41 protein-coding genes and 2 pseudogenes (1 of these 43 running past the window's edge) are annotated in these 57,671 nt (G+C 60.2%); 22 read left to right on the top strand and 21 right to left on the bottom strand.

Features of this window, described 5'->3' with window-relative positions:
- Nucleotides 1-1,473, top strand: the 3' portion of a protein-coding gene (locus tag C934_RS0107480) for a PAS domain S-box protein (RefSeq protein ID WP_018856083.1). It extends 324 nt beyond the left edge of the window; only the last 1,473 of its 1,797 coding nucleotides appear in the window; the start codon falls outside the window, past its left edge; its stop codon occupies nt 1,471-1,473.
- Nucleotides 1,474-1,502: 29 nt separating this feature from the next.
- On the opposite strand, the gene C934_RS0107475 is transcribed toward C934_RS0107480, so the two are convergent.
- Together C934_RS0107475 and C934_RS0107470 are read right to left on the bottom strand one after the other, a co-directional pair.
- The gene (locus C934_RS0107475; protein ID WP_018856082.1) at nt 1,503-2,210 is read right to left on the bottom strand and encodes a L,D-transpeptidase; all 708 of its coding nucleotides are present in this window, start codon (nt 2,208-2,210) and stop codon (nt 1,503-1,505) included.
- A gap of 214 nt (nt 2,211-2,424) precedes the next feature.
- Nucleotides 2,425-2,709 (bottom strand): acylphosphatase, encoded by a 285-nt coding sequence (locus tag C934_RS0107470; protein WP_018856081.1) that lies wholly within the window; start codon nt 2,707-2,709, stop codon nt 2,425-2,427.
- Between the two features lie 593 nt (nt 2,710-3,302).
- On the opposite strand from C934_RS0107470, the gene C934_RS0107465 reads away from it, so the two are divergent.
- The gene (locus C934_RS0107465) at nt 3,303-3,974 is read left to right on the top strand and encodes a hypothetical protein (RefSeq protein ID WP_026371640.1); all 672 of its coding nucleotides are present in this window, start codon (nt 3,303-3,305) and stop codon (nt 3,972-3,974) included.
- A gap of 1 nt (nt 3,975) precedes the next feature.
- Here the strand turns inward: C934_RS0107465 and C934_RS0107460 are convergent, their stop codons facing one another.
- From C934_RS0107460 to C934_RS0107450, 3 genes are read right to left on the bottom strand one after another with little or no spacing between them, the layout of a single operon-like run.
- Complete coding sequence (locus C934_RS0107460; RefSeq protein WP_018856078.1) at nt 3,976-4,770, bottom strand: HpcH/HpaI aldolase family protein; 795 nt, start codon at nt 4,768-4,770, stop codon at nt 3,976-3,978.
- 19 nt (nt 4,771-4,789) lie between these two features.
- On the bottom strand, nt 4,790-5,653 hold the full coding sequence (locus C934_RS0107455; protein WP_018856077.1) for a sugar phosphate isomerase/epimerase family protein: 864 nt from the start codon (nt 5,651-5,653) through the stop codon (nt 4,790-4,792).
- A 30-nt stretch (nt 5,654-5,683) separates the two neighbouring features.
- A complete protein-coding gene (locus tag C934_RS0107450; RefSeq protein WP_026371639.1) occupies nt 5,684-7,054 on the bottom strand; it encodes an amidase in 1,371 nt (456 codons plus the stop codon).
- A 225-nt stretch (nt 7,055-7,279) separates the two neighbouring features.
- Between C934_RS0107450 and C934_RS0107445 the strand changes: the two genes are divergently transcribed.
- Both C934_RS0107445 and C934_RS0107440 read left to right on the top strand, forming a co-directional pair.
- Entirely contained in the window at nt 7,280-7,588 is a 309-nt protein-coding gene (locus C934_RS0107445; protein ID WP_018856075.1) for a hypothetical protein, read from the top strand.
- 64 nt (nt 7,589-7,652) lie between these two features.
- A complete protein-coding gene (locus tag C934_RS0107440; RefSeq protein WP_018856074.1) occupies nt 7,653-8,090 on the top strand; it encodes a DUF1810 domain-containing protein in 438 nt (145 codons plus the stop codon).
- 6 nt (nt 8,091-8,096) lie between these two features.
- On the opposite strand, the gene C934_RS0107435 is transcribed toward C934_RS0107440, so the two are convergent.
- Complete coding sequence (locus C934_RS0107435; RefSeq protein ID WP_018856073.1) at nt 8,097-8,285, bottom strand: hypothetical protein; 189 nt, start codon at nt 8,283-8,285, stop codon at nt 8,097-8,099.
- Between the two features lie 68 nt (nt 8,286-8,353).
- Entirely contained in the window at nt 8,354-8,977 is a 624-nt protein-coding gene (locus C934_RS0107430) for a TetR/AcrR family transcriptional regulator (protein WP_026371638.1), read from the bottom strand.
- A gap of 128 nt (nt 8,978-9,105) precedes the next feature.
- Here C934_RS0107430 and C934_RS0107425 point away from each other — a divergent pair, with 128 nt between their 5' ends.
- Nucleotides 9,106-9,315 (top strand): hypothetical protein, encoded by a 210-nt coding sequence (locus tag C934_RS0107425; protein ID WP_018856071.1) that lies wholly within the window; start codon nt 9,106-9,108, stop codon nt 9,313-9,315.
- Nucleotides 9,316-9,391: 76 nt separating this feature from the next.
- On the opposite strand, the gene C934_RS0107420 is transcribed toward C934_RS0107425, so the two are convergent.
- Complete coding sequence (locus C934_RS0107420; RefSeq protein WP_018856070.1) at nt 9,392-10,264, bottom strand: sigma-70 family RNA polymerase sigma factor; 873 nt, start codon at nt 10,262-10,264, stop codon at nt 9,392-9,394.
- 109 nt (nt 10,265-10,373) lie between these two features.
- On the opposite strand from C934_RS0107420, the gene C934_RS0107415 reads away from it, so the two are divergent.
- Nucleotides 10,374-10,832 (top strand): carboxymuconolactone decarboxylase family protein, encoded by a 459-nt coding sequence (locus C934_RS0107415; protein WP_026371637.1) that lies wholly within the window; start codon nt 10,374-10,376, stop codon nt 10,830-10,832.
- Nucleotides 10,833-10,894: 62 nt separating this feature from the next.
- On the opposite strand, the gene rhaI is transcribed toward C934_RS0107415, so the two are convergent.
- A complete protein-coding gene (gene rhaI, locus C934_RS0107410) occupies nt 10,895-12,187 on the bottom strand; it encodes an L-rhamnose catabolism isomerase (protein ID WP_018856068.1) in 1,293 nt (430 codons plus the stop codon).
- A 62-nt stretch (nt 12,188-12,249) separates the two neighbouring features.
- Entirely contained in the window at nt 12,250-14,346 is a 2,097-nt protein-coding gene (locus C934_RS0107405; protein ID WP_018856067.1) for a bifunctional rhamnulose-1-phosphate aldolase/short-chain dehydrogenase, read from the bottom strand.
- 200 nt (nt 14,347-14,546) lie between these two features.
- Between C934_RS0107405 and C934_RS0107400 the strand changes: the two genes are divergently transcribed.
- The 8 genes from C934_RS0107400 (at nt 14,547) to C934_RS0107365 (ending at nt 22,570) form a co-directional block, all read left to right on the top strand.
- On the top strand, nt 14,547-15,356 hold the full coding sequence (locus C934_RS0107400; protein ID WP_018856066.1) for a DeoR/GlpR family DNA-binding transcription regulator: 810 nt from the start codon (nt 14,547-14,549) through the stop codon (nt 15,354-15,356).
- A 50-nt stretch (nt 15,357-15,406) separates the two neighbouring features.
- Entirely contained in the window at nt 15,407-16,402 is a 996-nt protein-coding gene (rhaS, locus tag C934_RS0107395; RefSeq protein WP_018856065.1) for a rhamnose ABC transporter substrate-binding protein, read from the top strand.
- Nucleotides 16,403-16,475: 73 nt separating this feature from the next.
- The gene (locus tag C934_RS0107390; protein ID WP_018856064.1) at nt 16,476-18,011 is read left to right on the top strand and encodes a sugar ABC transporter ATP-binding protein; all 1,536 of its coding nucleotides are present in this window, start codon (nt 16,476-16,478) and stop codon (nt 18,009-18,011) included.
- Between the two features lie 10 nt (nt 18,012-18,021).
- Nucleotides 18,022-19,023: an ABC transporter permease gene (locus C934_RS0107385; RefSeq protein WP_026371636.1), complete on the top strand. Its 1,002-nt coding sequence runs from the start codon at nt 18,022-18,024 to the stop codon at nt 19,021-19,023.
- On the top strand, nt 19,020-20,033 hold the full coding sequence (locus tag C934_RS0107380; protein WP_018856062.1) for an ABC transporter permease: 1,014 nt from the start codon (nt 19,020-19,022) through the stop codon (nt 20,031-20,033). The genes C934_RS0107385 and C934_RS0107380 overlap by 4 nt, the downstream gene beginning before the upstream one ends.
- Nucleotides 20,030-20,350, top strand: a complete 321-nt coding sequence (gene rhaM, locus C934_RS0107375; RefSeq protein WP_018856061.1) for an L-rhamnose mutarotase — start codon at nt 20,030-20,032, stop codon at nt 20,348-20,350. Before C934_RS0107380 ends, rhaM begins: the two co-directional genes overlap by 4 nt.
- A complete protein-coding gene (locus C934_RS0107370; RefSeq protein ID WP_018856060.1) occupies nt 20,347-21,723 on the top strand; it encodes an FGGY-family carbohydrate kinase in 1,377 nt (458 codons plus the stop codon). The genes rhaM and C934_RS0107370 overlap by 4 nt, the downstream gene beginning before the upstream one ends.
- 79 nt (nt 21,724-21,802) lie before the next feature.
- The gene (locus C934_RS0107365; RefSeq protein ID WP_018856059.1) at nt 21,803-22,570 is read left to right on the top strand and encodes a fumarylacetoacetate hydrolase family protein; all 768 of its coding nucleotides are present in this window, start codon (nt 21,803-21,805) and stop codon (nt 22,568-22,570) included.
- A 572-nt stretch (nt 22,571-23,142) separates the two neighbouring features.
- On the opposite strand, the gene C934_RS0107360 is transcribed toward C934_RS0107365, so the two are convergent.
- Nucleotides 23,143-24,843 carry an adenylate/guanylate cyclase domain-containing protein gene (locus C934_RS0107360; protein WP_018856058.1) on the bottom strand — a complete coding sequence of 567 codons (1,701 nt, stop codon included), beginning with the start codon at nt 24,841-24,843 and terminating at the stop codon, nt 23,143-23,145.
- A gap of 543 nt (nt 24,844-25,386) precedes the next feature.
- Here C934_RS0107360 and C934_RS0107355 point away from each other — a divergent pair.
- The 3 genes from C934_RS0107355 (at nt 25,387) to C934_RS0107345 (ending at nt 30,483) form a co-directional block, all read left to right on the top strand.
- Nucleotides 25,387-28,800, top strand: coding sequence for a TM0106 family RecB-like putative nuclease (locus tag C934_RS0107355; protein WP_018856057.1), 3,414 nt, complete (start codon nt 25,387-25,389; stop codon nt 28,798-28,800).
- Nucleotides 28,801-29,194: 394 nt separating this feature from the next.
- Nucleotides 29,195-29,902, top strand: a complete 708-nt coding sequence (locus C934_RS0107350) for a hypothetical protein (protein WP_018856056.1) — start codon at nt 29,195-29,197, stop codon at nt 29,900-29,902.
- Between the two features lie 20 nt (nt 29,903-29,922).
- On the top strand, nt 29,923-30,483 hold the full coding sequence (locus tag C934_RS0107345) for a hypothetical protein (RefSeq protein WP_156828725.1): 561 nt from the start codon (nt 29,923-29,925) through the stop codon (nt 30,481-30,483).
- 190 nt (nt 30,484-30,673) lie between these two features.
- On the opposite strand, the gene C934_RS0107340 is transcribed toward C934_RS0107345, so the two are convergent.
- The 4 genes from C934_RS0107340 to C934_RS35575 all read right to left on the bottom strand — a co-directional run bounded on the left by C934_RS0107340 (nt 30,674) and on the right by C934_RS35575 (nt 44,673).
- On the bottom strand, nt 30,674-32,011 hold the full coding sequence (locus tag C934_RS0107340; protein ID WP_018856054.1) for an HlyD family type I secretion periplasmic adaptor subunit: 1,338 nt from the start codon (nt 32,009-32,011) through the stop codon (nt 30,674-30,676).
- A gap of 35 nt (nt 32,012-32,046) precedes the next feature.
- Nucleotides 32,047-34,335 carry a calcium-binding protein gene (locus C934_RS31700; RefSeq protein WP_018856053.1) on the bottom strand — a complete coding sequence of 763 codons (2,289 nt, stop codon included), beginning with the start codon at nt 34,333-34,335 and terminating at the stop codon, nt 32,047-32,049.
- Nucleotides 34,332-36,092, bottom strand: coding sequence for a type I secretion system permease/ATPase (locus tag C934_RS0107330; RefSeq protein ID WP_018856052.1), 1,761 nt, complete (start codon nt 36,090-36,092; stop codon nt 34,332-34,334). Before C934_RS0107330 ends, C934_RS31700 begins: the two co-directional genes overlap by 4 nt.
- 190 nt (nt 36,093-36,282) lie before the next feature.
- Nucleotides 36,283-44,673, bottom strand: coding sequence for a peroxidase family protein (locus C934_RS35575; protein ID WP_018856051.1), 8,391 nt, complete (start codon nt 44,671-44,673; stop codon nt 36,283-36,285).
- A 265-nt stretch (nt 44,674-44,938) separates the two neighbouring features.
- Between C934_RS35575 and C934_RS0107320 the strand changes: the two genes are divergently transcribed.
- Complete coding sequence (locus tag C934_RS0107320; protein WP_018856050.1) at nt 44,939-46,393, top strand: sensor histidine kinase; 1,455 nt, start codon at nt 44,939-44,941, stop codon at nt 46,391-46,393.
- A gap of 50 nt (nt 46,394-46,443) precedes the next feature.
- Here the strand turns inward: C934_RS0107320 and C934_RS0107315 are convergent, their stop codons facing one another.
- From C934_RS0107315 to C934_RS0107305, 3 genes are all read right to left on the bottom strand, one after another.
- Nucleotides 46,444-47,118 (bottom strand): response regulator, encoded by a 675-nt coding sequence (locus C934_RS0107315; protein ID WP_018856049.1) that lies wholly within the window; start codon nt 47,116-47,118, stop codon nt 46,444-46,446.
- Nucleotides 47,119-47,425: 307 nt separating this feature from the next.
- Nucleotides 47,426-48,364: an MBL fold metallo-hydrolase gene (locus tag C934_RS0107310; RefSeq protein WP_026371634.1), complete on the bottom strand. Its 939-nt coding sequence runs from the start codon at nt 48,362-48,364 to the stop codon at nt 47,426-47,428.
- A 180-nt stretch (nt 48,365-48,544) separates the two neighbouring features.
- Entirely contained in the window at nt 48,545-48,829 is a 285-nt protein-coding gene (locus C934_RS0107305) for a YciI family protein (RefSeq protein ID WP_018856047.1), read from the bottom strand.
- A 133-nt stretch (nt 48,830-48,962) separates the two neighbouring features.
- Between C934_RS0107305 and C934_RS0107300 the strand changes: the two genes are divergently transcribed.
- Complete coding sequence (locus tag C934_RS0107300) at nt 48,963-49,871, top strand: sensor domain-containing diguanylate cyclase (RefSeq protein ID WP_018856046.1); 909 nt, start codon at nt 48,963-48,965, stop codon at nt 49,869-49,871.
- Here the strand turns inward: C934_RS0107300 and C934_RS0107295 are convergent.
- Genes C934_RS0107295 through C934_RS0107285 form a run of 3 tightly spaced genes read right to left on the bottom strand, consistent with a single transcriptional unit; the run spans nt 49,868 to nt 53,529 of the window.
- Entirely contained in the window at nt 49,868-50,494 is a 627-nt protein-coding gene (locus C934_RS0107295) for an aminotransferase class IV family protein (protein ID WP_018856045.1), read from the bottom strand. The two genes, C934_RS0107300 and C934_RS0107295, sit on opposite strands and share 4 nt — an antisense overlap.
- A complete protein-coding gene (locus tag C934_RS0107290) occupies nt 50,491-51,651 on the bottom strand; it encodes an aminodeoxychorismate synthase component I (protein ID WP_018856044.1) in 1,161 nt (386 codons plus the stop codon). Before C934_RS0107290 ends, C934_RS0107295 begins: the two co-directional genes overlap by 4 nt.
- 21 nt (nt 51,652-51,672) lie before the next feature.
- Nucleotides 51,673-53,529, bottom strand: coding sequence for a M3 family oligoendopeptidase (locus C934_RS0107285; RefSeq protein WP_026371633.1), 1,857 nt, complete (start codon nt 53,527-53,529; stop codon nt 51,673-51,675).
- A 208-nt stretch (nt 53,530-53,737) separates the two neighbouring features.
- Here C934_RS0107285 and C934_RS0107280 point away from each other — a divergent pair.
- The 3 genes and pseudogenes from C934_RS0107280 to C934_RS0107275 form a co-directional block, all read left to right on the top strand.
- Nucleotides 53,738-55,001, top strand: a pseudogene (locus tag C934_RS0107280) (sigma-54-dependent transcriptional regulator); the annotation flags it as partial.
- A gap of 65 nt (nt 55,002-55,066) precedes the next feature.
- Nucleotides 55,067-55,291, top strand: a pseudogene (locus C934_RS36400) (helix-turn-helix domain-containing protein); the annotation flags it as partial.
- Between the two features lie 178 nt (nt 55,292-55,469).
- Nucleotides 55,470-57,362, top strand: coding sequence for a DUF882 domain-containing protein (locus tag C934_RS0107275; protein ID WP_026371632.1), 1,893 nt, complete (start codon nt 55,470-55,472; stop codon nt 57,360-57,362).
- Nucleotides 57,363-57,671: the final 309 nt, after the last annotated feature.

Raw genomic sequence — 57,671 nt, 5'->3', positions numbered from 1 at the left:
GGCTATCCTGAGACTGTTCACTTCGACATCTCCTATTCACCGATCAGGGACGAAGCGGGAGAGGTCGGCGGCGTCTTCTGCATCGTCAGCGAGACCACTGAACGCGTCAGGTTCGAGACCGCGTTGCGGGAGAGCGAGGAGCGGTTTCGTGCCATATTCTCACAAACGGCCGCAGGCATAGGCCAGTCTGATCTCGCGGGCCGTCTGCTCTTGGTCAACAGCCGTTTCTGCGACATCGTCGGATACACGGAAGCCGAGCTTCTGAAGATGCGAGTGCAGGACATCACCTTTCCCAAGGATCTGGACAACTATGTCCAATCGTTCAGGAGGATGGTGGAAACCGGCGAAAGCTTTGACATCGAGAAACGCTACGTTCGCAAGGATGGCAGCCTCGTATGGGTAGCGAGTTCCGTCTCGCCTCTTCGCGACAAGAATGGAGAGATACGGCAAACCGCAGCGGTTGTCGTCGATATCACCGAACGCAAGCGGGCCCAGGAGGTTGAACGCCGGCTTGCCGCGATCATTGCTTCGTCCGACGATGCCATTCTCGGCACCGACCTGAACATGAGGATCACGAGTTGGAATATCGGAGCAGAAAAGCTCTACGGCTATTCGGCTGAGGAAGCGATCGGCCGCTCGGTCATCATTCTGGTTCCCGATGACAGGATTGAAGAGGAGCCCGCGATCATCAGGCAGGTCAGTGCCGGCCGGAAGGTCGAGCCTTATGAGACCAAGCGCCGACGCAAGGATGGCGGGCTTGTCGACGTCCTGCTCAGCGTTTCACCAATTTTCGACGCCTATGGCAGGATTGTCGGGGCCTCAAAAATAGCGCACGACATCAGCGCCCGAAAGGAGGCCGAGCGGCTCCAGACAGTTCTCGTGGGCGAACTGAACCATCGTGTGAAGAACGTGCTCGCGACCGTGATGGCGATTGCGCGACAGACCCTCGGTCGCGAGCAGGCAACCCGGGCCGGCGTGGACGCTTTCGAGGCCAGACTGGCCTCGATGGCCAAGGCACATGATCTCCTGACACACGGCAACTGGGAGCAGGCCGAACTGGAAGCCGTCATCAAGCAGTCTCTGTCTCACTATCAGCGTGACAGGTTTTCGATCTCGGGCCCGAGCATCCAACTGGCGCCGCGGGCGGTTGTGTCAATCTCGCTGGCTCTGCATGAATTGGCGACGAATGCAGCCAAGTATGGTGCCTTGTCCGAACCGGAAGGCCACGTTACGATTGAATGGTCGCTTGGCGCCGATAACAAGCTGAGGTTGCGCTGGCAGGAAATGGGGGGGCCGACCGTTGCTCCTCCATCGCGAAAGGGCTTCGGCTCGCGCCTGATCGAAAACCTGCTGGCGGCCGAGTTGAAGGGTGACGTAACGATCAGCTACGACCCAGCCGGCGTCATCTGCGAGGTCGACGCCGCTGTCGGCGCCGGATGGGATCATGATCGTTCGAGCGATCCAGCGCCGTAGTGGCGAACACCGCCTGCGTCAGGCGGTGTTCACTTCACAAGCAGTGGCGCCTTGCCTCTCACACGTTCGTAGAGGTCGATGACGTCCTGATTGAACATCCGTACGCAGCCAGACGAGGCGTTCTTGCCGATCGTTTGCCATTCCGGAGAGCCGTGGATGCGATAGAGCGTATCCTGGCCATCCTGAAAGATGTACAGCGCGCGTGCCCCGAGGGGATTATTCACGCCGGGCTGCATGCCTTGCTTCCACTGTTCGAGTTTCGGATTGCGACTGATCATCGACGGTGTCGGCGTCCATGTCGGATACTTTCGCTTCCACTGAATGATTGCGCGCCCCTTCCATGCCCGGCCCTGGGCACCGAGGCTCACACCGTAGCGAATGGCTCGTCCATCCTTCACCACCAGGTAGAGAAACTTTTTCTCCGTCTCGACCACGATGGTGCCCGGCGGCTCGTCCGTCGCATAATCGACTTCCTGGCGCAAATAGTCGGGATGGACCGCTGTGTGATCTATCGCGGGCCAGCGAAACTCACCCTCGTCGACTTCGGCATAAGCGAGGGAGTAGTCCGGCTTCTCGGAAGCCCGCTCCACGGGCTGGATCGCAGGCTGCGGCTCTGGTTCGGGCGCAATCGTCTCAATGGAGGGAGCCGGGGCAGTTCCGACAATTCGTTCTGAGGGAAGTTGCGTACAAGCAGCAAGAAGCAAGGCACCGGCCGCTGCCAACAGCGGTCGGATCATGGAGGTGGCATGCAATTTCAAAGATTCCGATTCATGTTTCAGTCAGGCAAGACATGTCTACTCGCTCATACCATGGCTGAAATGTGTTTTCGGTCATCAGAAATGCAGGACGAGGTCGCGTTACGGCGAGACTGTTGAAAGAGGACAACAATTGGCTGTTGCCCATAGCCGCGTTCCGGTTCTGCGAGGAGCTCGCGGTTTCTCCCAATCCGCGCTATGCCGTAATCCGAAATCCGGAGGGGACGCTGTCCGGGGATACCGGTAAGGCCTCGACAGCTTGCACCGACGCGCCGGGGGGGCCTTTCCAAAATTCCTTCAGCATCGCCGAGACAGCCGTCTCCGGCCCCGCAATAAGCGCCGTCACGGATCCATCGGTCTCGTTGCGGACCCAGCCCGCAAGGCCGAACTCCTCAGCCCGGACCCGTGTCCACACGCGAAAACTGACGCCCTGGACCAGACCGGATATCCGCACCCGAACGGCTTTGGAATTCTCGCCCATGCTTGCCTCCGTTGGTCCGCGCCTTCTATGCAATCTGGCGCACAAGGAGAGAATTCAAGCACTGCCGGCGCAGCCGCTTGCGCCGGCTGTTAAGCATCATTTGCTATTGCGCGATTTTCAACGCCATCACTGCTTGTTCCGCTGGACTGAATCGAATGACGCGCTACATTGGTAAGTGCTTCAACTTGAAGGGATCTCGATCATGCGCAGGCTTATCGCAGTGACTTCAGTGCTCCTCCTCAGTTTCGCCGGTTCAGCCTTTGCGCAAGCAAATATGGGGATGGACAGCAGCGGCCGCCTCGACGGGTCGCCGCCGCTTGGAACCTCGCCTGATACTGAAGGAACAGGTGGAGGCGGGCTCTCGATACCGATCGACTTTGGCACCACGACGACGAGCACCAACTCCATACAATGGACCGGTTGCCCCGAGGGCCAGCACCGAACGGTGCGTGGAACCAACACCCTTACCAATCAGGCGTGCCGGAACAACAATTGAGCCATCACGTCGAAACCGTCCCCCGCGCGCCTCGCTGGCGGTTCGCGGGGAACTTCTTTTGTGCTAGGGGAACCGCGCAACGCGAGGCACGACAGACATGCTCCCCTGGGTCCAACTAGATTCCGCGCCCATCCCCGGAGAAAGCGGCGAATTGCGCCTCAAGCAACGAGGCAGCGAATTTTCGATCATGCTGGGCTCGAACGAGCTGATGAACAGCCGCCTGAGCGGCTCGGAGGAGGCGCTCGCAACACTTTCCCGTGATAAGATCGCGGGACGTCCTCGCCCGAACATGCTGATCGGTGGTCTCGGAATGGGCTTTACGCTGCGTGCCGCCCTCTCGGCCCTGCCGGCGGATGCATCCGTCACGGTTGCAGAGCTGGTGCCGGCGGTGGTGCAATGGGCACGCGGTCCGATGTCGGCGGTTTTTCAAGGGTGTCTCGACGATCCGCGTGTGGCCATCCATCAAGGCGATGTTGGCGAACTGATCCGGCAAAGCAAGGCGAAATTCGACGCCATCCTGCTTGACGTCGACAATGGGCCGGACGGCCTGACGCGTCGTTCCAACGACAGCCTCTACGATTTCGCTGGCCTGCGTTCCGCACGCGATGCCTTGCGACCCGGAGGTGTTCTTGCCGTCTGGTCATCCGGGCCGGATGCCGGTTTCACCCGTCGGCTTCGTGACTGCGGCTTTGCCGTCGAGGCTGTCAATACGCGCGCCAACGGAAAACGCGGAGGCGCGCGTCATGTCATCTGGCTGGCCGTCAAGTAGTTCAGCTTGACTGAACGCGTCGCGCGGCGGCAATCGCGCTGGCGGCGCCCGACCGTAGCTGTTGCGTGTCGGCCCCGGCAATGACGAGATCGAAGCCCATCTTCAACAATTCTCCGGCCCGCTCGCCGTTGCTGCCGAAGACACAGCCGAATTTGCCGTGAGCACGGCAACGGGCGATGAGGTGCTTGAGAACGCCGTCGACCTCCGCCGTGTCAGGTGCCAGCTTCGTTCCATTCGACAGGGCAATCGAGAGATCGGACGGACCGACGAAAATACCGTCAATTCCCTCAACACGCATGATTTCATCCGCAGCATCAAGGGCTGCACGCGTCTCGATCATGGCAATGGCCACGGTCTCTTCATTCGCGGTCGCGAGATACTCAGCGGCCGAAAGTCCCGTGTGGTTGATCGCCAGCGTCGGCCCCCAGCTGCGCTCGCCGGCCGGCGGATACTTGGTGGCCTTGGCGAAGGCCTCGGCGTCAGACACCGAATTGATCATCGGCGCAATGATGCCCGAGGCTCCCGCATCGAGAAGACGCGAGGCCGATGCGAAATCACCGACCGGAATTCGGGCGAGCACCGGCTTGCCGGCAAGCCGCCCCTGTCCAATGCCAACGGCTGCCGATCCGATATCCCAGACGCCATGCTGCATATCAAGCACGATGGCATCGAAGGCCTCTTGCGCCAGATGATTGACGAAAAGCGGATCGGGAATGCCGATCCACGCGGAAATCAATCCGTCCCCACCGCCTCTGATCCGCCTTGCGAAGCCGTCGATCGTCGTTGCGCCAGTCATGCCATGCTCCTTTCGCGGTTTAGCCAGCCGCGCGCTGCTTTTCCTGATGGAAGTCCTCGATGAATGCCTTTTCAAGCAGGATGCCGTCCCACTCATCGGCAAAGAATGTTGAATCGTAGATCAAGGTATAGGGTCCGCCGTAACCTGCCGTCCGGCACGCTTCCAGGCACTTGCGGTAGTCGGCGCTATCAAGCCCCGCTTCGTTGAAATTGGCCTTGGCGTGGCAGAGTTCCGCACGGCGCATGATGTCGGAAAGCCCTGCGTATTTTTCAGGCGCAGCCCAGTTTCCGAGGTCGCCGTTCAGGCCGACTTTGCCCTGCAGTGTATCGAGCAGCCAATTGGTTTCCTTCGGCGAAGGCAGAAGGTCGAACCAGTTCTCTGTGACAATGCGAACGCCGCTGTTCTCGGCCTGCTTTCCAAGCCAACCGAGATGGCCCGCGGCCCGCTCAAGGTTTTCTGCGGTCGGCATCTGCTTGCCGGCGATCACACGCATGTTCCTGGCGCCAAGCGATTCCGCGACCCCAATCCAGCCGGCAATCCACTGAATGTCGCGTTCCGCGGTCTCTGGATGGCTGGGATCGCCATCTTCGACAAGGAGTGTCTGAAGCAGGATGCCGGCGTCCTGAAGCGCCGAGCGCATCTCCGCGAGATAGGCGGCTTCGATACTTGGCAGATGGAACGAGCATATCTCAAGTCGCCCGATGCCACGCTTGGCAAGTTGCCCGGGAATGTCGGTCAGCGGGGAACGCCCCGGCCCATATGGCTCCTTGGGCGCCGCACTTTTTTCCGGATCGGGGCTGTAGGGATAGACGGCCCCCAGGAGCCGATGCAGCGACCACGTCGAAACTGCAAAACGTCCATTCTGCAAATTGCTTTCAGTCATGTTCTCCTCCCGGGAGCAATGCCTACGATCTCACGTAAATTCTCCGCGGATAACTGTCTCCGCCGAAAGCGCCGCGCCAAGGAGCGCTTCGTCCCGCTTGCCCACGGCAGAAAGCAGGAAGCCGACCGGCATGTCGGCATCTCCCGTCCCGCAGGGGATCGATACGCCGCACCAATCGAGGAAGTTGCCGAAAAGCGTATTGCGCAAGGTCTTCCCGTTGGTTGCGAAAAACAAATCGTCGTCGGCCTCCAATGGGGCGATCGGCGGCGCCACATGGGCGACCGACGGAAACGCAACGAAGCTGTCACCGACAAGGCGGTCGACATCGGCGATCAACCGCTCGCGGGCTTCGAGGATCGCCAGATAGGCCGCAAGCGTGGTCTTCTCCCCCAGTCGAGTGCGCACGACCACGCGGCGATCCATGTCGTCAGCCGCAGGCCCAGCCAATCGCTCGCGGTGAAGCACATAGGCTTCGGCCGTGACCAGGGCACCATATCGAGCCATCAGCGCCAATATCTCGTCAAAAGCCGGGATCTTGATCCGGCTGATCGATGCACCCTCCGCCTCCAGCCAATCGACCGCCGTCTCGAAAGTTGCGACCACGCCAGCTTCAGCACCATCGAAAACGATATTGTCAGGGATAACGATGTCCAACTCCTTGAGTGGGCGAGCGGCTATTGACGGCGCTGACGCGCCTCGCATTCCCGCGTCGATCCACACCGCATCCTGAACGGTCCTGCAGAGCGGACCAAGCGAATCCAGGCTCTTTGCCAGCGGGAAGACGCCTGCCATCGGATAGCGACCGCGCGTTGCCTTGTATCCGACGATACCGTTGAGGGCAGCCGGGATGCGCACGGAACCTCCCGTGTCCGTCCCCATCGCCACCGGCACGAGGCCAGCTGCCACCACAACGCCAGCGCCGGAAGATGAGCCACCCGGAATGCGCGGAACATCATTGCTGCGCGGATTGCGCGGCGTGCCGTAGTGTGGATTGAGGCCGAGCCCGGAGAAGGCGAACTCGCTCATGTTCGTGCAGCCAATCGAGACCATGCCCGCCTGTTTCAGCGTTGCCACGACAGCCGCGTCCGCCTGCGCAGCCGGCTCTCTGGCCAGTACTGTCGACCCGGCCGTCGTTGTCCGCCCCTTGATGTCAAACAGGTCCTTCCAGGCGATCGGTATGCCGTCCAGCATTCCGCACGAGCGACCCTCTCTCATTCGCTTCGATGAGGCCTTCGCCTCTTCCGTTGCGCGATCCTTGAAGATTGCCGTAAAGGCCGCCTGGTCGGCATAGGCCTCGATGCCGTCGATAACAGCTTCCGTCACTTCGATGGGATCGACCGCTGTTGTTTGAATGAGACTGGAAAGCTGCGCGATGGACATCGCGCCAAATGATTTGGTCATGGGGGCATCCGCAATCTGACTGATCATCCGAACTAAGCTGAATTTTGTCGAGGAGCCAAGCCCTCAAAGTTCCAAATCAAACCGATTGGTTCGATTTTATGAACACTGCGTTTGTGTATCCGGTCTTCAATCGAGTTCCAAAAGAACACACATGCGTATTCGTGCTGTTCGCCGGCGAGAGGACGATCATGTGTCGGCGCACGCATCAGTGTAGGAGTTAACAAAATGACAAACAGCGAGAGTTGGAACGCGGCGCGTGGCGACGTGGCACACCACCACGCAACAGATGACGAGTTGAATGGCATGGGTGAACGCGAATACGCCGAGCATGTTGGTGCACACAAACCTTCAATATCAGAGCGCTTCATCGTTCTTGCGGCCTTTGCGCTTCTAGGCATTGCAGGACTGACGGTCCATTTCACCGCCCCCATGGCATCGGGCCTCGACACGGCAGCTGTCGGGTCAATCTCGGATTCATTGCCCTCGGTCGATTATTGCCGGGAGCACAGCCCATACCCGGACAGGTCCTGCTGAGGACCTGTCGAGTTCCGGGCAACCCTCCCCCATGATATAGTTATGCGCAAGGGGAGGATCGTCGATGCCCGATGAGATTGATTATGATCTGGATCGCTTCGTTCATGCGCAGAATGGTGCCTACGAGCGAGCGCTTTCGGAATTGAGAGCCGGACACAAGCGATCCCACTGGATGTGGTTCATATTTCCCCAGATCGCCGGGCTCGGCTCATCATCCATGGCAGAGAAATATGCCATCCGCTCGGCGGAAGAGGCCACCGCCTATCTCGCGGACCCGGTCCTCGGTAGCAGACTATTGCGCTGTGTCGATGCCGTCCTTTCGATCGAGGGCAAATCCGCCCATGAGATCCTTGGGTCTCCTGATGATCTCAAGCTGCGGTCGTCCATGACCCTCTTTGCGGCGATCAGCGATCACGGGTCGGCTTTCCACAAAGTCGTTGACCGGCTCTATCGCGGCGAGTTCGACGATCGCACCATTCAGCTTCTGGACGCCAGTAGCTAGAGCCGTTCAGGGCCCGCGCGAGCGCTCCAGCGTATCGATCTCGCTTGAAATTTCGCAGAGCTTCTCTCGCAGCTCTTGATCGGTGCCATCATCGATCTCTTCGTCACCGAAGCAATCGCGCGCCTCATAGAGCTCGAGCTTTGCCTCGAGCTCGGCTCGTTTTGCATACAGACGATGAAGATAGAGATAGTCCATGCCTTTACTTCCCGCATCTTCCGAAACGGGCATAAAGGCATATGGTTCCCGCCGATCGGCGGGTGCCATCACGCAAAGGCGGCGATGGCAGCGTTGCAGGCCTTGGAGAAATGATTGCAACATGTGTCGTTGCCCATGGCTTGCCGCGTAACGCGAGCCCCCTCCAGAAGGAGCGTCAGTGTATCGGCCAGCAGCTTCGGTTCGCGCGCATCGGCTGCTCGACAGAGCGCTTCGAGCCGGTCGCGTTGCTCAGCCTTGTGGCGCTCGATCACGCTATAGGCGGGATGCCCCTCACCTTTCAGCTCAATGGCTGCATTGGCGAGATCACAGCCGACGTGCTCGCCGCAAAGGCTTTGCGTTCGCGCTTCGATCCATGCCCTGAGCTGCGCCTTCGGGTCGCCGGGATGGGTTGTCTCGAGATCGCGCCAGATTGTTTCGGCTCTTTCCGAAGCGCGGCGCAGCGTCTCGCAGACCAGCTCGTCCTTGGAGCCGAAATGCCGGTAGAGCGTCATCTTGTTGGTCAGCGCCGCATCTGCAATCGCATCCACACCGATGCCACGGATGCCGTGCTCGCGAAAAAGCTCGGCAGCGGTGGAGACGATGCGCTCCCGTGGCGGGATTTTCTCGTCAGTATTTGCGGGAGACAGCAGGCTCAATGATTCTGATTTTTTTGCGGACAAGGTCCTTGACATCCATGTGACCGATCGGTAACAAATGCATTGTTACTTACCGGTAACACCACTCTCTGCGGAAGTCAACGTGGTTGATTTGATCGCAACAGGGTGAAACACGGGCTACCGCCCACGAAAGGAGGCAAACCATGAGCAAGACCAGAGAAGACCTGACCATTACCGAAGCCCTTCACGACCCCCTAATCGCCATGGTGCTCCGTGCCGACGGCGTGAAACTTGACGATTTCAAGCGTCTGCTTGAGACGGCCGCCAGGAAGCGCGAACAGCGGACCTCTCCAGTGGGCAAGTTTCTGAACGTGATCCCAAACAACCCGGCTGCCATGTGCAGCTATTGCTGAAGTTTCGGGCGCTTCCCTGCCCCTGTGAGAGTCGTCGCTGGCCAAGCGACGGCTCTTTTCGTTTAAACTGTTATTTTTAGAGCAAGTCGTATTTCAAGCTCGCGAGATAGTCGGGGTTGGCGACGGCATCGATCCCGGCGATCTTCTCGCCGTCGAAGGTCAGAAGCAGGACGACGCGCAGGTGTCCCCCCACGACCACCACCAGCCCGAACTCTCCATCGATCATCGCCGGCTGCGCCGCCTGAGCCCGACCCCTGAACGTCTCTGCCACCGCATCCGCGCCGAAAAGCTCGCGAACCGAAGGGTTGTACCGCATCGCCGCAGTGTCCGGGGTGAACACGACCTGCGGATCGAGGATTGACAGCAACGCCCTGATGTCACCGAGGCGCGAAGCCGCAAGGAATGCGTGGACGATCTGCTTCTTGCGCGCTGCGTCCGCCTCCGGCACATCGGTCTTGCCTTGAACCCGACGGCGAGCACGGCTTGCCAGTTGTCGCGTTGCCGCCGAAGAGCGATGAATGATCGGCGCAATGTCGTCGAAGGGGAGATCGAACATATCGTGCAGCACGAAGGCAACGCGCTCGGCCGGCGCCAATGTTTCGAGGATAACGAGTAGCGCCATGCCGACGGAGTCGGCAAAAGCCACTTCCCGCTCCGGATCAACGGTCTTGGACGTGTCGGCCAGGCGTTCATGGACGGGTAGATCGAACGGCTCTTCCCGGCGTGTCTTTCTCGACCGCAGCATGTCGAGGCAGATGCGCGCCACAACCGTCGTGAGCCAGCCGCCGATATTGTCGATCGCGTCAGCATCAGAGCGGCCGAGCCGCAGCCAGGCCTCCTGAACAGCGTCGTCGGCCTCGGCGCGGGAGCCCAGCATGCGATAGGCGACGGCGCCCAGATGCGCCCGATTCGCCTCAAATTCTCCCGCCAGCCAATTTTTCTCATCCATTGTCACATTCCTCCACGGTGTTCCGTCAACTCCATGACGAACAAAAGCCGGCCGATGTGACAGCACGTCCGGCGGCGTCAGTTTGGAAAACACACCATGGAGAAACGTGATGCAAGCAAGAATGGGAAATCCGGCGATCGTCATTCCCGACGCAATGCAGGCGCTGCATGCCCTCGGGACGATACCCGCCAAAACAGGTCTGTCGCCAATCCTTTTGGAACTCGTCAATCTACGCGCCAGCCAGATCAATGGTTGCAGCGTCTGCATCGACGGACATCCACGGATCGCCAAGAAGGCTGGCGAGACGGACGAGCGCCTGTTTGCCGTCAGCGCCTGGCGTGACACGCCCTATTTCACGCCGGCCGAACGCGCAGCCCTTGCGCTGACGGAGGCGGTCACCCGCGTCAGCGATCGCGCCGACCCAGTGCCTGACGACATCTGGGATGAAGCCACGCGGCATTTCGACGGCAAGAGCCTGGCAGCCCTTGTCATCGCCATCGCCAACATCAACGTCTGGAACCGGCTGAACATCGCCACCCGTCAGATTGCCGGTGAATGGAAGCCGTAAACAGAATCGGGCCGCTGTCTCGTCGACAGCGGCCCGATAAAACGGCCTAGGGAGGCTAAGGGTCAGATGATGCCGCCGCCGCCGGCAATCGAGGCCGGGCGTTCGGCGGCAATCTTCCTGCGGTAGCCGCTCGCGCGGTATGTCGCCACAGGATCGATCGCACCGCCAGAACGGCGACGCGCTTCTGCAAGGATCGGCTCGACGTCCGTGCGGTAGCCGCGCTTCAGCGTTTCGGTCGCCATCAGCGCGTCGTTTTCATCCTGGTAGCCAGCCAACGCCTTGCGATCGACGATCAGCGCCTGCGCGTAGGCGCGGCGGATTTCGTTGGCGCTGTTGATCAGGCTTTCGATCGGATCGGTCACGTTGTGCGATTGGTCGATCATGTGGGCCGGATTGAAGTCGTTGACACCGCGCTGCTCTGCCTCGACCAGCTCGTTGAAGACGAGGAAGAGGCGATAGGGCTCGATCGCACCGGCATCGAGGTCGTCGTCACCATACTTCGAGTCATTGAAGTGGAAGCCGCCGAGTTTGCCGAACTGAATCAGGCGGGCAACGATCATTTCGATGTTGGTGTTCGGTGCATGGTGACCAAGGTCGACCAGGCACTGCGCCTTCGGGCCGAGCGTCTGGGCGATGAGGTAGTTGGTGCCCCAGTCCTGCACGACTGTGGAATAGAAGGCCGGCTCATACATCTTGTGCTCGGAAAAGAGCTTCCAATCGTCAGGCAGAGCCTTGTAGATATCGGCCATCGAAGCGAGATAGCGTTCGAATGCTTTGGTGAAATTGCTCTGGCCGGGGAAGTTCGAGCCGTCGCCAACCCAGACCGTCAATGCTTTCGAGCCGATCGCCTTGCCGATCTCGATACATTCAATGTTGTGCTCAACCGCCTGCGCACGTGTTGCAGCGTCGGTGTGGCTGAGCGAACCGAATTTGTAGGAATGCTTCTGGCCCGGCGCATCGGAGAAGGTGTTCGAATTCATCGCGTCGAAACCGAGGCCGAGCTGATCGCCCTTTGCCTTCAGTTCCTTGGCATCTGTCTTGTCCCACGGAATGTGCAGGGAGACGTTCGGCGTGGCGCACGTCAGCTCGTTGATGACGGAGCAGTCGTCGAGCTTGTCGAAGATGCCGCGCGGTTCGCCGGTGCCGGGGAATCGGGCAAAGCGGGTGCCGCCGGTGCCAACGCCCCAGGACGGAACAGCGACGAAGAATTCGGATACCCGGCGCGTGATGTTTTCAATGTCGATGCCGCGGCGCGACAGATTGGCGCCGAGCGCTTCATAGTCGGATTTGAGCGCTGCTGCGCGCTTGTCGTTTTCCTGCGCAATCAGGTCCTGCGCGATTTTTGACTCGGCCATGGGTTCCTCCCCGGACATGTGGATGAAAGGCGGCGGGCATTTGCCCGCCGCAGCAGTTGGACTTAGCGCGGGAAGCTCTGAGCGTTGCCGGCATCCACGTTGATGATGTTGCCGGTTGATTTCGCCGAGAGATCCGACGCCAGGAAGTAGATGGCTTCGGCGATGTCCTCGGGGAAGACATTGAGCTTCAGCATGGAACGCTTGCGGTAATGCTCCTCGAGCTCGTTGATCTCGATCTTGGACGATGCCGCCCGCTGTTCACGCCACTCTCCGCTCCAGATCTTCGAACCACGCAGCACGGCGTCCGGATTGACGGTGTTGACGCGAATACCGGCTTCTGCGCCTTCGAGCGCCAGGCAACGGGCAAGATGGATCTCGGCAGCCTTGGCCGTGCAATAGGCAGCAGCATTCGGCGACGATGCCAGACCGTTCTTGGAGGCGACGAACACGACGTTGCCACCGAGATCCTGCTTGCGGAACAGGCGGAATGCCTCGCGCGACACGAGGAAGTAGCCGGTCGCCAGGATGTCGATGTTCTTGTTCCACATCGAAAGCTCAGTGCTTTCGATCGGGGCGGACGAAGCGATACCAGCATTCGATACAAGGATATCGACGCCACCGAACTCAACACAGGCTTCCGCGAAGGACGAGATCACGCCGTCCTCCTTGGTTACATCAAGCTTGACGCCGCGCACGGCGTCGGCGCCGAATTGCCTGGCGAAATCGGCCTTCGTGTTGTCGAGCGCTTCCTGGTCGATATCGGCCAGGACCACGCAGGCCCCCTCGCCGATCAGGCGGGCAGCGGTCGCACGGCCGATGCCGCCGGCACCGCCGGTGACGAAGGCAACCTTGCCGGCAAGGCTCTTCGGCTTCGGCATGCGCTGAAGCTTGGCTTCTTCGAGCAGCCAGTACTCGATATCGAAGGCTTCCTGCTCCGGCAGGCCCTGATATTCGGAAACGGTCGAGGCACCGCGCATGACGTTGATGGCGTTGACGTAGAACTCGCTGGCGATGCGGGCTGTCGCCTTGTCGCGGGCAAACGACAGCATGCCGACGCCGGGAACGAGGAAGATGACCGGGTTCGCATCGCGCATGGCGGGCGAATTGTCATGCTTGCAGTCGTTGTAATAGCGCGCGTAGTCGGCGCGGTAGTCTTCGAGCGCCTTGTCGAGACCGGTAACGATTGCATCCACATCAGGCTTTGCCGGATCGAAGTCGACTATCAGCGGGCGGATCTTGGTGCGCAGGAAATGATCAGGGCAGCTGGTGCCGAGCGCGCCAAGCGGCTGCAGGTTCTTCGAATTGACGAATTCGAGAACGGCATCCTGATCGTCGAAATGGCCGAGCTTGCGTTCCGCCTTGCCGATGCGACCGCGGATTTCAGGCATCAGGCGGGCCGCAATGGCACGGCGCTGCTCGACCGGCAGGCTTGAGGTGGCAGCACCGCCGAAGATCGTCTTGCCCTCGGTCTTTTCCGCAAACCAGACGATCGCCTTGTTGATGATGTCGAGCGTCAGCTCGTAGCAGGCCTTGGCATCGTTTGCCCAGGTAAAGAGACCGTGGCTTTCGAGCACGACACCCTTGGCATGCGGATTTGCCTTGACGAAGGCTTCGAGATCGAGGCCGAGCTGGAAGCCCGGGCGGCGCCACGGCAGCCAACCGATTTCGTCGCCGAAAATCTGCTTCGTCAATTCCTTGGAGTTCCTGGAGGCAGCGATTGCGATGATCGCGTCCGGATGCATGTGATCGACATGGGTGAAGGGCACGAAACCGTGCAGCGGCGTGTCGATCGAGGCCGCACGGCTGTTGAGGTTATAGGTGCAGTGCGGGAGGAAGCCGACCATGCGGTCTTCGTCTTCGACGCCTTTATAGATGCCCTTCAGGGAAACAAGCTTGTCCTGATAAAGAGTGGCGAAGCCGTCAAGCTTGATGGTCCCGACGTCGCCGCCCGAACCCTTGACCCAGAGAACCTTGACCTTCTCGCCGGTCAGCGGATCGGTTTCCATGACCTTGGCAGAGGTGTTCCCGCCGCCATAGTTGGTGATGCGCTTGTCGGCACCCAGCAAATTCGAGCGATAGAGCAGCTTTCCAGGCTCATCGAGGCCTGCCGCGTATGAATCGTCCCAACGGTTATCAAGAAGCCGGACGGTTGCCGCCATGTCATCCTCCCATGTAAAATTTCTTGGACGCGCGAACGAACTCGACGCTCCTTTGCGGTCACGGTATCGCTCATCAAAACGGACATTGTCAATCGAAAACGATCAAAATCGATTATGCTGCAGCGCAATATGAAATTTTATGATCGTTTTTGATTGACACATTCTCACAACTGCGAAATAAGCAAGCTAGGAGGAACCCCATGCACGAACGCGAACGCCATCGCATCATATTGAGCGCCGTTCAGGAAAAGTCGGTCGTTACGATTCAGGATATTTCCGAATTGACCGAGGCTTCCGAGGCGACGATCCGGCGTGACATCGCGGCCCTTCATGTGCAGGGAAAGATCCGGCGTGTACGCGGTGGCGCAGAGGCCGTGCATCCGCCGCAACTCGGCAATCTGGCCGGGCGGCCCTTCAGGGTTTCGGAATCAGTCAACATCGACAAAAAGCGCTCAATAGCGCGCGCTGCCGTTGATCTCTGCGATCAGGGCGATGCGATCATCATCAATGGTGGGACCACCACGTTTCAGATGGTGCACTTCATGGCCGCCCATCGTATGCAGGTGATGACCAACTCGTTTGCGATTGCCGAGCATCTGGTCAAGCACTCGAAGAACACGGTAACGGTCCCCGGCGGGGTGATCTACCGCGAGCAGAGCCTGATCCTGTCGCCATTCGACAATGATGCGATCCGCAATTTCTACGCTCGCCGCTTCTTCATCGGCGCGCAGGGCGTCGGTCCGCTCGGCATCATGGAATCCGACGCGCAGATCATTCAAAGCGAACAGAAGCTGATGCACCAGGCCGACGAACTCGTTGTCATGGTCGATTCCAGCAAATTTCACCGCCGGTCGAGCCTCATTTTGTGCCCGCTCGACCGTGTTTCGACGATCATTACGGACGACGGTGTTCCCGAGGACTCCGTCCGGATGATCGAGGATGCGGGCATCAAGCTCGTCATTGCGAGCACGATCTCGCAAGTGAAGGAGGATTCCTCGTCGGTTGCCTGAGGGGCCCCGTCAGGATGTAGTTAAGTCTTATCAACGTGGGAGGATAAAGCATGAAATTCGCAAAATCACTCGCCGTCGGCGTCGCCTTTGCGGTGGCCCTGATGGCAGGCGCAGCAAGCGCCAAGGACGTCAAGATCGGCCTGGTCGTGAAGTCTCTCGGCAACGGCTTCTTCGAAGCCGCCAACAAGGGCGCACAGGAAGCGGCAAAGGAACTCGGCGGCGTGGAAGTTATCTACATCGGCCCGACCTCGACGACGGCAGAGGGCCAGATCGAAGTCATCAACTCTTTGATCGCCCAGGGCGTTGATGCCATCGCCATCTCCGCCAATGACCCGGACGCTGTCGTACCGGCCCTGAAGAAGGCCAAGCAGCGCGGCATCAAGGTCATCTCCTGGGATTCCGGCGTCAACAAGGACGGCCGCATCCTGCAGCTGAACCCGTCGTCCAACGAGCTGATCGGCAAGATGTGCCTGACGCTCGCCAAGGACCACCTGGAAGGCGGCAAGGGTGACTTCGCAATCCTGTCGGCAACGACCACCTCGACCAACCAGAACATCTGGATCGACCAGATGAAGAAGCAGCTCAAGGACTTCCCGGGCCTCAACCTCGTCACGACAGTTTACGGCGACGATCTGTCTGACAAGTCCTATCGCGAAGCCGAGGGCCTACTGAAGTCGAACCCGAACGTCAAGGTCATCGTCGCTCCGACGACGGTCGGCGTTCTGGCCGCTTCCAAGGTTGTCGAAGACAAGGGTCTTGTCGGCAAGGTCTACGTGACCGGCCTCGGCCTGCCGTCTGAAATGGCTGGCGCGATCAAGTCTGGTGCAACGAAGGAATTCGCCATCTGGAACCCGATCGACCTCGGTTACTCTGCCACGCAGATCGCCTACCACCTCGTAAAGGGTGACGCGACCGGCAAGCCGGGCACCGAAATCGAAGCTGGCCGCATGGGCAAGATCAAGATCGACGACAAGGGCGAAGCCGCCATGTCCGATCCGTTCGTGTACAACGCTTCGAACATCGACCAGTTCTCGAAGGTTTTCTAAGCCTCGCTTATCCAAGCAAAAACCCGGCGGTTCGCGCCGCCGGGACTTTTCATTTGAACACTGGTAAACGCTGATGAACACTGCCCTTCAACAATCCGTCGCGGGTTTCAAGACGGACGAGGCGCCCGCAATCCTCGAGATGCGCGGCATTTCGCAGATCTTCCCCGGCGTGAAGGCGCTCGATAACGTCAGCATCGCGCTCTACCCCGGCAAGGTTACCGCCCTGATCGGTGAGAACGGCGCCGGCAAATCCACACTCGTCAAGATCCTGACCGGCATCTACCGGCCGAACGAAGGCGAGATCATCGTCGACGGCAAGCCGACCACCTTCGCCAATGCGCAGGCCGCCATCGACGTCGGCGTCACCGCCATTCACCAGGAAACCGTACTCTTCGACGAGTTGACGGTTGCTGAAAACATCTTCCTCGGCCACGCGCCGCGCACGAAGTTCCGCACGATCGACTGGAAACTGATGAACAGTCGGTCGAAGGAATTGCTCCATTCGCTTGAAAGCAACATCGATCCGACGATCCGTCTCAAGGATCTCTCGATTGCTCAGCGTCACCTTGTCGCAATTGCTCGCGCACTTTCCATCGAAGCGCGCATCGTCATCATGGACGAACCTACCGCCGCACTGTCGCGCAAGGAAATCGATGATCTCTTCCGCATCGTCGAAGGCCTGAAGGCGCAGGGCAAGGCGATCCTCTTCATCAGCCACAAGTTCGACGAGCTTTATGAGATAGCCGACAATTACGTCGTTTTCCGCGACGGTCGCGCTGTTGGCCACGGCCAACTCAAGCAGACGCCGCAGGACGATATCGTCCGTCTCATGGTCGGTCGCGATGTCGAAAATGCATTCCCCAAGGTTGAAGTGGCCATCGGCGGTCCGGTGCTCGAGGTCGAGAAATACTGTCACCAGACAGAGTTTCGCGACATTTCGTTCACGCTTCGAAAGGGCGAGATCCTTGGTGTCTACGGCCTGATCGGCGCCGGTCGCTCCGAGCTCTGCCAGTCGCTGTTCGGTATCACCAAACCCGCATCGGGCACGCTGAAGCTTGGGGGCCAGGCGCTGACAATCCACTCGCCACTCGATGCGATCCGCGCCGGCATCGTCTACGTACCGGAAGAACGCGGTCGCCACGGCCTGGCGCTGCCCATGCCGATTTACCAGAACATGACGCTGCCGTCGCTCGGGCGCACATCGCGCAAGGGTTTCCTGAAGGCCGCCAATGAATTTGCCTTGGCACGCAAATATGCCGAGCGCCTGGACCTTCGCGCAGCAGCGCTCTCGGTTTCCGTCGGAACACTGTCGGGTGGCAACCAACAGAAGGTGGTCATCGGCAAGTGGCTGGCAACATTGCCGAAGGTGATTATCCTCGACGAGCCGACGAAGGGCATCGACATCGGTTCGAAGGCGGCCGTGCACGGTTTCATCAGCGAGCTTGCCGCCGAGGGACTGTCGATCATCATGATCTCGTCAGAACTGCCGGAAATCATTGGAATGTCCGATCGGGTCCTCGTCATGAAGGAAGGCCTCATGGCCGGCCTCTTCGAGCGCAAGGATCTGACGCCGGAAACGCTGGTTCGCGCCGCGACCGGTAATGCTTGAGGTAATCGGAATGTCGAGACTCCTGAAAAAACGCGAAACCCTGCTGTTCATCATTATCGCGATCATGGTTGCGACCTTCTCGACGAGAGCCCAGGATTTCGCGACACCCGGCAACCTTGCTGCCATCTTCAACGACACGTCGATCCTGATCATCCTTGCGCTCGCTCAGATGACCGTCATCCTGACGAAGTCGATCGACTTGTCGGTTGCTGCAAACCTTGCGTTCACCGGCATGGCCATTGCGATGATGAACGCCGCCTATCCCGACCTGCCGCTGATCGTCTTGATCCTCGCCGCGATCCTGATCGGCGCCTTTCTCGGCGCGATCAACGGCTTCCTTGTCTGGGCGCTGGAAATTCCGCCAATCGTTGTCACGCTTGGCACACTCACCATCTATCGCGGCATGGCGTTCGTCCTGTCAGGCGGCGAATGGGTCAACGCGCACCAGATGACGCCGACCTTTCTCAACGTGCCGCGCACCGTCGTCCTCGGCATGCCGATCCTGAGCTGGGCCGCGATCATTATCGTCGCGCTGATTTACATGCTGTTGAAACACACCCAGTTTGGCCGCTCTGCCTATGCTGCCGGCGGCAATCCGACGGCTGCGGTCTACGCCGGCATCGATGTCGGCTGGACGAAATTCCTTGCCTTTGTTCTGTCGGGAGCGCTCGCCGGGCTTGCCAGCTATCTCTGGGTCTCGCGTTATGCGGTCGCCTATGTCGATATTGCCAACGGCTTCGAACTCGACAGCGTTGCAGCCTGTGTTATCGGCGGCATCTCGATTGCCGGTGGCGTCGGCTCGGTGATCGGTACCGTGCTTGGCGCCCTGTTCCTCGGTGTCATCAAGAATGCCCTTCCCGTCATCGGCATCTCGCCGTTCACGCAGATGGCGATTTCCGGCACCGTCATCATCCTTGCCGTCGTCTTCAACGCAAGGCGCGAGCGCAATCGTGGCCGCATCATCCTGCGTGACAAGGCCGCGGCAGAGACACCAGCAGAGGTGGCAGCATGAGCACCGTCGTTTCCGCCCCGAGCGAAAAGCGCGTCATCCCGGACCGCCTCGGCACGCCGTTCAAGCGCATCATGTCGAGCTGGGAGGTCCTCCTCTTCGGCGTTGCTGTCTTGATCTTCATCTTCAACTCGCTGGCATCCCCCTACTTCCTCGACGCCTGGAACCTTTCGGACGCGACCTTCAATTTCACTGAAAAGGCGATGATCGCATTTGCCATGGCGCTGCTCGTCATTGCCGGCGAGATCGACCTGTCGGTTGCCGCCATCATCGCCCTTGCTTCGACCGCCATGGGAGCGGCAGCGCAAGTCGGTGTCGGGGCACCCGGCCTCGTTCTCATCGGCATCGGCGTCGGCCTGCTCTGCGGCATGTTCAACGGGTTTCTCGTTTCCGTCATGAAGCTGCCGTCGATCGTCGTGACGATCGGCACGATGAGCCTGTTTCGCGGCATCTCCTACATCGTCCTGGGCGATCAGGCCTATGGAGGCTATCCGGACGATTTCGCCTTCTTCGGCCAGGGCTATGTCTTCTGGGTCTTCTCCTTCGAGTTCGTGCTCTTCATTGTGCTCGCAATCGCCTTTGCGATCCTGCTGCATGCCACGAATTTCGGCCGTCAGGTCTATACGATCGGCAATAACGACTTCGCCGCCCGGTTCTCCGGCATCCCGGTCGAGCGCGTGAAATTCATCCTGTTCATATTGACGGGCGTGATGAGCGGCGTCGCCTCCGTCTGCCTGACCTCACGCCTCGGCTCCACCCGCCCCTCGATCGCTCAGGGCTGGGAGCTCGAAGTCGTTACCATGGTCGTACTCGGCGGCGTCTCGATCCTCGGTGGCTCCGGCAAGATTGGCGGCGTCGTCATTGCCGCCTTCGTCATGGGCCTTGTCACCTTCGGCCTTGGCCTCCTGAATGTGCCCGGCATCGTCATGTCGATCTTCATTGGCCTGCTGCTGATCATCACCATCGCGATCCCGATCGTCGCCCGCCGTCTCAAAGCCATGAGTTCCAAATGAAGTTGGAAAAGCACGCCTTCAAGATGACGCTGAACCCCGGCATGGAAGCCGAGTACAGGAAGCGGCATGACGAAATCTGGCCGGAGCTGGTCGACCTGCTGCAAAAATCCGGCGCCAGCGACTACTCGATCCACCTCGACCGCGAAACGAACACGCTATTCGGTGTGCTGACACGCCCCGCTGACCACACGATGGCAAGCCTGCCCGACCACCCGGTCATGAGGAAGTGGTGGGCGCACATGGCCGACATCATGGCAACCAACCCGGACAATTCCCCCGTCCAGAGCGACCTCGTCACCGTCTTCCATATGCCATGACGCCGAACTACTGCCGCATCGCCGTTCTCGACATCGGCAAGACCAATGCCAAGGTCGTGGTCCTGGACAGCGCGACCGGCGCCGAAATCGCCGTGGCGAGAACTCCGAACACGGTTCTCAAGGGTGGACTTTATCCGCACTACGATATCGACAGGCTCTGGTCCTTCACGTTGGATGCCCTTCGCTCCTTCGCCAGGAAGCCGGGTTTCGATGCCATCTCGATCACCACCCATGGCGCCTCGGCTGCGCTTCTCGACAGGACGGGCAATCTGGCCATGCCGGTGCTCGACTACGAGCATGAATATCCCGAAGACATCAGCGACGCATATGCGCGACTGCGTCCACCCTTCGAAGAAACCTTTTCGCCGCACCAAACGATGGGCCTGAACATCGGCGCGCAGCTGCATTACCAGAAGACCGCCTTTCCTGATGATTTTGCCAAGGTGGCAACGATCCTCACCTATCCGCAATACTGGACAGCACGGCTGACCGGTGTCGTGTCGAACGAGGTGACCTCACTCGGCTGCCATACCGACCTCTGGAACCCGCGCGACGGCCGCTATTCCTCGCTGGTCGATACTCTCGGCATCCGTGACCTGATGGCGCCGATCCGTTCCGCCTTCGATCCCCTCGGGCCGGTCCTGCCTGATATTGCCGACGAGATCGGCCTCACCAGCGAGATCCCCGTTTATTGTGGCATTCACGATTCCAACGCGTCGCTTCTGCCACATCTGCTTGACCGCCCAGCGCCTTTCGCAGTTGTCTCGACGGGCACATGGGTGATCAATTTCGGGGTCGGCGGCGATCTCGATCATCTCGATCCCAAGCGCGACACACTCGCCAATGTCGATGCCTATGGCCGGGCCGTTCCCTCGTCCCGCTTCATGGGCGGACGCGAATATGAAACGATCTCGGGCGAAATCGGACAGGTTGACAAGGAAAAAGTCGCCTCGGCGCTCGAGCAGACGATAGCAAAGCGCCTGATGCTGCTTGCGAATGTTGCGCCGGGCTCCGGCCCATTCCCCGGCAAAAGCGCGCGTTGGGTCAACGCGCAAGGCGCGACACCCGAAGAGCGCTACGCCGCGCTCTGTCTCTATCTCGCCATGATGAACCAGGCCTGCCTCGATCTGATCGGCGCGCGGGGCCCGGTCATCGTGGAAGGACCATTTGCGCTCAACGATACGTATCTGACGCTGCTTGCGGCTCTGACCAACCGCGATGTCATCGCCGTCCCCGGATCGACCGGCACGAGCCAGGGCGCCGCTCTGGTGACGGGCATCAAGCCACCTGCCGGCGCCGAGCGCCATGTCACGCGAAGCCCTGTCTCCGGGCTCGACGCCTACCGTCGAGCTTGGCATGCAGCGATGGCATAGCAGTCTTTCCATCAAGACCCCTCGCTCCATCTAAGCGTTAGCTATAGGCTCGCGACTCAAAGCAAAAGGAGGAGACCTCATGGCAGATTCGGCCGCCGCACCCTTTGATCCGCGCGCACTTGCAGCAAAACTACACGGTCTGCGCCGTTCACGAAACCAGGCACCGACCGCGGGGTTTTCCCTGCCTGCCGATCTCCGGCACGCGATGGACGCGCAGAATTTTCTCGCCGCCGATGAGGCGATAGAAAGCAACGCCTGGAAGGTGACGGTCTCGCCCGATGGGCAGGCGGTAACCGCGCCACTGCACCCTTATGTGCAGGCTGACTCAGGGGCGCAAATTCCGTGGCAGAGGGGCACCAAATTCGAGGCAGAGATCGCCGTTCGCCTCGGCCGTGACCTGCCGATCCGCCGGGAGGGCAGCTACAGCCGAGCCGACATCGTCGACGCGATCGACGCCGTTCATCTCGGCGCCGAACTTCTGGCCAGCGCCGTTGAGGAGAGCGGCAAGATCTCGTTCCTTCTGTTTCTGGCCGATCGACTGGGAAACAGCGGCTATGTGCTCGGTCCGCGCGTGCCAAAGTTGGCGGTCGACACGGCAAGCGGAACGCCACTTAAGGTGACGTTCAACGGCCAGCCGCTCTATGACGCGCCCGCCCAGCATCCCAAGGGGGATGTCCTGACGTGGCTCCTGGACTACGCAAATGATGGGATGCGGCCAAACACATCGCTCAAGGCTGGCGCGCTCGTCACGACGGGCACGCTCTGTGGCGCGATCGAACTTGTCACACCAGGCGAAATCGAAATTGCCTTTGGTGGGTCTACCTATTTGCGCCTGGCCCTCGTCTGACTGCATTCAAAGTGATCTCAGGCTGATGTTGCCACACCAAATCAATGGCTTCAGAATGCGATGCTATCGGATACAACATTTGAAAACGGGACGTGGTCAGTCGTAGATCACCAGCTTGGCACGCCAATCCGTGACCAGGATGGATCAGCCGGGAGAACGAGGCTGGAGGCTCAGGCTTTGGCTGATTTTCGCAATGGAGTATCGGCCTCTCCCCCAAAGGAGCAGAATTCTTCGCGGCTCAGAAGATACGCAACGCTTGGGCGCTCACTGGAAAGCGGCAGACGCGATAAGCGGTTAATGTACTCTTGGCGATCGCAGATGTTCGAGGAACGGTCAATCATTCGCGGGCCTGTATCATGGTCAAGCGCGTTCGGTGCGGTCACAAGGCGATCTCCCAACGCACAAGGATGAGGCCGACGGGCCGGTGGTCGCTCTTTATCGACGGCTATGTCCATCACTCTCCCGCTTGGACCAATACAAACTTAGCAAACCAACGCGAAGGCATCGGCGGGCAGCCCAGCCAAGCGTCTATTGCGGGCGGACCTGGGAGAGAGGAGACGCATCTTTACCAGTCACTTAGGAAGATCGGCCATCGCATAGCCTTCAATGAAGTGCTGACGGTCGTTATCATCAATAAAGGGCTGCGTTCTTCCCCACTGCGCGGCCGAAAAATTGGGGAACTCTGAGAGGAAGTCACACGCCGTCGCTCGGGCCTCGTCGATGAGCCCGAGCCGGGCGAGTGCTGCAGCCAGATTGCGTTTCGAGCCTGGACCACCCGCTTGCGGCTGGCGAAGTGTAGCGACAGCTTCTTGATACCGGCGAGCCGCATACTGAGCCCAGCCCAGAAACGAGTAATAGTCGCCCGGAGGGGATGGGTTGAGCCTGAAAGCGTTCTCGGCGGATTCTACTGCTTCAGTCGCACGTCCTTGAAAAACCCTGAGATCTGCAAGCAGCGACCAGCCCTCTGCGTGGTTGGGATTGAGCCGAAGCCCGTGCTCAAACTGAGCGATGCCAGCTTCGAATTCTCCCTCATAAGCTCGCAGATAACCCAGAACAATATGAGCGTCCGCGTTCTCTGAATCGATCTCGACAGCCCTTTCAGCTGCCACTCGCGCAAAGGCGCGGTGCTCCACCGTCTCGCTTTCATAGTATAGCGCGTCGAAATGATGGCTCATCGCTAGCCAGGCATGCGCCCCGGCAAATTCAGGGTCGATCTCGATGGCCCTGGTCAGAAGCGGGCGAGCCAGCCTGGTCTCTCGGAGAGATTGGGTAGCGAGCGCCCGACCGCGAACAAACAGGTCGTATGCCTGCAGGTTCGTGGTTCTGTGACTTGGAGCAGGCCTTGCAGCAGGCAACGTGCCCGCGAGTGCCGTTACGACCTTACTTACGACCTCGTCCTGCAGCGCGAATATGTCAGCGAGATCACGATCAAACCGTTCGGCCCACAAGCAGTTGCCATGCGTTGCGTCGATGAGTTGCGTATTAATCCGGGTGCGCGTCTGCGCACGCCGGACGCTGCCTTCGACGAGATACCGCACGCCGAGCTGCGCGGCGATCCGGCGTACATCAATGGATCTGTCCTTGTAAGCAAGACTGGAATGCGCGGCGATAACAAGGAGGCCCTTCACCTTTGAGAGATCAGTGATTAGGTCCTCGGCGAGACCTTCTGCAAAATACTCCTGTTCTCGATCATTGCCGGACGTGGCAAATGGCAACACAGCGATGGAGGCGAGTTGAGGGAGCTCGAGAGGAGTTGCTGAATCAACCTGCGGCTTCTCATCCCAACAGACCTTGTAAACGCGAATTGGTCGAGCGATGTTTTTCAGCGTGCAATCGCCTTGATCATCAAAGCGCAAGGGCAGCTTGCGATCTACGTGATCGTAGACGCTGTGACTGATGAGCACGCCACCGGGTTCGGTCATGCTTTCCAACCGCGCCGCCACATTGACGCAGTCTCCGAACAGGTCTTCTTGGTCAGAAAGGACGTCGCCGAGATTGATGCCTATGCGGAATGCGAGCCGCCGGTCTAAAGCAATCCCCTCGTTTCGTTCCGCAATTGCGCGCTGTAGGTCAACGGCACAGCGGACGGCTTCGATGGCACTGGCAAATTCGACAAACAGTCCGTCCCCTGCTGTTTTGAAAATGCGTCCCCTGTGGCTTCCCACCGCGGGCCGGATGTCATCTCGCAAGAGCTCTTGGAGCCGTGCGTGAGTATCTTCCTCATCACGTTCCATCAAACGACTATAGCCTGCGACATCGGCCGCAAGTATCACTGCCAGTCTCCTCTCGGGTCCGGCAGAAACCAAGGTTGGTTCGCTATCGCCTGGCATCCATAGACGTTACGCCGCAGGGAGCGGGCTTTCAATTAGGTTTAAAGTCGAAATCCGTCATGAAGTTCGACGTTAGGAAATCTGATTGACATCGGGAGATGCCAGCACGGACATGTGGTCGCTCTCAATCGGTATCCCTTACAATGATCGAACGTCCGCGTTATCAAGTCCACATAGACGAGCATGGCCTCTACGCCGTGATTGACACCGCGACGGGTTGTCCAGCTGAAGTTTGGTCAAGCAGCGTCAAGTTGACTCCGTCCGAAGCACTGCAGCTAATAACTCGGCTGAGGAGGCGGCGCACCGAAAATAGGAGAGCTACTCGCAGGGAAATACCGAAACTACACATATCAATAAATTAAGCGATAAATCTCCTGCGGCACAGTAAGCCAATGCCATCCTATCGTTTCCATCCGCGCATCGACCTCAACGAACTTCGCTTTCAATAAGCTCGCCGCGAAGGCTACTCTCGCGTAAGATGAGCAAATGAAGACGCTTCTCAACCAAATTCAACTTTCGGCGTCGGATCTCGTCGGCCATCTCAACTGCGAGCATCTCACGTCCCTCGACCTCCAGGTCATGTCCGGCGCGCTTTCAAAGCCGGTGCAGTGGGATCCACTTCTAGACATCCTGAGGGAGCGCGGCTTTAGGCACGAGGCAGCCTTTGTTGATCACCTCACCTCGAGCGGTCTCTCTGTCGAAAAGATCGACGGCGTCGGCATCGAGGACGTCTGGGTGGCGCAGACCCTCGCTGCCATGCGCCGAGGCCCCGATATCATAGTGCAGGCCGCTCTTCACGATGGTTGCTGGGCTGGTCGCGCTGACATTCTGAGACGCGTCGAGCGGCCAAGCGATCTCGGACAGTGGTCTTATGAAGTTATGGATACCAAGCTGGCCCGGGAGACTCGGGGCGGCACGGTACTGCAGCTCTGTCTGTACTCGGACCTGTTGGCATCCACCCAGGGACTGCAACCCCATGCGGCCTATGTTGTCGCGCCATGGTCTGACTTCGAGCCGCAGCGCTTTCGCCTGGACGACTATGGAGCCTACTTTCGAAAGGCGAAGCGGGCGGCGGAAGCGGCGACGCTGGCTGAACCGGCAGAGACCTACCCTCACCCGACGTCACACTGCGACATCTGTCGCTGGTACGATGCCTGCGACAAACGCCGACGCAATGACGATCACCTCTCCTTCGTCGCTGGTATTTCCCGGAACCAGATAGCGGAATTCGCTGAGCACGATATCAGGACGCTCGACCAGCTCGCCCAGATGCCGCTACCCATGTCTTGGAAGCCAGAGCGTGGGGCGGTGCAGTCGTTCACAAGGGTTCGGGAGCAAGCGCGGATACAGGCGGAATCAAGGCAATCGGGAGAGCCTCGGTTTGAGCTGATTGAAGTCCAACCAGGTCTCGGATTGTCCGCGTTGCCCGAACCCAATCCCGGCGACGTGTTCTTCGATCTCGAAGGTGACCCCTTTGTTGGCGAACATGGATTGGAATACCTGTTCGGGTATCAATACTGGGGCGCTGATGGCAAAGCAGAGTATGTATGTGATTGGGCATTCGATCGAGAGGCCGAGAAGGCGGCGTTTGAGCGCTTCATCGATTTCATCGTCGAGAGAAGGGAGGCCTATCCTGACCTCCACATATACCACTTCGCTCCTTATGAACCGGCTGCCTTGAAGCGGTTGATGGGGCGCTACGCCTCCCGTGAAGAGGAGATCGATCAGCTTCTTCGGAATCTCGTCTTCGTGGATCTGTACAGCGTCATTCGAAACGCATTGCGTGCGAGTGTCGAGAGCTACTCCATCAAACGGCTTGAACAGTTTTATCGATATGAGCGCACGATAGCTCTACGGGACGCAAACGTGGCATTGGCGTCGCTCCAAGCCGGACTGGAGCTTGAAGACATCTCATCAATTACGCAGGGCGAAAAGGATATCGTTCGAGCCTACAACGAGGATGACTGCGTCTCTACCAGGTATCTCAGGGACTGGCTCGAAGAACGGCGCGACGAGCTTGTCGCGACCGGCGTCAGTGTTCCTCGTCGACCGCTCATGGACGAAGGCCCAAGCGAAAAAGTATCCACCCGCCAACGGCGCGTCGCCGAACTGTCCGAACGCCTATTAACCGGTATCTCAGTTGATCCAGAACAGCGTTCTCCACAAGAGCAGGCGCAATGGATCCTCGCAAACATCCTCGATTGGCATCGTCGTGAAGACAAGGCGTCTTACTGGGAAAAATTCCGGATGAGGGATCTCAGCGTTGATGAGCTACTGGACGAGCGCGCGGCGATTTCCGGACTTTCCTTTATTGAGGAGGTCGCCGGAGGCAAAGGTAAGATCCCGGTTCACCGTTACACGTTCCCGCCTCAGGATACCGACGTTCGTCCGGAAAAGTCGCTTTTTCAGCCCGGTGGCGCTCCACTCGGGACCGCTCTTGACATCGCCAGCGACCAATTCACGATAGACATCAAGAAGAGAGCGGATACCACCACTGTCCATCCCGAAGCTGTGTTTGTCCATGAGCATATCCCTGCCGACGAGCAGGCCGAGGCGCTTCTGAGGTTGGGCGAGTATGTGGCTGACGAGGGCATAACGGGTGAAGGCCGATATCAGGCAGCCCGGGAACTGCTGCTCCGCCTGCCACCGTGTATCGGTGGCGAGCCTCTGCAAAACGAAGGGGAAAGCACGCTCGATGCGGCGATCCGCATAGCGGCCAAGCTGGAACGAGGCGTCCTGCCGATCCAAGGTCCGCCAGGCACGGGCAAGTCGCACACAGGTGCGCGAATGATCTGTCAGTTCGTTGCCGACGGAAAGAAGGTCGGAATTACGGCCAACAGCCACAAGGTGATCCGCAACCTCCTCGACAAGGCGATGGAAGCGGCGCAAGAGATGGCCATCGATATTCGTTGCGTCCAGAAGCCCGAGGCTGGCAACACCGAGGCGAGTACCGCGCATCTCCTCTTTGCGAAAAGAAACGAAGATCTACTGGATGTGATGAAGTTGGGGCAACGAGACGTTGCCGGGGCAACCAGCTTCCTTTGGGCTCGCCCGGACGCCGAAGACGTGCTGGACGTTCTATTCGTTGACGAAGCCGCCCAAATGTCGCTTGCTAATGTGCTCGCGGTGTCCCACGCAGCCAAACGATTGGTGTTGCTCGGCGATCCACAACAACTCGACCAGCCCACCCAAGGCACCCATCCCGATGGGGTAGGTGTTTCGTCCCTCGAGCATGTTCTCGGAGAACTGCAGACTATTGATCGCGATCAAGGGCTTTTTCTCGCCGAGACCTGGCGGATGCAACCAGACGTCTGTGATTTCATTTCCGAGCTTTTCTATGAAGGGAAACTGGCCCCGATCGTTTCATGCGGCCAGCAAGAAATCCTCTCCGAAGGGCCGATAAAGGGATCGGGCTTGAGATACCTGCCTGTCGAGCACTCGGGCAACGCCAGCTCATCGATCGAAGAAGCCAATGCCGTAGCGTCTTTGGTATCCCGGATCCTCGAGTGCGGACCAACGTGGCTGGACCGAAAGGGCCAGGTGGCATCGCTTTCCATCGACGATATTGTGATCATTACGCCATACAATGCTCAGGTCCTCGAAATCCAGAAACGACTGCCCACTGCCAGAGTGGGAACGGTCGACAAGTTCCAGGGCCAGGAAGCGCCAATTGCGATCTACACCATGGCAACTTCGAGCTATGCCGAAGCTCCCCGGGGCATGGAGTTCCTCTATAGCGCCAACCGTTTCAACGTCGCTATCTCGCGGGCGAAGTGCTTAGCCATCCTGGTCGCCTCCCCGGCAATCTTCGATGCCGACTGCAAGACGCCGAGACAGATGCAGTTGGCCAACGCTTTCTGCAGGTATTTAGAACTGGCCGAAGTGGTCGGCAGCCAGTGAGACTCTCCGCTTCCCAGCCAAAAACAGCGCTTATTCGTCGGCACCCCCTCAAGACGCCCGTGCAAGGATGAAGTGCTGGCTGGCCTAGAGCTTCGCACGGGACAAGTCGCTGCGTCTGGGCACCTATTTTTGATAGCTTAGCGCCCATCTCGTGGGCGTGTCCTCGCGAGAGGGCGGTCCCACACGAAATCCGAATAGCCGAATGCTCTCGTTCCGTGGCTGATGCGCCATAGCTGTTGGCTGCCCAATTCGCATACCTCGAATTTAAGATCACCACCCCTATTCTGCCGCCCTTCTTACCCGGCGTGCCGGTAGCTACGTGCGTCAGCGAGTTGGCATCTAGCAGCAAGTAATTGGCGTCCAGCGGCAACCTGAAGTTCTGGACGCTTCTTATATGCGGGTTGTCGTGATGGCCACGGCAATTCGAGCGAGACCACCCGACGATGAGGTGGCCGCGGAAAAGGAAATCACAATGCGAAAGTTAACCGCAATCGCAATCGCGGCGGCGAGTTTTCTCGCTGCTGTGCCGGCGAATAGTGCCGATTATCGGAAGGTCGACTTCGATACCGTCGCAATATCCGGTCCTATCGAGTTTGGTGACGAAGCCAAGTTCAGGACCGCTGTCAGCGAGGTCAAGAGAACCCAACTCACGGATGCAGGCGTGATTTTGCTCGTCGATACACCCGGCGGCAACGTATACGCTGCGCGCCAGATTGCGGCGGGGATACTATCGGCCCGGCTCAAAGGCATACCCACGACAGTAGTGGTCCGTGCGGGATCAGTCTGTGCGTCGTCCTGCGTGGTGATGTTCGCAGCCGCCACAACACGCATCGTCGAGGTCGGCGGCACTAAGGATGGCAAGAGGATACCCTCGGGGGCCCTCTACGTTCACACCCTGGCGATCGATGGCAATGAGACGGAAGCCACGATGGCTGCGTCTGTCGAGCTTGCGCGGGTCATGAAGGAAGTAGGGACTCCTGATCCTGTCCTCGCCAAGTTGCTACTGACCGGGACCCGCGACGGAAAGCGGCTCGACGCGAGAGATTTGAAGGGTTGGGACAACACAGTCCTCGTTCCCTTCCATGGTTCCGAACTGCGATGACTACCAAAGGAGCTACGAACTTGATCAGGACCTTGCTTACCGCAGCTATCGTAGTCGGTAGTTGCGTTAGTGTTGCCAGTGCCCAAGACATTGTTCTTTGTGGGTTCGTTTCAAAGAAGACCGGCGAGGCTATCGGGTATAACCTGGCCGTCGAGCCCGGCAACCCGAGAGCAGTCGAAACCGCCTTCTACAAGGGTAACGAGGAAATCCGCCATCTAAACGGTGGACAGCCGTACTGGTATATCTCGAAGTCCCCTAACGGTGGCCGGAACTACACCTATGGTCCCGATCCCCGTTACGTCATATCGGTTGCCCCCGGCTCACCTCAGCGCGTTAGCCTTCAAGCTGGCCGATTTGATAGCTGGAACGCGAGCCTCTTCGTCAACAATAGGCTGATATCCAAGCCCTATGGATTCTGCATGGTGCCGGTGGCGGCAGAGCCCAGCGTCCCGTCGGTTGAGCAACTGCCTAACCTGTCCGCCCAGCAGCCAAGCATGCCTGAGCAGCTGGCGAACGAGCCTTTGCAAGCAACCAGCGACGCCAGCGGCGACCTCGGTGCGGCCTTCGATGCCAACCAATGAGACCTGTGCCATCGGCCCCATGCGGTCCCGCAACTGCATCCATTCGGTAACGGACCAGTTGGTGAGTCCCGAGCAGGCTCTCCGCCCTTGGCGACGTCCTTTCCGCCCCACGCTCCACGATGTTTGAACCGCAGCTGCGCGAAGCCTGCGCTCCTTCTCGTTGGCTAAAACCTTCCCGCCTGCGCCGCCCCTATTCTTCCCTGAATGCGCGGCTGAATTGATCCATCAGTGGCTTCGAGAGAAACGACATCGCAGTCCGCTCCTGCGTCGAGACGAAAGCCTCCACAGGCATTCCCGGAACGAGCTTGTTGTTTCCCAGTTTTGCCAGTTCAGCCGGCGAAACGACAATGTCGGCCAGGTAATAGGTTTGCCCGGTCGATGGGTCGCTGCTGGTCGCGGCAGAGACGTAGTCGACCTTGCCGTGAAGTTCGGGCGTCGCGCGCTGGTTGAAGGCTGAGAAGCGCAGTTTGGCGGGTTGGCCGACGAATATCTGATCAATATCGGTCGGCGACAGTTTCGCCTGTATCTTCAAAGCTGCGTCGGCAGGGACGAGCGTCACCAGCTTTTCAGCCGGCGTGATGACACCACCGATCGTATGAATGGAGAGCTCGTTGACGGTACCCGACAGCGGCGCCCTGATATCGGTGCGCGCCAGGCGATCCTCGATGGCGACGCGACGCTCCAGGAGCTCTGACAGTTTCGGTTCGACCTCGCTGAGTTCCCGCTGCGCCTCGGTGCGTGCGGTTTCATCGATCGCGAGGATCTGGAGCTGGATTTCGCTCATTCGGGCCCGAGCGCGGGCGATATTCGCCTGAATCTCGGCGCGCTCTCCGACAAGCTTTGCCATCTCGCGGTCGATCACGTATTTGCGCGAGGTTTCCATCAACCGCTTGTCGGTCAATCCCTTGATCTTGTCGTGCTCGGTCTGCACAAGGGCGATCTCGTCGGATTTTGAATTGCTCTGCGACGTCAGTCCCCTTATTTCCTCGTCCAGTTGCGATATGCCCAGTTCCAGCTGCTGCTTCTGGCTCTTTCGATTTAGATGATTGCCTTCGAATAGGCGGTTCTCGCCGAATAAGATGCTCGGGAATTCGTCGCGCTTCACGATGAGTTCCGGCGTATATTCGATCCTGTCCAGATTATCGCGCTCGGCCATGAGCCGCGCCCGGCGGGCCAGCAGTTCGACGAGCTGCGTGCGAACGATCGAAAGTTCGGCGCGGGTCTGGGCGTCGTCGAGCCGAAGCAGGATCTGACCCTTGTGGACAAAATCGCCCTCCTTGACGGCGATCTCGCTGACGATGCCACCGTCACGATGCTGTATCGCTTTCAAATTCTGATCGACCGCGACCACGCCCGATGCGATCACCGCGCCGCTGAGCCGCGTGGTGGCTGCCCATCCGCCCGCGCCGGCGAAAAGCAGCGTGCCAAGCATGACGCCGGCGAAAACACGCGCGCCCACCGGAAAGGTATTGTCGTCTTCGACATCCAGATCGGGGTGCCGCATCTTCCGTTCACTCCTGCCAAACATCGCTCACTCCAATCCGCCACAGGGCGTGGCCTCACTCAGGCGTTTTCCACGATCATCAACAGATGATGGCCGCTCAGGTTGATGGTCATCTCGAAGTGGTCGTCCTGGTCCATGTCGACTTCCACCAGCGTTTCCTCCAGCTCGCCCGTGCCCTGGTGCCGGACCCGGATCGGCAGGACATCAGCCTTCGCATCCTCACCGTAAGCGTCCTCAAAACGGTCCTCGAGACTGTCCAAGACCTCCTCGAAAATCTGGTACTTCGACATCTCGATCCGGTCGCCGACCATGAAGTCGAGGATCTGGTGGATGACCTCGGCGCCGGAGCTGCCTTTCGGAATCTGGAAATTGAACGTGTCGGCGCCCTCTCCTCCGGAAAGGACGACGGCTGCCGTCGACACCAGCACGGCGTCGTCACCGGACCCACCAATGAATTGCTCGAACCCGTCGATGACGTCGCGGCCGACGTCGAAGCCTGTCGCGATGCCGGATGTCAGGTCGATGAGAACGCCGTGTGCCGCGTCCGAATAGTCGAGGGTGTCGAAGCCGGCCTCACCCCGATAGCAATCGTCGGAGCTATCGGCTGCTGCGAGCACCAGGTCATTGCCCGCTCCCGCGCTGACATTATCGGCCCCTTGACCGTCGCTTACACAGTCGTCGCCGCCGTTGCCGATCAGCGTATCGTCATCGCTGCCGCCAGTGATCGCATCGTTGCCTTCACCGCCCTTGACCACCTCGAAATTCGTGATGCGGTCATTGCCGATCTCGCTGCCGCTGGCGCTCGCCGCGGCAAGGTCGACGACGAGCGACATCAGCGATGCCGAATAGTCGAGCATGTCGACGCCCTGGCCGCCGTCATAGGTGTCGGCGGCCAGGTCCGCATCGCCGGCGACCATGTCGTTGCCGTCGCCGCCGCGTACGACGTCCTCTCCGGCACCGCCGGCGAGAAAATCGTCGCCCTCGCCACCGTCGATCACGTCGGAACCGGCCTCTCCGAGGACAATGTCGTTTCCATCGCCGCCGTCGAGCCTGTCGTCGCCGTCATCGCCACCGAGGAGGTCGTTGCCCCCCTCCCCGGCTACGACGTCTGCTCCCCCGCCCCCAAAAAGCATGTCGTCATCGTCGCCGCCGATGATTGTGTCGTTGCCGGCCTCACCGAAAATGATGTCGCGACCGGCATCGCCGAACAGTCGGTCATCGCCATCGCCGCCCCATAACTCGTCGTCGCCCGCACCGCCCAGGACAATGTCATTGCCGACGCCGGCAATGACGACGTCGTTTCCGCCGCCAGCGACGATGTGGTCGCTTCCCGCGCCGCCGAGCACCGTGTCACTGCCGCTACGGCTGTCGATGTTATCGTCGCCATCACGTCCATCAATGTCGTCGGCACAGTCGGTGCCAAGCACGACATCGTCGCCGGCGGTGCCAATGACCGGCGGCCTCGTCAGCACGTTGAACATCGCAGTCTGAGCCACGGAGAATTCGCCATCGGTAATCTGGTAGCTTATGATGACCGGACCGAGCGTCGAGGGATCGAACAACCAGCCATCCGCCGTCTGCCTGATATCACCCGATGAGACGGTGATATTTTGAACCTTGAGAGCATCGCCGTCCGGATCCCAGGCGCCGCGCAACAGGTCGGCCAAGCCGATCACCGTCATCGCACAGCCGTAGACATCCAGGAGATAGATCGGACCGCTGGTCCGGCAGGCGCGGTTCGCTGCCTTGCCGTCCGGATTTCGCTCATCGGCAGTCTCCTCTTCGACCAGGTCGTCACCGTCGGGAGTGGCGGCGGCGTTTTCGCGCTCTGGCGCGAAACCTCCCGGATGATCGGAGCCGCCGGCAGTATTCGCACCAGCTTTCGCCGTCCAGGCGTTGTCGTTGGCAGCCGGGAACGAGACGGTAATTCCGCCCATTCTTTTCAGAAGCTCAAAGCTCGGAAGCTTCAGGTTCTGGAACTCGAACGCCGGCAGATCGCTTGGCATAAAGTCGTTCGGCTCACGGTAGGCGAAGGACCGCTCGCCGGAGCGCTTCGGTCCATCCGTTTCCTGGAAAAACCCTTCCGCAACCGGGCCTGGATCAGGCGCACTCGACGGAACAACCTCCGGCGACGTTGACGTCGGCTCTCCGGCAGCATCCTCCGGCTCAGCCGGCTTCGCCCTTGCCAAACTTGGGAAGGCGCTCTTGAGGTAGAGCGCAAGCCCCGTGAGAAGCACGGTGAAGAAAGCGGGTGCGCTCGAACGCTTGTCCGCATTCTTCAAGACATAGTGCTCGTAGGACTCCGTTGTCCCTGGCGTAGCGGTCTTGGTTCCCTTGACGTCAATCATTCCGACATCCTCGATGCCATGCGGTGCGGGGGGTGTGTGGCCGGCGCAGGTCGGCTTTCAACGGGAGCCGCCGCTTTCATGATTTCATCCTTCGGTCCGAACGCGATCATCTTGCCGTTCTGGATGACGGCGACCAGATCGACCGCCGTCAGCGCACTTGGCCGGTGGGCAATCACAACGGCGATGCCGCCGCGCGCTCGGACGGACTTGATCGCCTGGGTAAGCGCCATCTCCCCTTCGGCATCCAGGTTCGAGTTGGGCTCGTCCATGACCACGACGAACGGGTTGCGATAGAGGGCGCGTGCCAAACCAATGCGCTGACGCTGTCCGGCCGACAACGACGCGCCCTGCGGGCCAAGGGCCGTGCGATACCCATCCGGCATGCGCACAATCATTTCATGAATGCCCGTGATTTGTGCGGCCTCGACGATCGCGCGAGGATCGGCCTGTGGCTCAAGCCGCGAGATATTCTCTTCAACGGTTGCGTCGAGGAGTGCCACGTCCTGCGGAAGGTAGCCGATAAACTGGCCGAGGTTGCTGTCGGTCCATTGCGTGAGCTCCGCATCGTCGAGCCGGATGCTGCCGCGCAGCGTCGGCCATATACCGGTCATGGCTCGTGCCAGGGTCGTTTTCCCTCCCCCGCTCGGCCCAATGATGCCGAGCGCCTGGCCGGCTCTGATCTCGAAGCTGACTTCGCTGAGCAAAACACGGCCCGATCCGGGTGCTGCGATGGTGATCTTCTCCACCTTTAGGGTATCGACGGGGGCAGGCAGAAGCAGCGGCGCATCCATGCCCGCGAGAGCAATGACAGTCTCCTTCAGCCGTTGGAACGCAGTGCGCGCGGCAACGACGCCCTTCCAGTTTCCGATCGCAAGATCGACCGGGGCAAGGGCACGGGCCGATGCCACGGAGGCGGCGACAATGGCGCCGGCAGAGAGCTCGCCTCTTATCGTAAGCCAGGCGCCGAGGCCAAGGACGGCCGATTGCAGGACCATGCGGAGCACCCGGGACAGAGCGCCGAACGTTCCGCTGATATCGTTGGTGCGCGTCTGCAGCTCCAGATGTTCCTGATTGGCCTGCCGGAAGCGATCGACGGCCCTGCCTGCAAATCCCATTGCCTTCAGGATGTCGGCGTTACGCGCATTCGAATCCGCGATGGCGTTGCGGGTGATTGCGGCCTGATGCGTGGCGCCAGCCAGGCGGCGGGTCATGAGCTCCGTCACGATTGTCAGGATGGACAGAACGAATGCGCCTGCGAAAGTGAGCGCGCCGAGATAGGGATGGAGCATATAGACGAAGATCAGGTAGAGCGGCATCCAGGGCAGGTCGAACAGGGCTACCGGTCCCTGGCTGCCGAGAAAGCCGCGAAGGGTATCGACGTCTCTGCCTCGTTCCAGTGCCTCTGCCGTGGAAAACCCGAACCGCGGCATGTCGATCGCGACCTGATGTGCCATCGGCGCAATTTTTCGATCGAGACGCGCGCCGACACGAACAAGCACCTGCGAGCGAATGATGTCGAAAGTACCTTGGAACAGATAAAGGCCCACCGCCAGCAGCGACAGGCCGAGCAATGTCGGAATGCTGCCGCTTGTTAGCGCGCGATCATATATCTGCAGCATGTAGAAGGAGCCGGTCAAAGCCAGAATATTGATGACGCCGGACGTTATGAAGAGAAAGACGAATATTCCTCGAAATCCTCGCGTGAGGCTTTCCGCGTTTTTCCGCCTGGTTCCGGTCAAAGGGGCTTTGGAGCGCATATTCGGGTACCGTTTCACTGTTGAACGAGTTGATCGGCTGCAGCAATTTCAGGTGCCGGCTCGGGACTGCGTGCGCATTGGACGATCAATCTCGAAACGATTGCGATTGGCGCGACGCACGATCCAGCCACTCGTGCCTCCGGGGAGATGGTGTGGCGGGCCGGCAAGTCGGCTCGCCACAGGTTGCGGACTACAGATTGAAATCCGTGCTTGTGAGATTATGCGTTCCCTTGATGCTGAGGCGAAGCTCGGCGGCATTGTCGTCGTCGACGTTCGCCTGCACGACCGTATAGTCACCGTCTTCACGCGTTTCATGCGTGACGATCAGTTGAGCCGCACTGCTCAGCGTCGATGCCGCGACCAACGTGAAGGACTGGTTGCCACTGGCGCCGCCATTGGCATCGATGCCGCTGAAGTCGATTTTGTCCCCGGGCTGGAAGCTGACGATCGTATCACCGTCGGCGTCCGCTTCGGAAAGGAAGCGGAAGGTGTCACTGCCGGCGCCGCCGTCGATAACGTTTGCCGCGCGGCTGGCGGTGATCGTATCGGCCCCTGAGCCGGTGACGACGTTTTCGACGTTCCAAACCATGTCGCTGCCGGACTGACTGCTCGATGCGCTTCCCCTGCCCATGAAGCCATTGCCGAGATCGACCGTCAGGTTGGCGGTGATCGCTGCCATGTCGAGCGTATCGCTTCCGGCATCGCCGTAGTATGTGTCGTCGCCGTCACCGGCCTCGGCGACGAAGAGATCGTCGCCCTCCCCGCCGTACGCAGTGTCGTTGCCGGCACCGGTGTGGATCAGGTCATTTCCGGCATCACCGAAGATCCGATCGGACCCTGCATCGCCGTAGAGCATGTCGTTGCCGGCTCCTCCGAGGAGGTCATCATTGCCCATGCCGCCAAAGACGATGTCGTTGCCGCCTTCAGCACTCATGAAGTCGTCACCATCCTCGCCGCGCATGATGTCGGCACCACCGCCGCCGATGGCCGTATCGTTGCCGCCAAGGGCGATGATCGTCTCGCCATTTGCGGTGCCTAGGAGCACATCGGCATTGGCTGTGCCGACCATGGCCGGTCCGGTCGTTGCTTCGGGGGCCGGCGCCGGCGTATCGTCGCCGCCTTGTTCATTATCGTCACCGGCCGGTGTGTCATCGTCGCCGCCGACCTGCGGCATGCCGCCGGACGTGGTGAACGTGATACTGTGTTCGCCGCAGGTCATGGTCGTCACGCCATTTTCCGTCGTCGTCACATAGTCAGCCGCCGTCTTTCCATCGGGCAGTTCGATCACGTCCTGCGGCCGCAGCGTCCCGACGATCGTGTCGTTGCCGCCGTTCGACCTGAAGACGATCCGATGTGCGGAGGTCAGCGCCGAGATATCGATTGTGTCGTCTCCCTCGTCACCGTCGATCGTAATGGTGTTGAGACGCAGGCTGGTTCCGGAGAAATCGCCGATAATCTGGAAGGTGTCGTTGCCCGCAGCACCGCTGACGACGGGTTCGACGTTGTTGATGCGGATTTCCTCGATGTCGCGCAGCTCTGCGATGATCGAAGCCGCGTTCGTGCCGTTGCGGGTAATGATGATCTCGGTGGCGGCATTGATGCCGTTGAGAGTGTTGCCCGCGACCGCGTCGAAGGCCGCCCGGGTGTAGATCCGGTAGATTTCGGCCGTCGTATTGCCGCTGATGACGAAGGTATCGCCTAGCGCTCCCTCGTTACCGCCGTCGATCACGTCCCTGCCGTCGGTCACGTTCCCGGCTGGGGGTGGTGGCGGATTGGCGTTCCAGTTGAACGTATCGTCGCCGTCCTGGCCGTTCAGCGTATCGTTGCCTGTGCCACCGTTGATGATGTCGTTGCCCGCCCCGGCATTGACCGTGTCATTGCCGGCAAGGGCGTTGATCGTATCGGCGCCGGCCGTGCCGGGGATCGTCGTGCCCGCGGCTGTCCCGTTGATCGTGTTGGTGGCGGTGGCCAGTATGAAGTCCGACGTCGTGATATTGGCTGGAGCGATGCCGTTGATGCGTATGGTGCCAATGGTGGCCCCGCCCGCATCGCGTACAGTGAGGAGCGTATTGTTGGGGCCGTCGACGGCGGCGATCCCGAGGCGCGTTGCGAAGTTCGCTGCGGTGATACCGAAGGTACTGAGATCGATGAGGTCCTGTGTCGCAGCGGTTCCGCCGGTGGCATCGAAATTGTTGACGATGTCAGCGCCGAACCCGAGGGCATTGTAGATCAGGACGTCGTTGCCGCCGTCGTTGGCCAGCAGGTTGATCGTGTCGTTGCCGGTGCCGCCGATGATGTTGTCGACGTCGTTGCCGATGCCGCCGCTCAAGGTATCGTCGCCCTGACCGCCGTCAATCAGATCGTTGCCGTTGCCGCCATCGATCGTATCGCCGCCGCCACCGCCGAACAGCTGGTTGTTCGAGCCATTGCCGGTGATAACATTGGCGAGACCGTTGCCGCTGCCATTGATCGCGGCTGCGCCGGTCAGCGTCAGATTTTCAACTTCCGCACCGAGCGTATAGGTGATCGACGCATTGACGACGTCGGCCGTGCCACCGCCGGCAAGTTCCGTTACCACGTCGCCAGCATCGTCGACGATATAGGTGTCATTATCGGCACCACCCTGCATGTTGTCGGCTTCCGTGCCGCCGTTGAGGGTATCGGTGCCGGCGCCACCAATCAGCGTGTCGGTACCAATGCCACCGTTCAGCGTGTCGTTACCTGCCAGGCCGCTCAGCGTATCGGCAAGGTCGCCGCCGCTGATGATGTTGTTGCCCGCATTGCCTGTGCCGACGAACTGGTCGGCATCGAGGCCGGTGTAGGTGAGGTTTTCGACATTCGCCATGGCCTCGATCGAAAGCGCAGCCATCAGGGTCTCGACGGTATCGGTGCCGGCACCGGCTGCTTCGACGACGACGTCCTCGAGGTCATCGACGATATAGGTGTCATTGCCCGCAAGGCCGATCATGGTGTCGATTCCGAGACCGCCATCGATGACGTCATTGTCGCCGGCACCCGAACCGCCGACGATGAGGTCGTCGCCGTCGCCGCCGTCGAGAACGTTGTCGCCTGTCCCGCCGAAGATCAGATCGTTGCCGAGGCCACCAGTAATATCGTCGTTCGTGCCATTCTCACCGGCGATGAAGTTGTTCGCCGCTGATGCGGTCAGATCGATGGTCCGGTTGCCGCCGCCATCGGCGCGGTTGATCAGGTAGTCGGCGGCTCCCAGCAGGTAGCCTTCGTAGGTGGCATTGTTGAAGTTGATGCGTTCGACCCCGGTCTGTGCGTTGTTGCCGGTGTACTGACCGTTGACCGTGATCGTTTGCGTCACGTTGGTCGCACCGCTCGGCATGGTGTAGTTGATCACCAGGCTTCCGGTGGCGGAGTTCGTGTTGTCGTCGAAGGCGTTGAGCCCGGTCAGCGTCAGGATCGGCTCATCCGTGAGCGGATCGATGCCGGTGGTCGGCGCAAGGATCGAGATCAGGTCGGCCGTGCCGCCGCTCGTGGCGTTCACGGCTTCGTTGATCACGTCGTTTCCGTCGCCGAGGGAGAAGGAATAGATGTCGTTTCCCAGACCGCCGTTGAGGGTGTCGACCCCGCCGTTGACAACGGTGAAGTTGACCGCCAGGCCGTCGATCGTCACGGACTCGCCGGCTTCGAGGCTGGACGCCACGAAGCGGATTGCGGCGTTGGCGGTGAAGGGCCCAGTGCCGAACTGAGTTAGGTCGATCGCGCGAGGGGTAATGGTGCTGGTCGAACTGATGATGTCGACCTGCACGAAGTTGCTCCCATCTCGCGAGAAGAACACGGTGACGTTGTCGTTGTCGGCACCGCCGTCCAGGCCATTCCTGGTCACGGTGTAGTTCAGCGTCGGGGCGGTCGCGTTGCTGAGGTCAAGCGTGCGCTGGATTTGCGCGCCATCGCCGGCAAGGAATGCCAGCACATTATTGGAGGCATTGTTCGCAGCGTTGCCATCAATCTGGATCTGGCCTGTGGTCGTGCTGTTGTTGTCAGCGGTTTCAATCCAATCCGGTCCCCAATTGGCCGAACCATCGGTGTTGCCGAAGCTGCTGCTGTTGAAGTTGTCCGCATAGCTGGAAAGTGCAACGCTGGCACCGGGACCGCCGACGAGAATATCGTTCCCGGCAAATCCATTGAGCACGTCGGCGCCGGCAAGCCCGAGGATCAGCTCGTTCTCCGCCGTGCCGTTGATGACCGGGCGGTTGTCCGACGGCGGGCCCTGCGGAGCCACGCCGTTGTCGCTGAACGCGGTACCGACGACCACGCCAACCGTGGCGTCGGAAAATTGCAGGCGTTCGATGTTGCGCAGCGAGTCGGTGCCCTCGATTGGGTTGGCGCCGCCGGTATGGGAGACGCGCAACGTGCCGTCGGCGCCGGTCGCAAACGAGTAGTTCGCCATCACTTCGGAATAGACCGCAGTGTCGATGTCGCCCGATGTCGTGTCTGTCAGGATCTCGCGGACGATGGTCAGCTGTCCAGGGTTGATCGCCCCTTCGAGCATCCAGGCCGTCAGCGGCTTCGTCACGCCGTTCAGCGTCACGTTCGCCGTCATGCGCGAGGCACTGGCGACTTCCGGGCCGGTGCCGCCGTTCGGACCGACATTCTGCCGGATGCTGATGCGCACATTGAGCCACTTGTCGCCGTCGATGATGTCGTCGCCGGCATTGCCCTTGATCGTGTCGCTGCCGTCACCGCCGAGAATGATGTCGCCGGCCGCAAAGGAGGTCACGCCAGCCCCCACCACGTCCTGCAGGCCGTTGATCAGGGCAATCCCCTGCACATCGAGCGCGCTGCCGAGGAAGCCCGTCCCGCCGCCCTGAGCAAGCGGCAGGAGACTTGCAGCATCCTCGTTGGACCCGGCGAGAATGTCGTTGAACCGCGTGCCGGACAGGCCGTTGACCGACTCGAACTCGTCAAGCGCGGTGTTCTGCGGCAGCGTCGGCGCTTCGTCGAAGACGATAGGGACCGAAAGATCGGCGTTCACGAAGGCGCTGTTTTCCTGGTAGGTCGCCCAGTCGAAGCCGGACATGCCGGCCATCTTGCCGCGGCCGGGGCTGCCGACGAAGATGTCGTCGCCGCCTTCACCGATAAACTCGTCGAAGCCGCCGTCGCCGAGGAACACGTCGTTGCCGCGGATACCGTCGCGGGCGAAGATTTCATCGAAGTTGTCGCCTGGGGCACCGTCGAATGTGCCGGTTTCGAGCCAGTCGTCTCCCTCGTTGCCGAGGATGCGTTCGGCGTTCTTGTTGCCGAGAATGAAGTCGTTGCCGGTGCCGCCGAAGACTTCCGAACCCATGTCAGTGCCGAGCACGATGAAGTCCTGGCCGTCGCCGCCGAGCACGAGATCGAGGCCGGGGCCGGCGTGGACGACGTCGTTGCCTTCGTTGGCCTTGATGTTGTCGTCGCCGCCCGCGTCACGGATGATATCGTCACCGGCGCCGCCGTTGATGATGTCGTTGCCGAAGCCGCCCTCGAGCCTGTCGTTGCCACCGTCACCGAACAGGGTGTCGTCGCCGATGCTGGCGATCAGCACGTCAGCCGCATCGGTGCCCCCGAGCAGCACATGCTCACCGCCGGTGTAGCGCAGGTAGTTGGTGTCGAGGGTCGGTGTCTGCGGATTGTCGCGGATCACCAGCGGCGTCAGGATGCTGCCGCCGGTCGGATCGTTGCCGAAATTGTCGGCGGCTTCGTTGACGGCCGTGGTCGGATCGTCGTCCATGAGGCCGTCGGCGCCGGCAGTTTCGCCAAGCCCGGGGTTGTATTGCTTGGTGCGATCGACCTCAAGAATGAGGCCGGGCGTCGAGAAGACGTCGGATGGCAGGTGCGTAGCGTTGGTGTTGCGCATGATCATTCCGGCGAAGGAATTGCCTTCCATCTCGCTGAACAGGTGCAAGCCATCGAGGCGCTGCAGATAGTAGAAGCGGTCGCCGTTCTGCAGACTTTCCATCTGCGTTTCGAAGACGAAGTTGAAGGTGGAGCCCAGCATGCCGCCGAAGGGCATGATCTTTTCGGCCAGACCACCAATCCAGAGATCGACCTTGTTCAGGCCGCCGAGATCGCCGGCGTAGATCCCCGTGCCGTTCAGGAACGCCAGCCGATCGGCTTCGTCCAGCGTGCCTCCGCCGAGGCCGACCAGGGCCATTGCGGCGGCGCGCTTCTCCTCGAGCGTTGTGGCGCTCGTCAGCGTCGAGTGCGTGCCGTAGGCCGCGATGAAATTGATGATCGAGGCTTCGTGCTTGAGGTTGCCGGCGAAGTCCACCCAGCTTTCATAGGGCTTCAGCAGCGAGTTCTCGTCGGTTGCTTCATAGAATTGGGCGCGCGCCTCGTTGAGGGTGGGAACGCCCGTATCACGACCGCGCGCCAGGTTGATGGTCGCAAGGTCGAGCGGCAAGCCGAGGAGGTTGTTGCGCAGCGCGCTGGTGACGAACTCGTCGATTTCGTTGCCCGCCTGGCGCGTCATGCCGCGAATGATGGCTCCGGCCGCAACCTCGGCGTCGATGGGGTTGTTACCACCGTTGTTCGTGAACTGGACGGGATTGAGGAAGCCTTCGATCAGGCCGATCTGGTCCTGCGTGAAGGATGGGTCGAAACGGTCGATCGTTTCCGTCAGCATCGAATGACCGAAGCGATACACCACATGCGCAAACTCTGCGACGATCGAGGGATCGATGGTGACGTCAAACCCGTCGGGAACAAGGAACACGTTGATGTTTGGCTGGATCTTGCGGGCGAACTCTTCAAAGACGAGATGCTGGTACTGCATCTCGGTGCCGAACTTTGCAGCCTGGAACAGGCGCTCGCCATCCCAAACCAGCGCATTTATTGCCGCTTGATCGGCGGGAACGGCAGTGACGTCATCGATCAGCCATTCGTTGAGGAAGGTGACAGCCTCCGCCTGGGTCGCTCCGCCTGCAAGCATGGCAGCCGCATCGGCGATGGTGATAGCCTTGGTGTGCTCTACCAGTCGGTTATGCTCGGCATGGAAGACATGGTGGACCGCGGTCAGGCCGATATTCTCGTTGGCGCGGCCATCGCCCGCCACATAGTGCGCATTAAGCAGTTCGTCGTCGTAGACACCCGGTAGGTTGCCGGGATTATTAAGACCGATTTCGATATCGCCGTCTGCAAGGCCGCCAGGCACCGCCGAATGGGCAATATCGGCGAGAAATGCGTGGCCTGTGCGCAAGGTGTTCGCAGGCAGCAACGTACCAAGACCGCCGTTGGCCGCGGGATCAGCTTCCACCAGACCGGTCGTCGTCATGATCTGCACGAAACCATTCGCTCCGCGGATGAATTCGCCATAGGGGTCGGTCAGCAGCAGCGGAACATTGCCCACGTCACTGTCGAGCAGTTGGATGCCAAGCAAATCGGCAGCCTGAGCCTTCAGGTCCGCCCAGGTGGCCATGCCGCCTTGCTGGCCCTGGATCAGTTCGCCGGTCGCAACCGGGCGCCCGTTGGCCATCACGTATTCGCGCAGGAACACCTGATGCGAGGGGTGCGATGTATAGGTCTGGTTCTGATCGACAAAGGCCGTCGTGGTGTTGATCGGCCGGACATTGTCGGCGCTTTCATCGACAGCCGTGTTGGGGTTGTCGACGAGGATGCCATCTGCACCAGGACCAACGGTCGCGCGGGTCAAGACCATGAAATTGGTGCTGCTGCCGGGCACATAGAGCGGATCGTCCGGCATCAGGGGGATCATCACGGTGCCGCTTCCGCCCTTGCCGACGAGGTCGAGGCCGTGGTCGAAGAACTGGCCGAACAGCGTGAACCAGGAATTGAAAGGCGCCGAGAGGCCTTCGTCCGGCGCGTTGTTGGTGATGCGAAGGTTGGTGCCGTCGAGCTCGATGCCGTTATCGTCGAGCAAGGTTGTCAGCGTGGTGTATCCGGGATCGGTTTCCAGCATCGTTCTGGCTAATTCGACCGCAGCGGCGGCATTGGCTGCGGCCGTCTGCAAGGCGGCATTGTTCGGGCTTGCCGCCGCGGCGGCGGAAGCGTTCGCATAGGCGCGTTGGGCATCGCCCAGAGCCTCGAACAGCGGCTGCAACGGTGCATAGGCGTCGGAAATTGTCCCGGTAATGACAAGGCCGGGATCATCGACGCCGGCGCGCTGCAGGGCAGTCAGGATCGCCGAAGGATTGCCAAGTGTCTGGTCGACAATGAGATTGGAGATGATGCGCACTTCAGGATCGATCACGTCGCCGGGGCCTGCGCGATTGCCGATGACCGTGCCGTCGGGAAGCGTCATCGTCGGGCCGTCGACATCGACGCCTGGCGTATAGGTAACCTGGGTCATCTGGACGCCAGGTCCCGGGTCGGCATCGACAAACAGCGTCCGGAAGTCGGTTCCGAGCCCCTCCCGGAACGGCTCGTCCGATGAGCCCCAATTGGGATTGAGCAGATTGTTGTAGCTACCGTCGACGGTTCTGAGGCCCCAGGCCAGATTGTAGGTAGGGATCAACCCGCCCGGACCGTATAGCGGTTGCCCGGCGGCATGCGCTTCGGCGATCTTGATTTGCGCGAGAATGAACTCGAGATCGGAACGAATATAGCTGACCATTTTGCTCTCCCTAGCACCAGCTGAATTTCTTCACCGCATGGTAAACTTGATGAAACTTGAACTATTCTCGTGCGTTGCTTGGCGCACGAACGTCTTTTCTTGTCGACTGCGTTCGCGCACCAGATACAAACGCAAGAAAAGCCCACATAATCTTCGATGATGGGATAATGTCGCGAAGGGCACCGGACGGAATAGTTCCAAAGGTCCAGAGAATTGTGCGGACCTTCGTCGCCTGAAAGGAGGGACTTTGTACCCAAAGGAGAGCGTGACTTATGTCCCCGGCGATGAAGCCGCCACCGGCCGCGGCTCCTGGGCAATCCGCTTCTGGCACAGCCTTGATCTGACGACCCAATTCTTGCTCGTCGCTACCTTAATCATCGGCGGCTCGATGGCGATCCTCGGCGAGTGGCTGAGTTCGCAGATTGCCGCGAACCAGCTTCGCAGCCGAGCAGAATCCGGGGCCCTCTACATGGAGGGCTTCCTTGCCGGCCATATTGAGGAAGGCCCGGACGGCCCACGTGTTTCGGCCGAGCGACAGCAGCAACTGGACAGGCTGCTGATCGGCACGGACCTGGCGACGCGCGTGGAGGGGTTCCGAATCTGGGAGCGGGACGGAACAGTTCTCTACAGCACTGATAAATCGCTTATGGGCAAGCGCCTTCCGTCAAAGGATATCGAGCAGGCGTTTGCTGGCCAGGTGGTGGCACAACTGGAAACTGGACACGATGATGACGAGGACGGTGGACAGCCGGAACAGCGCCCGCTGATCGAAATCTATGGGCCGATCTATCGTTCCAACGTCCACGAGGTCATGGCGGTCGGAGAACTCTACGAGGAGGCTGGCGAGTTCATAGCGCAACGCGACCGGGTCCAACGAAGGACGTGGGCCATCGTTGGAGCAACGACGGTGGCCATCATGGGCCTGCTCTTCCTGATCGTTCGGCGTGCCAGTAGGCTGATCCGGCGCCAGAGCGTGACGCTCAAGGCCCAACTCGCCAGCGCGCAAGCATTGGCGGAGCAGAACAGGCAGCTGCGCAAGACCGCCGATCAGGCGCGCATGGATGCCAGCAAATCAAACGAGGCTCTCTTGAATCGTATCGGTTCAGATCTGCACGACGGGCCGATACAGTTGCTGGGCCTGCTGATCCTCAGGCTGGGGACGCCGGTCCCGAAGACGCCTGGCGACCCGGCCGATGCCGTCGGCCCCTCGAACGTGACGAGAGCCGACATCTCGCCACTTCGCCTGGCGGGCCAGGTTTTGACGGAGTTGCGGGAGCTCTCGACGGATCTGGTACTTCCGGAGCTCGAAAACATGTCCTTGGAGGCCGCACTTCGCGTTGCCGTCGAGCGGCACGAGCATGCGACCGGGTCCATCGTAAAGGCCCGCTACAGGGGACTTCAGAAGAGCACCGCTCACCCGCTGAAAATCTGTCTTTACCGCGTGGTTCAGGAAGGGCTCAACAATGCCTTTCATCACGCAGCCGGCCGCGATCAACGTGTTATCGCCATCGCGAATGAAGAATCCATCACAATCGTAATCAGCGACGGTGGACCGGGTTTCTCACCAACTTCGACGACCGAAGCGCGCCGTAGGCCGCTCGGTCTGCAGGGAATTCGCAACCGGGTTGAAGCGTTTGCCGGCTCGGTACAAATCAGGCGGCGAGGCAAAGCGGGAATGCAACTCGTGACTCGCGTGCCACTCGAAATCAACAGCGCCTAGACCTGGCAAGAGCGGCGAAAACAACGACGAGTTGGAGCCGAAGACATTTATCAATGGCGCAGCATTGGCTCCCGGTCTTGATGATCGTCGACCTCAAGCTTCTGCGCCGCAATGAGCACCTCGAGGCGGTTTCGCGCATGAAGCTTCTGCATCAGGATGGTCATGTAGTTCTTTACGGTCTTTTCGCCGATACGCAAATCGGCCGCGATCTGCTTGTTTGTGGCTCCGCGCATGAGCATGCCGACAATTTGTCCCTCGCGAATACTGAGCTTGACGGTTCCGGACGCCATCTTGCGCAGCGAAGAAATCTTGAGCTCTTCGATGACCTTGCAGGCAAACGCCGGCGTAATGAAGGTTTCGCCGTTATGCACAGCCCTTACGCCCTGAATAAGCTCGCCGGCATCACTGCCCTTAAGAACATACCCGGTCGCGCCGGCATTGAGTGCGCGAACGGCGATGTCGCTTCTCGTCAGGGCAGTGAAGGCGAGGAACTTTGTCTTTGGCGAAGTCGCGACGATTTTCGCGATGACCTCGAATATGTTCCCAGGCATCATCACGTCCACCACGAATACGTCCGGGCGGATTTCCGCGTTGATCTTGAGAACGTCGCTGGCCTTGCTTCCCGTCGCCGCGACCGTGAAATCCTCGTTCAGTTTAAATAGATCCACCAAACCTGCCAGCATTAATGGATGATCATCGACCAACGCGATAGAAACCGATTCCATACGGACGTCCCCAGGCCATTCGTTCCCTCGAGTTCATTATGGAGCCATTTTGCCAAAACTGTCCATGTAGTGAAAACGGAGTAGCCCTCTTGAAGCCGCGGCAGATGTATCCCTCGTAAGGCGAGAGGCGCGGTGCGGTGCCGGCTAGCGGCCGGCGCATTTCATTTGGGACATTTTTGCTGCCTTAGACTGCTGCAGCGACTAGGCCCATCAAGAGCCTAGTCGGTTTTTTCCAGTGCAGGTTCGACCGTTTACGCATGGGCGCTCGGTCGACGAGGCGCTTGCGCGGAATGGTCGACCCAACCGGTCAGTAGTCCCAGAAGGCCGGGACCCAACGGAAAGCATCGCCATCAACCGCCACATGGCCGACGGACGGGAACGGCAGGTGCGTGGCAACGAGCTGTGCGCCGGTCTCCGCCAGCTCCCGCAAAAGTCGGACCCGGACGCGGGCCGCCTCTTCTGGATCGTGTTCGAAACCGTTATACCAGTCGGGGTGTTCGAACCCGACCGCAAACACGGCGTCGCCGGCAAACATCAGCCGATCACCGCCGGACGCCACGCGGACCACGCAATGCCCGGGGGTGTGGCCGCCGGTACGTGTGGCGACCACGCCCGGCGCCACTTCTTGCTCCTCATCGAACAGCCGCAGATGGCTGCGGTATTCTTCGGTGAACCGCTTGGCCGCCGCCCGAAGCGCGTCCGGGAACCCCGGCGGCATCGAGACGCGGGAGAAATCGGGCGCCTCCCAGAATTTGACCTCGGCGGCCGCCACGTGGATCCGCAGGTCCGGCCGCAGCCGCTCCTTCACCCCGTCGACGAGCAGCCCGCCAACGTGGTCCATGTGCATGTGGGTCAGCACGATGTCGGTGACGGATCCAAGATCGATGCCAGCCGCCTCCAGTCGCTTGGTCAACTGCCCGGCCCGCGGCAAGTTCAAGTCCGGGTCCAATCCCAGCCCAGCGTCGATGAGTATGGTCTGCCCACCACTGCGTACAAGAACCGCATTCAGCGACCAGTCGAAAGCGTCCTGCGGCAGGAACATATCGTCGAGCCAGCCAGCCCGGGCGGTCGGGTCGGCGTTATGTCCCAACATCGCGGTTGGAAGCGGCAGTACCCCATCGCTGACCACCAGCACGTCAATCTCGCCGACCCGGACCGCGTAGCGCGACGGGACCAACTCTTCGGGCCGCAATCTTCCGGGCTGTGAGGTGTTGTTCTGGGTCATACCTGACTTCTGCTGACCCATCGTACCGCGTTTTGCTTCAGCCTGTGACATAATGCGCTCCTGTCTTTCGTGAGAGACATATCGGGCAACGGACCATGCGGACTCTATGGTGAAGCGTTTTGGCGGTCGAGGTACACCTAAGTTTGGGGCGGCCCGTGCTCCAAGTAGAGCACAGTGAATTGGCGGTGCGCCGGTTGTGAATCAGCCCTTTAAAATATCCAATCCCTCGATAGTCGTGGTGATGGCGACCTCGGTGATCTCGTATTCGGCGATGCCGTGCACCGTGAAGGGATCTTTTGCGACGTAGGCCTCGATTTCGGCATGCTGACCGACCGCGAGCACCACGCCGCCAGTTCGCGGCACCTTGCGGCCGGAGGCGAGGAACCAGCCTTTTGCATAGCCTTCCTTGACCCAGGCCATATGCGGCTCCATATGCCTGTCGGCTTCCTCGTTCGGCTTCACATAGGTCAGGGCGAGGATGAACATCGCAGAATTTCCTTTCGGGGTGTTGTGTTCCGATGCATGTGAATATTCAATCGGCGCCGAGCCATCCATCTTCTTTTTTGAGCTCTGCGCCAAAGTGCGAACCATTGTTTGCAGCGTGCCCCGGAACAATTGGATGAACCAGATATCTGAGCGGCTTGCCGAATTGCAGGAAGAAAGCGCGGTCCTGATCGCCGTTTACGATCAGGAAGACCGGTTGCGCTATGCAAATGCTGCCTTTCGTTCGACTTTCGCCATCGAACCGGACGAGACTCCCTTGTGGTCGGAACTCATGCGGCGCAATACGAAGGCGGGCAAGGGGACGATCATTCGCACTGCTGATTTCGAGACTTGGCTCGTTTCCGCGCAATCGCGCCGGGGCAAGCTGCCGTTCAGGGCGTTCGAAACCGACGTCGTCGACGGTCGCTGGTTCTGGATGACCGAGACCGTGCAGAAAGACGGCTGGATGCTTTGTGTTGCTAGCGACATCACCTCTCTGAAGCAAAGCGGGCGAGACGTACGGCAGGACCGCGACTTTGCGCTGCGGGCCTCGCAGACGGATGAGTTGACCAGTATTTCCAACCGTCGCTTCATGATGGCGGCGCTGGAGAGCCTGATCGCGGGGCAGGCCTCTGGCAATCCCGGCACTGTGGGCTGCATCTGCATCATCGACCTTGATTTCTTCAAGCGCATCAATGACATCTATGGCCACCAGTTCGGCGACGATGTGCTGATTGATTTCTCACGCCGCGTGCAGCCGGTTATCCGCCGACGTGACAGCTTCGGGCGGATCGGCGGCGAGGAATTCATGTTGATCCTGCCGGATACGACCCTGGCGCAGGCCGAACTGATCATAGAACGCCTCATCGGAATGGTGCGCGGCGCGCGTCCTATACCCACCGCACCGTCCTTCTCTTACACCTGCTCTGCAGGGTTGGCGGAGTTGCGGCCAGGAGAGACGGCGCGCGAGGTCTATGCCCGCGCCGACGAAGCCCTGTACCACGCCAAGCAAAGCGGCCGCGATCGGTTGAAGATCGTGGCCTAGCTGAGGAGGCGGGCCGGTATCAGTCCGCGCAACGAATTACCCATATAGAGTGTTCCGGCTGTCAGATCGTGGACAGAGATGCGTCCAACCCGCGCCTTGCGCTGGCAGATCAACTCGGTGCGCAAGACGCCGGCGAGCAGGCCGCAGGAGATTGGCGGCGTGCGCAACACGCCTGATCCGTCGTCGAGAAAGACTGAGGTGATGGTGCCTTCGCAGACCTCGCCGCGCTCGTTCAGAAGCAGAACTTCGTCAACTTCGGACGACGGATATTCGGCGCGTGCGGTCTCGTAGACACCACGGCGCGTCGTTTTCATCCGCAGCAATTTGTCGGCGGAATCGAGACGGGTTTCGGCAATCCGGACCTTCCATGTGGTGCCTTCTGGTATCGGCGCGAAGGGAGCCGTGGTGATCTCGATCTGCCCCAGCCGGTCGAGCGTCAGACGCGTTCGCCGTGCCGTTGTGGCGCTGCTAACCGCTTCTTTCAGTTTCGCGGTAGCATCCGTGGGGTCTGGAAAGCCGATGCGGCGCGCGGAGCGGGAGAGGCGCGCCAGGTGCAGGCGCAGCCTGACGAAACCGGCTTCGGGTTCCCAACGCAGTGTTTCGAGCAGCGAGAAGTCGTTCATCGCACGATCTCCTGATCGCCGATCGCAAACCGCGCTTTCAGCAGGCACTCCTCGTATTCGGCTTCGGCGGTGGAATCAAAGACGATGCCGCCGCCGACGTTGAAGACCGCCTTGCCATCGGAAAAGAGGCTAATGGTGCGGATCGCCACCGAGAAGCGCATGCCGCCGCCGGGCGCAATCATGCCGATCGCGCCGCAATAGGCGTCGCGCGGTGTGTCTTCCAGCGCGTGCAGGATCTGCATGGCACTGAGTTTTGGGGCGCCGGTGATCGATCCGCAGGGAAAGAGGGCAGCGAAGATATCGCGAATGGTCAGATTCGGAAGGAGTTTCGCCTGCACGTGGCTGACCATCTGGTGGACGGTCGGATAGGTCTCGATGTCGAAGAGTTTCGGGACATCCAGGGTGCCGACCTCCGTGATGCGCGAGATGTCGTTGCGCAGCAGATCGACGATCATGCGGTTTTCGGCTTGCGTCTTTATGTCGTCGCGCATCGCGGCGACGATTGCCGCGTCCTCGGTATCATCGGCCCCGCGTTTTGCCGTTCCCTTCATCGGATGTGTTTCGATCCAGCCCTCTTCGTCGGTGCGGAAGAAGAGCTCGGGCGAGCGTGAAAGCAGGATGGGGCCGCCGAGATCGACCAGCGCGCCGTATTTCACAGGCTGCCTCGAAATCAGCGACCAGAAGGCGTCGCGCGGATCGCCGGACCAGCGGGCGGTGATCGGCATGGTGAGGTTTGCCTGGTAGCAATCGCCCTGACGTAGGTGCCAATGCAGGCGATCGAATCGCTCTTTATATCGAGCAAAGTCCCAACCGGCCTTGGGCTCGCTCAGGAATTCGTCGTTTTCGCTGCGGTGTGTCTGCTGCGCGAGAGGATGGATACCGGCTTCGGGAGTATCGAAGACGCCGAAGGCGAGCAGCGGCGTCTCCCGGCCTTCAGGTAGGAAAGCGGCGAGCTTTTCCTCGAAGAGGTAGCCGGCTTCATAAGCCATGTAGCCCGCCAGCCATTTGCCAGCCGCTTTTGCCTCTTCCATACGGGCAAGGCCCGCAAGGAACTCGGCGCGCGTCCGGGCAATGATGATCTCCGACGGATCGGAAAAGAGCATCACTTGCCCGGTCGTGTCATCCCGGAACAGAACGTAGCGTTCAGCCTTGGTCATGCCTGCCTTTGGATCGAGAGCTTATGCGCTCTTATCAAGCGCTTCCAATTCGTCGATCAGCCCTTCGATCATCGACAACCCCTTGCTCCAGAACGACGGATCGGTGGCGTCGAGGCCGAATGGCTTCAAAAGCTCCGAATGATGCTTGGTGCCGCCCGCCTTCAGAAGCTCGAAATACTTCTCCTGAAAGCCCTTGTCGGCCTTCTGGTAGACGGCATAGAGCGAGTTGACCAGGCAATCGCCGAAGGCGTAGGCGTAGACGTAGAAGGGCGAGTGGATGAAGTGCGGGATATAAGCCCAGTAGGTCTCGTAGCCTTCCGAGATCTTGATCGCGGGCCCGAGGCTTTCGGACTGCACTGAGAGCCAGAGTTCTCCGATATCATCCGATGTCAGTTCGCCGGCCTTGCGGGCGGTGTGGACTTTGCGCTCGAACTCGTAGAAGGCGATTTGGCGCACGACCGTATTGATCATGTCCTCGACCTTCTGGGCAAGCATCGCCTTGCGCTCACGCTTGTCCTTGGTCTTGTCGAGAAGGGCGCGGAAAGTCAGCATTTCGCCGAAGACGGATGCGGTTTCGGCAAGCGTCAGCGGCGTCTGGCACATAAGCGCGCCCTGGGCGCCGGCCAGAACCTGATGGACGCCATGGCCAAGCTCGTGGGCGAGCGTCATCACGTCGCGCGGCTTGCCGAGATAGTTGACGAGCACATAGGGGTGCGCCGACGGAACGGTCGGGTGCGCGAAGGCGCCGGGCGCCTTGCCGGGGCGGACGGGGGCGTCGATCCACTGCTCGTCGAAGAAGCGCTTGGCGATTGCGGCCATCTCCGGCGCAAAGTTGCCATAGGCCGACAGCACCGTGTCCTTCGCCTCGTTCCAGGAAATCACGGCATTGGAGGTTTCCGGCAGCGGTGCGTTGCGGTCCCAGAAGTTCATTTGGTCCATGCCGAGCCATTTTGCCTTCATCTTGTAGTATCGGTGCGAGAGGCGGGGATAGGCTTCCTTGACGGCAGCCGCCAGCGCGTCGACCACCTCGCGCTCGACACGGTTTGCAAGATGCCTGCTGTCAGCAATGTCCTCGAAGCCGCGCCAGCGGTCCGAGATGTCCTTATCCTTGGCGAGCGTGTTGGTGATCAGCGCGAAGATGCGCAGGTTTTCCTTGAAGGTCTTCGCCAGCGCCATCGCAGCCTTATGGCGAACCTCAGGATCCTTTTCCTGGAGCATGTTCAGCGTGACTTCGAGCGGCAGCTTCTCGCCGTCGACCTCGAAGCGCAGGTCCGCCATCGTCTCGTCGAACAGGCGGTTAAAGGCAGCCGCCGAGGTCATCGATTTTTCTAGGAACAGCTGTTCGAGCTTGTCTTCCAGCTGATAGGGCTTGTCCTTGCGCAGGTCGATGAGCCAGGGTCGGTAGTGGCCGGCATCCGGGTCGTTTGCCATGCAGGCATTGATGACGGCGTCGTCGATGCGATTGAGTTCAAGCGCGAAAAACAACAGATGGCTGGAGAATTCGGTGATCTTTGTCTGGGCGTCACCATAGAGCTTGCCGTTCACCGGGTTCGATGTGTCGGAGAAATAAGTAAGGCCGGCAAAGGAGCCGAGGCGCCCGATAATGTCGTCCAGCGCCTCATACTCCTTCAGTGCCTGACCGATGCCCTCGGAGCCTTTTTTTGTCGCGGCATCGGCAAGCTTGCCCTTCCACTTCTCTTCGAAGGCGATTGCCTGTCTGCCGGCCTTCTCCATGTCGGCGGTAAAGGCCGTGGACGTTGCGGAGGGGTAGAGATCCTGCAGCTTCCAGGTCGGCAGTTCGCCCAGAGCGGCGTCGGTCGCGGAGGCAGCAGAACTTGCCGAAAAATTAATGGCGGTGCCGGAGAGCGTGTTTTTCATCATCGGAGTCCTCTTCCTCTTTTGCGACAGGCTTGACTGTCTATGCCGCTAAAGGCTTGGCATCAAGGGGCTTTCGCCTGCCCACAAGCTCCGTTTCGGGTCGGATTCGGCCTCGTCACAAACGTTAAAATGCAATTGTTTCTCAAAACTGGATGTTCAAGCCTTTCTGCCAAAGTGCCTCTCAGGTTTCGCATGAAGTGAGGCAGCAATGACCGGTTACCATGAGCTCAAGGGTGCAGCGCAGATACTCGTCGTCGAGGACGACCCGATCCAGCGTCGACTGCTCAAGAACGCGATAGAGCGTCACGGCCACGTCGTCCATCAGGCGGAAAACGGCCGGATCGGGCTGGAGATGGTGAAGAGAGGCAGCGGCCTCTATAATGTCATCGTTCTCGACCTGATGATGCCGGAGATGACGGGCCTCGAATTCCTCGAGGCACTGCACGAATTCGGCACGCATGTTCCGGTGATTGTCCAGACAGGGCAGGGCGGTATCGAGACCGTGGTGCAGGCAATGCGCGCCGGCGCCTTCGATTTCGTCGTCAAGCCGGTCTCTCCGGAGCGGATTGCCAATTCGATCTCCAACGCCCTGAAGCTCGACCAGCGCGAGGTCAAGGCACGCGCCGGCCGCCGATCGCGCTCCGGCGCCGTCGGCTTCGATGACATCGTTTCGGCCAGCCCGGCAATGCTCCGCGTCATCGATCTGGCGCAGCGCGCAGCGCAGTCGAACATTCCTGTCGTGCTTGAAGGCGAGTCCGGCGTCGGCAAGGAACTGGTCGCCCGTGCGATCCAGTCCGGCAGCGACCGTTCCGGCAAGCCATTCGTCACTGTCAATTGCGGCGCCATTCCGCACAATCTGGTCGAAAGCATTCTCTTCGGCCACGAAAAGGGCGCCTTCACCGGTGCCACCGAAAAGCATATCGGCAAGTTCATGGAAGCCGATGGCGGCACTATCTTCCTCGATGAGATCGGCGACCTGCCGCTCGAGGTTCAGGTCAAGCTGCTGCGCGCCGTCCAGCAGGGGGAAATTGAGACCGTTGGCGCGCGCACTGCGCACAAGGTCAATGTCCGGCTGATTTCGGCGACAAACAAGGATCTGATCGAAGAGGTCAAGAACGGCCACTTCCGCGAGGACCTCTACTATCGCCTAAATGTCTTCCCGATCACCATTCCCGCGCTCCGCAAGCGAAAGGAAGACATTCCGCATCTCGTGCGCGTCTTCACCGAGCGCTTCTCGAGCGAGCAGAAGAACGGCCATCGTATGTCGGTTAGCTCCGGTGCATTGGCTTTTCTCACAGCCTATGACTGGCCGGGCAATATCCGCCAGCTCGAGAACGCGATCTTCCGCGCGGTGGTCCTCGCCGAAGGCGGTGAGCTGACCGAAGCGGATTTCCCGCAGATTGCGGCACAGCTGCCCGAATACGAGGTCGTTGATCGTTTGGCGCTGGTCGCCGACAACACGCGTGTCGATCGACAAAACGGCTTTTCAGCCACCGACTATCCGGCCCATCAGGCCAGCGTCGAAGAGGCGGTTGCACGAATCACGGAGGCGCCCGACAACGCAATTGCGAGCACAAACCCTGCCGGGGATGTGCGCAAGCTCGCGGATGTGGAGGAAGAACTGATCCGATTCGCCCTTAAATTCTATCGGGGGCAGATGAGTCAAGTGGCTCGGAAATTGGGTATCGGAAGGTCCACATTGTACCGGAAACTCAAGGATTACGGCATAGACCCCGACAATCCGCTGAAGGACGCGGCATAGGTTTTCTAATTAACACTCCGGCAATCATCTTTTGTTACGAAACATAAACCACTTGTTAGTGGGCTGTTCACTATGTAAAGAAAAGGTTGAACGCGTGTGGCATTTTTGCCATCGTGTGACCGCATTTAACAGTCAACGGTGTCAAAGAGGGACCATCGGCTGTCTGACGGGGATTGAGTTGCCGGATCTGAATCGGAATACGAGACCTTCGCGCTTGAACTGGCGCACTAGGTCCACGGGCCTTTGCGGAAAGGTGTTTAGGACGGCTATGGCCGCCCTTCTCGCACTCGCCGTTTCGTCGCCTGTTCTAGTCAGTTCGCCTTCCGAGGCGGCAGGCGAAACGCGTAGTCTCAAACTCTATTTCGTCCATACCGGCGAAAAAGCCGTCATCACCTACAAGCGCAACGGCCGGTTCGACCCGAAGGGTCTCCAGCAACTGAACCGGTTCCTTCGCGACTGGCGTAAGAACCAGCCGACGAACATGGACCCGCGCCTTTTCGACCTCATCTGGGAAGTCTACCGTCAGAGCGGCTCGCGCGACTACATCAACGTCGTCTGCGGCTTCCGTTCTCCGGCCACCAACGCCATGCTGAAGTCGCGCTCGCGCAATTCCGGCGTCGCCGAGAAGAGCCAGCATATGCTTGGCAAGGCGATGGATTTCTTCATTCCCGACGTCAAACTGGCCACTTTGCGCGGCATCGGCATGAAAATGCAGGTCGGCGGCGTTGGATTCTATCCGAAATCCGGCTCTCCCTTCGTCCACATGGACGTCGGCGGCGTCCGCGCCTGGCCGCGCATGAGCCGCGAAGAACTGGTCCGGCTCTTCCCGAACGGCAACACGATGCACATCCCATCGGATGGCCGTCCGCTGCCGGGCTACGAGCAGGCGGTGGCCGATTACAAGCGTCGCGTGAGCTCGACGCAGGTGCAGATGGCAAGCTCCGGCGCCTATTCGGGCTCGTCGGTCGGCGATCAGCCAAAGCATAAGACGCTGTTTGCAGCCCTGTTTGGAGGCGGCGCCGACGAGGCCGAAGACAGCTCCGATGATGATAGCACCGCAGCAGTGGCGGTCGCGAAGGCGACGCCGCCAGCGGTTAACATGCCGAACGCCGCCAATCCCGGCGAGCAAGCGCCCGCGCAGGCTACTGAAGTCGCAAGTGTAAACGCGCCGATTCCGCAGGTGCGTCCGGCGTTCGCCAATCAGCCAGGCGGTAGCGAGATGGCCAGCGCCCTCGTCGCTCCGCAATCCGGAAATGCAGCGCAGCAAGCCCTTTCCGCTGTGACCGAGCAAGGTCAGCAGCAGTTCGCAGATCTCAGCGCCTACAGCGTACCGGTTCCTTCCCTACTCGGACCGCGCCGCTCTCCAGGAGACGCGGAAGTCGCCTCGGCTGATCCATCTGCGATGACGGGGAATCTCGCAGCGGTTCCGACGCCGGGTGAACGACCGGCGCTTGCCGAGAAGCTTCTGGCCGCGGCGAGTGCCGATGCCGAAGCTGAGGACGACATGGTGGACCAGGAAGATACGCTTTCTCCGGCCGTTGCCGATGCTCTCGACCAGCAAAATGTTGATGGCGATCGTCAAGTCGCATCCAACCAGGCGCCGGTCACGAGCGTCGAGCAGGCTATTAACGCGGCAATGCCGCAAAAGGTTCCGGGCGAAAGGCCGCAATTGCAGCTTGCCGCTCTGGCGCCGGCGACGAAGTCCGCAAGCTTCGGCGATGCGTTCGATGCACCGAAGCCGACCGATGCGAATGGACTGTCGCAGGGCCTGCCGACCAAGGGCGGCCGCCCGACGAAGCATGAGGCGGCAGAGGCCGACGCCAGCCGCGCAACGGTTCGCACCGAGCCGAAGCTGACGCAGAAGATCATCTCGCAGTGGGCGCTCACCAATGCCCGCATGGAAATGGTCACCAAGCCGGTCAAGGCGCCGCGCTTCGTCAGCCAGACGCTTCGTGCCCAGCCGACCGCGGTCTATGCCGAGGGCTTCACGAAGACAGCCTCCATCGATCCGGGCCGCTTCAGCGGCACTGCGGTCAACTTCATGGAAGTGCGGAAGTTCGACTCGAACTAAGTCGGACAGAACAAGAATTTCGAAGAGCCGTCGGAGGAATCCGGCGGCTCTTTTGTTTGTGCGCCCAGCATGGGCGCATTCTTGTGGGTGGAAGTCCCACCGTGAGCTGGTCACGGCGAACGAAGAGAAGCGCAACTGCGGAAGGGCGACCGACCGTGGGGAGGAAGCGTGGATCGAAACTGCGGGCCGATGAACAAGAACCGGATATGAGGCGGTGCCAACCAGGGCGAGCGGGCAAACGACCGCGAAGCTCTTGTGACCAAGTGGCGGTGGCGTAAATCCGGCGGTCGTGCAGTGAAGGAGTGCGTT

Source organism: Rhizobium sp. 42MFCr.1 (assembly GCF_000377185.1).
GTDB lineage: Bacteria > Pseudomonadota > Alphaproteobacteria > Rhizobiales > Rhizobiaceae > Rhizobium > Rhizobium altiplani.
This window is presented reverse-complemented; position numbering and strand designations above follow the sequence as displayed.

Coding starts and splice junctions, on each gene's coding strand:
- rhaS (WP_018856065.1), top strand. CDS start 15,407: ATGAAATTCGCAAAATCACTCGCCGTCGGCGTCGCCTTTGCGGTGGCC.
- C934_RS0107470 (WP_018856081.1), bottom strand. CDS start 2,709: ATGGGCGAGAATTCCAAAGCCGTTCGGGTGCGGATATCCGGTCTGGTC.
- C934_RS0107305 (WP_018856047.1), bottom strand. CDS start 48,829: ATGTTCATCCTCGCCCTGACCTATGTGAAGCCGAACGAGGAAGCCGAC.
- C934_RS0107385 (WP_026371636.1), top strand. CDS start 18,022: ATGTCGAGACTCCTGAAAAAACGCGAAACCCTGCTGTTCATCATTATC.
- C934_RS35575 (WP_018856051.1), bottom strand. CDS start 44,673: ATGGTCAGCTATATTCGTTCCGATCTCGAGTTCATTCTCGCGCAAATC.
- C934_RS0107445 (WP_018856075.1), top strand. CDS start 7,280: ATGACAAACAGCGAGAGTTGGAACGCGGCGCGTGGCGACGTGGCACAC.
- C934_RS0107300 (WP_018856046.1), top strand. CDS start 48,963: ATGAACCAGATATCTGAGCGGCTTGCCGAATTGCAGGAAGAAAGCGCG.
- C934_RS0107460 (WP_018856078.1), bottom strand. CDS start 4,770: ATGACTGGCGCAACGACGATCGACGGCTTCGCAAGGCGGATCAGAGGC.
- C934_RS0107285 (WP_026371633.1), bottom strand. CDS start 53,529: ATGAAAAACACGCTCTCCGGCACCGCCATTAATTTTTCGGCAAGTTCT.
- C934_RS0107380 (WP_018856062.1), top strand. CDS start 19,020: ATGAGCACCGTCGTTTCCGCCCCGAGCGAAAAGCGCGTCATCCCGGAC.
- C934_RS0107475 (WP_018856082.1), bottom strand. CDS start 2,210: ATGATCCGACCGCTGTTGGCAGCGGCCGGTGCCTTGCTTCTTGCTGCT.
- C934_RS0107295 (WP_018856045.1), bottom strand. CDS start 50,494: ATGAACGACTTCTCGCTGCTCGAAACACTGCGTTGGGAACCCGAAGCC.
- C934_RS0107370 (WP_018856060.1), top strand. CDS start 20,347: ATGACGCCGAACTACTGCCGCATCGCCGTTCTCGACATCGGCAAGACC.
- C934_RS0107430 (WP_026371638.1), bottom strand. CDS start 8,977: ATGTCAAGGACCTTGTCCGCAAAAAAATCAGAATCATTGAGCCTGCTG.
- rhaM (WP_018856061.1), top strand. CDS start 20,030: ATGAAGTTGGAAAAGCACGCCTTCAAGATGACGCTGAACCCCGGCATG.
- C934_RS0107390 (WP_018856064.1), top strand. CDS start 16,476: ATGAACACTGCCCTTCAACAATCCGTCGCGGGTTTCAAGACGGACGAG.
- C934_RS0107400 (WP_018856066.1), top strand. CDS start 14,547: ATGCACGAACGCGAACGCCATCGCATCATATTGAGCGCCGTTCAGGAA.
- C934_RS0107315 (WP_018856049.1), bottom strand. CDS start 47,118: ATGGAATCGGTTTCTATCGCGTTGGTCGATGATCATCCATTAATGCTG.
- rhaI (WP_018856068.1), bottom strand. CDS start 12,187: ATGGCCGAGTCAAAAATCGCGCAGGACCTGATTGCGCAGGAAAACGAC.
- C934_RS0107435 (WP_018856073.1), bottom strand. CDS start 8,285: ATGGACTATCTCTATCTTCATCGTCTGTATGCAAAACGAGCCGAGCTC.
- C934_RS31700 (WP_018856053.1), bottom strand. CDS start 34,335: ATGATTGACGTCAAGGGAACCAAGACCGCTACGCCAGGGACAACGGAG.
- C934_RS0107365 (WP_018856059.1), top strand. CDS start 21,803: ATGGCAGATTCGGCCGCCGCACCCTTTGATCCGCGCGCACTTGCAGCA.
- C934_RS0107350 (WP_018856056.1), top strand. CDS start 29,195: ATGCGGGTTGTCGTGATGGCCACGGCAATTCGAGCGAGACCACCCGAC.
- C934_RS0107340 (WP_018856054.1), bottom strand. CDS start 32,011: ATGTTTGGCAGGAGTGAACGGAAGATGCGGCACCCCGATCTGGATGTC.
- C934_RS0107355 (WP_018856057.1), top strand. CDS start 25,387: ATGAAGACGCTTCTCAACCAAATTCAACTTTCGGCGTCGGATCTCGTC.
- C934_RS0107425 (WP_018856071.1), top strand. CDS start 9,106: ATGAGCAAGACCAGAGAAGACCTGACCATTACCGAAGCCCTTCACGAC.
- C934_RS0107310 (WP_026371634.1), bottom strand. CDS start 48,364: ATGGGTCAGCAGAAGTCAGGTATGACCCAGAACAACACCTCACAGCCC.
- C934_RS0107440 (WP_018856074.1), top strand. CDS start 7,653: ATGCCCGATGAGATTGATTATGATCTGGATCGCTTCGTTCATGCGCAG.
- C934_RS0107420 (WP_018856070.1), bottom strand. CDS start 10,264: ATGGATGAGAAAAATTGGCTGGCGGGAGAATTTGAGGCGAATCGGGCG.
- C934_RS0107465 (WP_026371640.1), top strand. CDS start 3,303: ATGCTCCCCTGGGTCCAACTAGATTCCGCGCCCATCCCCGGAGAAAGC.
- C934_RS0107450 (WP_026371639.1), bottom strand. CDS start 7,054: ATGACCAAATCATTTGGCGCGATGTCCATCGCGCAGCTTTCCAGTCTC.
- C934_RS0107405 (WP_018856067.1), bottom strand. CDS start 14,346: ATGGCGGCAACCGTCCGGCTTCTTGATAACCGTTGGGACGATTCATAC.
- C934_RS0107330 (WP_018856052.1), bottom strand. CDS start 36,092: ATGCGCTCCAAAGCCCCTTTGACCGGAACCAGGCGGAAAAACGCGGAA.
- C934_RS0107415 (WP_026371637.1), top strand. CDS start 10,374: ATGCAAGCAAGAATGGGAAATCCGGCGATCGTCATTCCCGACGCAATG.
- C934_RS0107290 (WP_018856044.1), bottom strand. CDS start 51,651: ATGACCAAGGCTGAACGCTACGTTCTGTTCCGGGATGACACGACCGGG.
- C934_RS0107455 (WP_018856077.1), bottom strand. CDS start 5,653: ATGACTGAAAGCAATTTGCAGAATGGACGTTTTGCAGTTTCGACGTGG.